Raw genomic sequence first — 42,520 nt, 5'->3', positions numbered from 1 at the left:
CCCCTTGGTACTCATGGACGAACTCGCGGATCTCCGCCGCGTTGAACCCCGGGCTGATCGACATTCCCTTGCCTCCTACTGCTTGTGAAGTGACTCACAAGCAGCTTGACGCAGAGGGAAAAACGCCGAATCGGTGGTTTTGAGCCAAAATCTCCGTCGAATTGGTTCACGACCGGACACGGCCGGCGGTTCCGCGGTCAGTTGACGACGGGCGTCAGCGTCGCCGGTCCGACCGGCTGCGTCGGCTCGACGGCCTCCGACACGGCCGGCGGGACCGGCGCGTTCCAGGCCTTGATCACGGCCCAGCCCACGGCCGCGATCGGAACGGAGATGACCGCGCCGACAATGCCGCCCAGGATCGTTCCGGCCGTCAGGGCCAGCAGGATCACCAGGCCGTGCAGGCGGAGCGACTTGCCGAGCACCACCGGGGAGAGGAAGTTGCCCTCGAGCTGGTTGACCGCGACCACGATGGCGACCACGATGATGGCCGTGGTCAGGTCGTTCGTGACGAGGGCAACCAGCGCTGCGAGGATTCCGGCGGCCGTTGCACCCACGATCGGGATGAACGCACCCAGGAAGACGATGACCGCGAGCGGCAATGCCAGCGGAACCTGCAGGATCCACAGGCCGATCCCGATGAACAGAGCGTCGACGAAAGCGACGATAGCCGTGCCGCGAACGTAACTGCCGAAAACGCCGACGCTGCTCTCGCCGATGCGCACCGCCCGCTCATGGCGCGAGCCGGAGAGCGGCTGGATCAGGAAGCTCCAGATGCGGGGGCCGTCTTTCAGGAAGTAGAAGAGAACGACGAGCCCGAGCACCAGGCCGGTCACGATCTCGGCTGCCACGGACACCCCGGCCAGGGCGCCGGTGCCGAACTGGCTGCTCGTGGCGAAGGTGATGACCGACTCGCGCACGTCATCCAGCTGGGCGGCATCGATCGGTAACGCGCCGCTGGTCAGCAACTCCTGCAGGTGGTCGAGACCCTCGCTGGCCGAGGTGAAGAGGTTCGCCCATTCACCACGGATGCCGAACACCACGAGGGTGACGATCCCGCCGAAGACTCCCACGCCGCAGATCAGGGCGATCGTGGCCGCCGCGGTCTCGTTCGCGCCCCGCGCCAGGAGCAGCCGAACGAACGGACGCAAAGCCGACGCGATGATGAGGGCGAGCAGCATCGGAATGAAGACCAGCTTGAGCTGAGTGATCCCGAAGATCGACACCACGAATAGCGCAAGCACCAGAAGGGCCTGGCCGGAGCGGACGGAGGCCCGGCCGAGGTAGTCCGTCCAGGGCGAGGTGGGAGTTGTCATGGGGATCTCCAAACGAGGCGATGCACGAGGTCGAGGCAGAGCGGGAACGAAGACTCAGTCCCCCAGCCTATCCAGAGTGTCTGGTCTATCCAGAATGTCGGCCTCTCCAGGATGCCGGTGGCGCGTGTCGCCCGTGTGACGTACACTCCCTACATCGAACACTTGTTCGATATCGTGCATTTGACCAGGCCGCCAGAGGAGTACACACATGTTTCCGCACCTGCACGTCGCGAGCGCTTACTCCACCCACTTCGGGGTCACTCTCCCCGAAGCCCTGGCGGAGCAGACTCGGGAGCAGAACGGGTCCTTCCTGGCCATCACCGACCGAGACGGCCTCTACGGCGCCGTCAAGCACGTGCGTGCGTGCGTGGCGGCGGGCATCCGGCCGGGGCTGGGCGCCGACCTCGCGGTGCACGACGACGACGGGCATCCGCTGGGCCGGGTCGTCGTGCTCGCCCATGGCAACCTGGATGGCCGTGGCTACGCCGCCCTCTGCCGCGCGGTCAGCGCCGCCCACCGCGCGCCGGGGCAGCCCAGCATCGCCCGCACGCAACTGGCCGAGCTGGCCGGGCTCAGCTGCCTCACGGTGCTGCTCGGACCGACGTCCGACGTGGGCGGTGCGGTCGGGCGCCGCGACACGGACGCGGCCGGAGCCTGCCTCACCGCGTGGCTGCGCGCCATGCCGGCGCAGTCGGTGGCCGGTGAGATCGTGTGCCACCTGGCCGAGCCGGGCACAATCGGCAGCGTCACACCGGCCACCCGCATGCTCGCGCTCTTCGAGCACGCCGCCCTGCCCGCGGTGCTCACCAATGCCGTGCGGTACGGCACCCCCGACGAAGCCGTCACGGCCGACCTGGCCGACGCCGCTCGCACGCTGACGGCACTGGCGGATCTCGAACAGTTGCAGAGCAACGGGCAGGCCTGGCTCAAGCCGGAGGGCGCCATGCGGCAGGTGGCCCGCATGGTCGTCGACGCCGGGCTGCACGACGACGGCGCCGTAGACCGGCTCTTCCGCGACACCGAGATGCTCGCCGACCGGTGCAGCCTCGACCCGGACTCCGACATCGGTCTCGGCCGGCCCCGCATGCCGGAGGCGCGCATCATCGGCGTCACCGGCGACCCACTCACCGAGCTGCACGCCCGGGCCAGCGCCGGTATCGACGACCTGTATTCTCACTCCTCTCTGGCCGAGGCGGCGCACTCCCGCCTCGCGCATGAGCTGAAGACCGTGGAACACCTCGGCTTCGCCGGGTACTTCCTCACCGTCGCCCGGGTGGCGGACATCATTCGGGGCATGGGCATCCGCATCCAGGCCCGAGGGTCCGGGGTGGGCTCGGTGCTCAACTACGCCCTGCGCACCTCCTCCGTCGAACCCATCTCCAACGGGCTGCTCTGGGAGCGGTTCCTCTCCCCCGAACGGCAGACCCTGCCCGACATCGACATCGACGTCGAATCGGCGCGCCGTCACGATATCTATCGCACGCTCTTCGACACCTTCGGCAGCGACCGGGTGTCGCTGATGTCCATGACCAACTCCTATCGCGGCCGTGGAGCTGTGCGTGACGCCGGCCTCGCCCTCGGCATGAACCACGAGGAGGTCGCCGCCGTCGCCAAGCAGATCTGGCGGTTCAACGCCCGCGACTTCCGCCGTGCCCTGGCTGAGAAGCCTGAACTGGCCGACTTCGCCGCCGAGGTGCGGGCCTCGTCTCAACTCGAGCTACTGGTCGACCTCACGGCCAAGCTCGACCGGCTCCCCCGGCACATCTCGGTGCACCCGTGCGGGGTCATCCTCTCCGACGCGTCACTGCTCGACCGCACGCCCGTGCAGGTGTCCGGTATGGGGCTGCCCATGTCGCAATTCGACAAACACGACATGGACCCGATGGGCCTGATCAAGCTCGACATCCTCGGCGTGCGCATGCAGTCGGCCATGGCCCACGCCGTCGAAGAGCACCATCGCCTCTCCGGCGAGAGCATCGACCTCGACCGCATCCCCCTCGACGACCCTGCAACCTTCGAGCTGATCCGTTCCACCCGCACCCTCGGCATCTTTCAGATCGAGTCGCCCGGCCAGATGGAACTGGTCGGCAAGCTGCAGCCACGGGTCTTCAACGACCTGACCGTGGAGATCTCGCTTTTTCGGCCCGGACCGATGAAGAACAACATGCCCCTGAAATACCTTCAGGCCCGGCACGGAGAAGTTCATCCCGATTACATCCACCCTCGGTTCGAGCCGTACCTGCGGGAAACAGAGGGCGTCGTTATCTTCCACGAGCAGGTAATGCATCTGTTCAACGAGCTCACGGGCTGCGGGCTCGGCCGGGCGGACGTCTTCCGCCGTCACCTGGGCAAGCCCGAGCAGCTCCCCCGCATCGAGGAATTCGTGCGGGAGCGGGCCCAGGAGCGCGGGTTCGCGCCCGACGTGATCGACCGGGTCTGGACGGTGCTCGCCGGATTCGGCAGCTTCGGTTTCGCCAAAGCGCACGGCGCCGCGTTCGCCCTGCCCACCTACCAGTCCGCCTGGCTGAAGACGCACCACCCGGCGGTGTTCCTGGCCGGCCTGCTCACCCACGCCCCGGGCATGTGGCCGAAAGACCTGATCGTGGCAGAGGCGAGAAACCTCGGCGTGCCCATTCTCGGGCTCGACGTGCAGAGCAGCGCCCTCGACTACCGGGTGGAGCAGATCGACGGCGGTGACCGCCGCGGCATCCGCCTGGCCCTGCCCGAACTGGCCGGCTGCACGGCGGCCGAACGCGCCCGCATCGTGCGCCACCAGCCGTTCACGTCGCTGCAGGACTTTCGCGATCGGGTGCGCCCCCGGCGCAGCACCTTCGAAGCCCTGGCCCGGGTGGGGGCGCTCGACAGTTTCATCGAACATGACCGCACTCGGCGCCACGAGCTGCTGGCCCATATCCAGTCGCTGCGCGGTACCGCAGTCACCATCCACGACGACCAGCTGGCCTTCGACGTGCCACTGCCGGTCCTCGAATACGAAGGGTCCCGATTCACGGCGGTGACCTCGCTGGAGCTGCGCGGGCGCACCCAATCCGACCTCGAGCTGCAGAGCCTCGGCCTGGCGGTGGCCGGGCACCAGATGGCCCGCTACCACCCGCTCTTCACCGAGCTGGGCGTGACGCCGGCCGCCGAGCTGGTCAATCTGCCTGGCGGAACCGAAGTTCTCCTGGCCGGGGTTCGCCGAGCCACGAACACACCGCCGATGCGGGGTGGTCGCCGGGTGGTCTTCGTCAGCCTCGACGACGGCTCCGGCCCGGTATCCAATGTCGTCTTCTTCCACGACGCGCAGGAGCGCATCGGCGGCCCGGTGTTCCACACCCGTCTCATGCTGGTGCGCGGCCGCACCCGTCGGTCGGGTGCGAGGGGCGTCTCGGTCACGGGTGAGAACCTCTGGGACCTCACGGATGTCTCCCGCCGGGTCGCGAAGCGGCACGCCAGCGAGGCGGCCGCCCGAAACGCCGACCGCGCCCACGACCTGGCCGACGAGCTGACCGCGGAACTGGCCGCCATGGCCGCCACGAATGTGCACCACCTCTGGCCTCGGCGAACCGCCTGAGCGCGCATCGCGATGACCGCGCCGGTGATCCAGGAAACCACGACCCCGCTGAGCCACACAATCAGCTTCGTACTCCCGGCGGGGATGCCGGCCACGGAGGTTCCCGTGCCCCGAAACGCGCGGGTCGGCACGAAGGAAATACCTGAGCGCACCGTCGCAGCCCACCGCTTCAGCGACGGCTGGAGTGACGGCTGGAGTGAGGAGCGGTTCAGGTGGAACGGCTTCTCTGTGGGGGTCGTCTGGCTGCCGTCGGGTGGTGGAGGGTCGGTCTAATCGCCGGAATCCCCGACCGGAACGACCACAGGAGGCGGACCGAGCTCCGGCAGCTCGTCCCCGCCGTACTTGGCGTTGGCGACCGACATCACGAACGGCCACATCCGATGCCTGGCCGTGGCCGCCGGGCCGCTCGGGAAGCTGATCGACCGTTGACGAGCCTCCCCGGTGACGCTGACGACGGCCGCCACGGTCGCCACCTTCGAGCTGGCGCCGACCATCCAGGTGTCCTTCTCGCCATCCGTGGTTCCGGTCTTCCCGATCAGAGGAACTCGGGGTTCCGTGGCACGCCAGGATTGCTGCGCCGTGCCGTCGGTCATCACCCGGCGCAACGCGAAGACCATGCCCGCGGCCACCGTCGGGTCCACCGACGGGGTGCAGGTCGACTCCGGCACAGGCACCTCGGCACCGTCCGCGCCCACGATGCGGGTGATCGCGATCGGCGAGCAGGTCACCCCGCGGTTCGCGATGCCCGCGAAGGCAACGGCCATGGTCAGGGGGGCCACCTCGTTCGTTCCGATCACGGATGCCGCCGTCTGGACCAGCGGGTCACCGTCGGCGCGGGTCACCCCGAATGATTCAGCAGTCTGACGGATGCCGCACAGGTCGAGTCTCTTCGCCATCCCGATGAATCCCGTATTGATGGAGCCGAGCGTCGACTCGAGTGCGCTGTAGTTGCCACCACTCTCCCCCGCGTCGTTTCGCGGATTCCAGTTCTGGGCATCATAGTTCTGCGGTCCCCGGCAGCTGTCGGTGAACGTTCCCCAATTGGCCCTCCGGGCCGAGTCGACACGGTCCGCGAGCCGGTGTCCGGTCTTCAGCCACTCGGCAAGCGTGAACACCTTGTAGGTCGAGCCGGGCTGGAAACCCCGCGAGCCGCCCTCGGCATAGTCGGTGTTGTAGTTGACGCCGGTGTAGGCGGCACTGGTGGCTGTCACGACGGGATCCTGACTGTACAGCTTGTTCTGGGCCATTGCCAGAACCCGCCCCGTCCCCACCTGCACGCTCGTGACCACGCTGCCCACGTCCCAGCCGGGATGCTCCATCGGGACATTCGCCGCGATGGTCTCCTCGGCCGCCCGCTGCAGATCGAGGTCCAGGGTGGTGAAGACGTCGTAGCCGCCCCGCCGGAAGTTGAGCAGTCGGGTTTCCTCGTCCTTTCCGAACGCCGGGTCATTCCGGAGCAGGTGAGTCACGTAGTCGCAAAAGTAGGCACTGCCACGGGCGGTCTGGCAGCCCGTGCTCGGCTCCTGGGTGACCGGCGAGACCGGTGTGGCACGGGCGGCATGGAATTCCAAGTCCGTGATCTTCTGGTGGCGAAGCATCTCTCGCAGGATGTAGTCCCGGCGGGCCTTGTTGGCCGCGTAACCGTTCGCGGCGCCGTTGGCCTCGCTTCCGGGGTTGTCCAGGCGGAACTTAGCCGGGTTGTTCACGATCGCCACGAGGCTGGCGGCCTGGGGAAGGGTGAGATCGGCGGCGGTCGTGCTGAAGTAGTAGTTTGCGGCCGCCTCGATCCCGTAGACGGTCCCGCCGAAGCCGGTGATGTTGAGATACTGGCGCAGGATGTCGTTCTTGGGAAACTTCTTCTCCACCCCGATCGCGAGGCGCATCTCCTTGACCTTGCGGTCGGGACTCGTCTCGGTCACGGCGTTGTAGCAGCGCCTCTGCAACAGGTCGTCCGATTCGAGTTCGCACTTCTGCACGCGCACGTTCTTGACGTACTGCTGGGTGATCGACGATCCTCCCTGCGTCGCTCCCCCGAGGGCGGTCGTCACCGCCGCCCGGAGGGTTCCCTGGGCGTCCACACCGCCGTGCTCGTAGAAGCGCGGGTCCTCGCTGGCGATGACGGCATCCCTCGCGTAGTTGCTGATCTCGTCCCAGCCCACCTCGATCCGGTTCTGGTCGTAGAAGGATGCCAGGAGCACAGGCGTGCCGTCACTCTGGGTGGCGTAGATATTGCTCTTCTGCGACAGCTTATCGATGGCCAGATAGCCGGGCAGGTTCTCGAACACCGTGATCGCGTTGGTCGTTCCGAGGCCACCCAGCGCGACGACCGGGGTCACGGCGACGGTGACGAGGAGACCGGCCACCACACTCATCACGGTGAAGCCCGGAAGGGCTGTGAGCACCCCGCCGACGGATCTTCGTTTGGTGAATCCCGACGTGCCCACTGCATCACCCCGCCGTCTACGGATCCCGAAGCGGACCCCTGAACCGGGCCCGGAAGAACTCGGGTCTCATAGCATGCAAACCTGGGCTTCGCTCAGGGGATAGGGGGTTGCGCAAACGAAAAAGGGTCGACGACGGGGGTGCCACCCAGGAAGGAAGCGTCCTCGGCGACCGAAGTGCCCTCTTCACCCTGCTGGCTGCTGACTGCTGACTGCTGACTGCTCGCTGCTGACTGCTGACGGTGTCCGGGGAAGTTGCCGTGACGGTGGTCACCGTTGCGCCTCGCGTTCTGCCGCGATTCATGCCTGTGTGTACTTGGGTTGAGGTGATGCGCAGGGTTTCTGGCTGCCTGACGGGCGGCATCCGCTGTCTAGTGCGCAGAAAAGGCGTGGCATCTGATGAGATGCCACGCCTCGTCTGATTCTCGAGTTAGAAGACCGTCAGCCCGCGGGCCTCGAACTGGCCCCGAACCCGCTCCAGCAGTGCCTCATCCGGAGGATTCGACCCGTGGAGCGGATAGGGGATGTTCAATCGGTCCCATTTGTCTTCACCCATCTGGTGGAAGGGCAGAACCTCGACGCGCTCGACATTCGGCCAGCGCGACACGATCTCGGCGACGGCGTCGACGTTGTCGACGGCGTCGGTGAGACCCGGGACGAGAACGAAACGCGCCCAAACGGGAATGTTTCGTTCGCTCAGGCGGTCACCGAACGCGATCGTTGGTGCGAGATCACGGCCGGTCACCTCTTTGTAGGTCTCGGGGAGGCCCGACTTGACGTCGAGCAAGACGAGGTCGAGGTTGTCCAGCAGCTTGTCCGACGCACTCTTGCCCAGGAACCCGGAGGTGTCCAGAGTGGTGTGCACGCCGAGCTTGTGGCACTCCTCGAAGAGGCGCGTCACGAAAGCGGGCTGCATGAGCGGCTCCCCACCGGAGATGGTCAACCCGCCACCGGTCGAGTCGAAGACGCCTTTATAGCGCTTGACCCGGGCGACGAGGTCGTCCAGCGTGGTGAGAAGCCCGTCCTTCATCTTCCAGGTGTCAGGGTTGTGGCAGTACTGACACCGCAGTAGACACCCGGAGAGAAAGAGTGTCAGTCGCGTGCCCGGACCGTCTACGGCCGTGACAAGTTCCCACGAGTGGACGCTGGCAACTGTTCCGTTGTGGATTGCTTCCATCTCGAGATGGTGGAGTTCGGCCAGGTCGGCCTGCTCACTGCTCACGGATGAGCCGTCCATCAGGGAGACAGCGACGCCGGCGCTGGGCAGGCCGAGGTTTACTGCTGGCATTGTCTCGTCCTACTCAGCGTCGCCGCGTTGATATCAGTGAAAATTAGTGCGAGTGGAACGTGCGGCTGATGACATCCATCTGCTGCTCGCGGGTCAGGCGAACGAAGTTCACCGCGTAGCCGGAGACGCGAATCGTCAGCTGCGGGTAGTTCTCCGGGTGCGCCATGGCGTCCTCGAGCGTGTCGCGGTTGAGCACATTCACGTTGATGTGGTAACCGGTCGCCGACGTGAACGCGTCGATGAGGCCGACCAGGCTCGTGATCTGCTCTTCCTTGGTGTGGCCGAGACCACTGGGAACGACCGTGTTGGTCAGCGAGATGCCATCCTGCGCTTCACTGTAAGGAAGCTTGGCGACGCTGAGAGCCGACGCCAGCATTCCGTGGGTGTCGCGGCCGTTCATCGGGTTGGCACCCGGAGCGAACGACTCCCCCGCGCGACGGCCGTCCGGCGTGTTGCCGGTGGCCTTGCCGTAGACCACGTTGGACGTGATCGTCAGGATCGACTGGGTGTGGATCGCGCCGCGGTAGGTCGGGTGCTTGCGGATCATCTTCATGAACCGCTCCATCACGTCGACGGCGATGGTGTCGACGCGGTCGTCGTCGTTACCGAACTGAGGGAATTCACCTTCGATGGTGTAGTCGACAACCAGGCCGGTCTCGTCGCGCACCGGGCGTACAGTGGCGTACTTGATGGCCGACAGAGAGTCGGCAACCACGCTCAGGCCGGCGATGCCGCAAGCCAGCGTGCGGATGATCTCCTTGTCGTGCAGCGCCATTTCGAGACGCTCGTAGGCGTACTTGTCGTGCATGTAGTGGATGCAGTTCAAGGCCGTGACGTAAGTCTCGGCGAGCCATTCGAGCGTTTCCAGATAGGCCGGGAAAACGGTGTCGTAGGTCAGGACCTCTTCAGCGTTCGGCACGGTTGCCGGGGCGATCTGCTTGCCGGAAACCTCGTCCTTGCCACCGTTGATCGAGTACAGCAGCGCCTTGACGGCGTTGACGCGTGCACCGAAGAACTGCATCTGCTTGCCGACGCGCATGGGCGAGACGCAGCAGGCGATCGCGGCGTCGTCACCCATCTCGGCCCGAATGATCTCGTCGGACTCGAATTGGATGGCCGAGGTGTCGATCGACACCTGCGCGCAGAAACGCTTGAAGCCCTCGGGCAGAGCGTCGCTCCAGAGAACGGTGAGGTTCGGCTCGGGTGCTGCACCGATGTTGTACAGCGTCTGCAGGAATCGGAACGTGGTCTTGGTGACGAGCGGACGGCCGTCTTCACCGATGCCGGCGAGCGATTCGGTGACCCAGGTCGGGTCTCCGGCGAAGATCTCGTCGTATTCCGGGGTGCGCAGGAAGCGCACGATGCGGAGCTTGATGACGAGGTCGTCGATAAGCTCCTGGGCTCCTTCTTCGTTCAGGATTCCGGCGGCCATGTCGCGCTCGATGTAGGCGTCGAGGAAGGCCGCGTTGCGCCCGAACGACATTGCCGCACCATTCTGCTCCTTGACGGCGCCGAGGTAGGCGAAGTAGAGCCACTGCACGGCTTCGCGCGCGGTGGTGGCCGGCTTCGAGATGTCGGAGCCGTAGGAGGCCGCCATCTGAATGAGTTCCTTGAGGGCCCGGATCTGCTCTGAGTTCTCCTCGCGTGCCCGGATGACGTCCTCGGTCGAGGGCTCCATGTCGATCTCGGCACGGTCGTTCTTCTTGCCTGCGATCAGGGCGTCGACACCGTAGAGGGCAACACGGCGATAGTCGCCGATGATGCGGCCACGGCCGTAGGCGTCGGGCAGCCCCGTGATCAGGTGGCTGCTGCGCGCACGGCGGACTGCGGGCGTATACGCGTCGAAGACTGCGGTGTTGTGGGTCTTGCGATAATCGGTGAAAATCTTTTCGAGCTCGGGCGACACGGGGTAGCCGTAGGTCTCGAGGGAGGTGGCGACCATGCGCCAGCCACCGAACGGCATGATGGCGCGCTTGAGCGGCGCATCCGTCTGCAGTCCGACGATTACCTCGTTGGCCTGGTCGATGTAGCCCGGAGCGTGGGCCGTAATGGACGACGGCGTGGTGGCGTCGACGTCGTAAACACCTTTACGGCGTTCCTCGGGGAACATCGCGGACAGCTTGTCCCAAATGCCCGTCGTGCGTGCGGTCGCGCCGGCGAGGAAGCTTGCGTCGCCCAGGTAGGGCGTGTAATTGCGCTGAATGAAATCGCGCAGATCGATCGAATCCTGCCAAGGGCCGGAGACGAACTCAGTCCGACCGGCATCATCCGTTCCGCTGCGAACATCGTCAGTTATTGTCATGTAGGTTGCTCTCCTCGTGGGATCGAGACACCCTCCGCGAAAGTGTCTCTCCCACAGTCGGGCCGAGAGAGCAGGACCACGAGGCTCCGGCTAATGCGACGATGCACCGTGACTTGCCCTCTTTTTCAACACTACTCCCGTCTTGCACGGCCAAACGCGAATTCGTACCGTTCTGGCTGTGCGGAGTTTTTCCGCGTGTCACGCACGCGTGGTCAAGAGGATGCGATCACTTCAGAGTTTCTTTCCGGGGTTCAAAATCGAGTCCGGATCAAAGGCCATTTTGACCCGGCGCTGCAACTCCAGCAGCACTGGACCGAGCTCGTCATCGAGGTGATCTTTCTTAAGCAGGCCGATGCCGTGCTCGCCGGACGCAGAGCCGCCGAGAGCGATGGCCAGGGCGATCACCCGGCCGAATGCGCGATGAGCCGCATCGACCTGCGCCGGCACTGCGGCGTCGAAACCGATCATGGGGTGCAGGTTTCCGTCGCCGAGGTGTCCGCCGGTGCCGATCGGAACCGCCAGCTCCCGGGAGATCTGCGTGAGCCCGGCCAGCAGCGCCGGCAGCTGGGACCGAGGCACGGTCACGTCTTCGTTGAGGCTGGACCCGCGGGTGGCCTGCAGCGCGGGCTGGAGCAGCCGGCGGGCACTCATCAGCTCGTCGAGGTGCTCCGGGTCGTGGGCGACGGACACCGTTGAGGCTCCCCCGGCCGTCAGAATGGCGGCGTACTCGTCGACGTCCGCGTGCGCCTGACCCGCCTGGTCCGACTGGATGAGCAGCAGCGCGGCGGCATCGGCCGGCAACCGGGACTCGGGGTCGAAGTCGTTGATCGCGGCGATGCAGGGACCGTCCAGGTATTCGAGCACGCTCGGCCGGCGGTTGGAGGCGACGATGACGGCCGCGGCGGCCAGGGCGGCTTCCGTCGTGGCGAACGTGGCGGATACCCCGGAGGCGTCGGCCGGGGCCGGCAGCAATCCGACCGTGATCTCGGTGATGATTCCGAGGGTGCCCTCCGAGCCGACCAGGAGCGCCGTGAGGTCGTACCCGGAGACGCCCTTGATGGTGCGCTGGCCGGTGTGCACGATAGAGCCGTCGGCGAGCACGACGGTCAGCCGGCGCACGAAGTTGCCCGTCACCCCGTACTTGACGCACCGCATCCCACCCGCGTTGGTCGCGACGTTGCCGCCGAGGGTGGAGCCCTTCCAGGACCCGGGATCGGGTGGGTAGAACAGTCCGACCGCTGCGGCCGCTCGGGCCAGGGCGTAGGTGCGCACGCCTGCCTGCACCGTCGCGGTCTGGTTCACCGTGTCGACGCTGACGATGGTGTTCATTCGGGTCAGATTCAGCACGATGCCGGCCTCGATTGCATTGGCACCGCCGGCCAGGCCCGTTCGAGCACCCTGGGGCACGATCGGGATTCGGTGGGCCGCGGCGACCTGCACGACGGCTGCGACCTGTTCGGTGCTGGCCGGGAGAACAACCGCCAGCGGTGTGCCGGCGGGAGTGCCGTCCGACTGGTCACGCAGATAGGCGTCGGCCCGCGGCCCGGTCAGAAGCTGGGCGGCCGGGACGGCGAGGGCCAATTGTGCGAGGACGGTGGTCGGTTGCAGGGCTGTCATGGTCACCTTTGAATTCTATTCCCGGGGATGCCGGCTGGCTCCGATTGCATTTATTGATGCATCTATGACTAGAGTGAAATGATGAGCTTTCTCCAGGGGTCCCATGGCACGACGTCCGCCGCGGCACCATCGGCGGTGGACAGGGTCTATGCGGATGTCGCCGAGGCCATCGTCACAGGCAGGCTGGCCGCGAGCTCCTTGATCACCGAGGGTGAGGTGGCCCAGGCCCTGGCCATCAGTCGCACTCCCGTGCGGGAGGCGTTCCTTGCCCTCGAGGCCCACGGACTGCTGACGCTCTTCCCCAAGAAGGGTGCGGTCGTCACCGCTCTGGGTGACACGGAGACGGCCGAGCTGCTTCAGGTTCGCGTGATGCTCGAGAACGCGGCGGTGGCCCTCCTCAGCGCGCGCCCCGCCGACGGACCGCGCGTCGACGCCGCCCTGCAGGATCTGATCCGCATCCAAGAGGATGCCGCGCAGGCAGGTGACCTGCTTACGTTCGCGCGCGCCGACCACGCATTCCACGCCCGGATCGTCGACGAGACGCACAACCGAGTGATCGACGGGATCTACGCCCGGCTGGGTCCGCGTCTCGAACGCCTCGTACACCGGGTGGCCCTGCGCGATCCGGCGAGCCTCACCCGTCTTGTGTCCGAGCATCGCATCCTCGCCCGCCACCTCCGTGGCGGCGACACTCTGTCGTACGAGGTGGCCCTGCGTCAGCACGTGGAAGACGGTCACCACGCGCTTCTGAGACCCTGACCCTGCACGCCCGCCCCCCGCATCTCCCCGTTCCGCCAGCTCCCGTACAGAAAAGAACCATGATTTTCCGCCGCACCGTCCCTGCCTGGCAACTCGCCGCACCTGCCCTGTTCGTCATGGCCTGGGGCGGAAACCACTTCACCCCACTCCTGCACATGTACGAATCACTCGGTCACTATTCCGTGGTCATGGCCGATCTTTTCCTCGGCCTCTACGTGGTGGGCCTGGTGCCGGGTCTGCTGCTGGCCGGAGCCCTCTCAGACCGCTACGGACGCAAACCGCTGATCCTGGCGGGCGTGCTCGTGGGTATTCTCGCCAGCGTCCTGCTCGGCCTCGGGTTTTCGAGTGCGGTCATGCTCGGCACCGGACGCTTTCTCGCCGGCCTCAGCGTGGGCGTGGCGATGTCGGTGGGCACGGCCTGGCTCAAGGAACTGTCGAGCCCGCCGTTCGACCGCCAGGCTGGCCAGACGGCGGGAGCCAGGCGGCCGGCCCTCACCCTCACGATTGGTTTCGGGCTCGGAGCCGGTGTGGCCGGCGCGCTCGCGCAATGGGGGCCCCTGCCGACCCTGTCGCCCTACCTCGTGCACATCGTGATCAGTCTGCTGGTGCTTCGCCCGCTGATAAGAGCGCCGGAAACCGTCCCGCGATACCGGGCCCACCGACCGTTCTGGCGAGACCTGGCGGTTCCGCTGGCCGGGCATCGCAGCTTCGTGCGCGTGATCGCCCCGTCCGCCCCCTGGGTGTTCGGCGCGGCGGGCATCGCATACGCGATCATGCCCAAGTTGGTCGAAGACCAGCTCGGCACCCTGAACCTCGCCTATGCCACCCTGCTCACGGTCGTGACGCTCGGTACCGGGGCGTTCGTGCAGCCGCAGGTGGCTCGGATCAACCGGCTGACCGGCGGTCGGGCGCTGGTGGTCGGGATGAGCGTGATGCTGGTCGGAGTGGCCCTCAGCGTGGCGACGGCGATCGTACTGTCCCCGCTGCTGGCGCTCCTCAGCGCCATCGTGCTCGGCGCCGCGTACGGCCTGTGCATTGTGGCCGGATTGGTCGAGATCCAGAAGATCTCGACGCCGGCCGACCTCGCCGGGATCACCGGCGTCTACTACAGCCTGACCTATCTCGGTTTCCTGCTGCCGGTCCTTTTCGCCGGGCTCAACGCACTGGCCAGCTACACGGTTCTGCTGGGTGGCCTGTTCGCGGTCTGTGCCATCTGCCTCGCGCTGGTCGCCGTCGGGATCCGCGGGAGCAGACCCGCGAAATAGGCCGGGCCGGGTGGTTTATCGTCATTGCATGCCATATTCGCTCCGCCGTCTCCGCACCACCGACGCCGACACCGTACTCGCGCTGAACAACGCGGCCGTGCCAGCCGTCAACCCGCACGACACGACCAGCCTCACCGCCCTACTCGCGGCCAGCAGCCACACCCTCGGCGTGGTGCACGACGCGGCCCCCGACCACGTGCTCGGCTTCGCGGTGCTCTTCGGCGCCGGCGCCGACTACGCGAGCGAGAATTACCGGTGGTTCTCCGCCCGGTCGGACTCCTTCCTCTACGTGGACCGAATCGTAGTGTCGGACACAGCCCGGAACCAGGGTCTGGGCAGGCTCCTCTACACCGCGATCTTCGCCGCGGCCGACGAGGCCGAGGTCGGCGAGGTCTTCTGCGAGGTGAACGTCAAACCGGCGAACCCACGGTCGCTGGCGTTCCACTCCCGGCTGGGATTCGTTCCGATCGGCGAGCAGTCCACGAAGGGTGACACGGTCGTGGTCTCCCTCCTGGCGGCCCCCGTCGCCGGCCCGGGCGTACTCTGACGCTATGACTGACGACGGTCGCGTAATCGCACTCCCGGACCACCTCAACCACTGGGTCGCGACACAGCGATGGTTCGCCGGGCGGGGCAAGGTTCCCCGCCTCGTCAGCATCGGCCGGTGGACGCTCCCGGCGACCGAGCCGGGCGTGGACATCCGCACCGAGCTGGTCTTCGATGAAAGCGCCCCCACCCCCACCCTCTATCAACTGCCGCTGACCGAGCGCCGGCTCCCATTGCCCGGCGGCGACGCCGCCCTGATCAGAGCTGCGGGCGGCAGCTATCTGTACGACGGTCCCGGCGACCCTGCCTACTGCCTGGCCCTACTCGCCTTCATCCTGAATGAAGATTCCGCCGTACCCGGGCCCGCCGACGCAGGCGCACGAGGGGAGCTCCTGCTCGACGCCGTTCCCGGTGACGGGCCGGCCGTGATCGTCACCAGTCGGGTATTGAGCGGTGAGCAGTCCAACACGTCGATCATCCTCGACGGTGTCGACGCCGCCGGAGGTGCCGTGCGTCCCGTGATCTGCAAGGTGTTCCGGATGCTGCACGGCGGCGAGAACCCGGACGTTTCCGTGCAGTCGGCGCTGGCCCGGGCCGGTTCACGGTTCGTGCCCGAGCCGGTGGGCTGCGTGGTCGGCGAATGGGCCGATCCAATGCGTCCGGGGTCGTGGCTGACCGGACACCTCGCGTTCGCCCAGGAGTTTCTGCCGGGTGTCGAAGATGCCTGGCGTGCGGCATTGGCCTCGGCCGGAGCCGGAGAAGACTTCAGCGAGCAGGCACGGGCGCTCGGAGAGGCGACCGCCGCCGTGCATGCGGACCTGGCCGCCGTGATGCCGACCCGGGAAGCCACCCCCGCGGTCATCGCCGCCGAATTGGACCGGATGCGCGAGCGATTTCACGGTGCCGTCCGGGACGTGCCAGCCCTGGCCGGCTACGAAAAGGCCGTCGAAGCAGTCTTCCGACGGGCGGAGGAGGCGCACTGGCCCCGACTGCAGCGCATCCACGGCGACTTGCACCTCGGCCAGGCTCTCGAGGTTCCCGGCCGCGGCTGGGTTCTGGTGGACTTCGAGGGTGAGCCCCTGCGTCCCCTGATCGATCGGACCGGGCCGGATGTCCCGCTCAGGGACGTGGCCGGGATGCTGCGTTCGTTCTCGTACGTGGCCGGCACGGTGGAGCGGTCCGCGCCCGGGAACCACCCGCCCGTCCGTCATCAGGGCACTGCCGAGTGGGGTGCCGCCTGCCGGCAGGCTTTCCTCGACGGGTACGCGGCACGGTCCGGCCGGACCCTGGCCGGTCAGGAAGCCCTGCTCGACGCGTTCGAACTCGACAAGGCCATCTACGAGGCCGTCTACGAGACCCTCAATCGACCGTCGTGGCTGCCGATTCCGCTCGAGGCCGTTCGAAGCCTGGTCTCGACCGTCAGCGTTTGAGCTCGGGGAACTGGTCGTCGCGCCACTCGTCGGGCAGGATCTGCTTCTGGGCTGCTGCGGCATCCTCACGCATGCGCAGTTCGACCCGGCGGATCTTGCCGGAACTGGTCTTGGGCAGCTCGAAGAACTCGACCCGCCGCACGCGCATGTAGGGAGGCAGGCCGGTGCGGGCGTGGCGCAGCACCGACAGCGCCGTCGCGGCGTCGGGATCCCAGCCGGCCGCCAGGGCGATGTAGGCCTTCGCGATGTTCAGCCGGGTGTCGTCGGGCGCTGGCACGACGGCGGCTTCGGCGACGGCGGGGTGTTCCAGCAGCACACTCTCGACCTCGAACGGTGAGACCTTGTAGTCGGAGGACTTGAAGATGTCGTCGGTGCGGCCGATGAAGGTGATGTAGCCGTCGGCGTCGCGGCTGGCGACGTCACCGGTGTGGAAATAGCCGTCACGGACCGCTTCCCGGGTGCGCTCGGGGTCGCCGTGATAACCGGCCATCAAGTTGACCGCGGTGCGCGACAGGTCCAGGCAGATCTCACCCTCGTCGCACTCCTCGCCCGTGATGGGGTCGAGCAGCGTGATCGCCACGCCAGGCAGGGGCAGCCCCATCGAACCGGCCTTGAGAGTGGATCCCGGAGCGTTGCCCACGATCGCCGTTGTCTCGGTCTGCCCATAGCCATCCCGGATCGTCAGGCCCCAGGAACGCTGAATCTGGTGGATGACCTCCGGGTTGAGCGGCTCCCCGGCCGAGAGGATTTCGCGCAGGCCCAGGGGCTTGTCACCGACATCGGACTGGATCAGCATGCGCCACACGGTCGGCGGGGCGCAGAACGTGGTGACCTTGGCGCGGTGAAGCTGGTCGGCGAGGGCGTGCGGGTCGAACCGGGCGTAGTTGTAGACAAAGACAGTGGCCTCGGCAATCCACGGCGCGAAGAAGCTGCTCCAGGCGTGCTTGCCCCACCCGGGAGAACTGATCGCCAGGTGCACGTCGTCTGGGCGGAGGCCGATCCAGTACATGGTGGTCAGGTGCCCCACCGGGTACGACGTCTGGGTGTGCACCACCATCTTGGGCTTGCTCGTGGTGCCCGACGTGAAGTAGATCAGGGAGGCGTCGTCGGACGAGACGACCACGGCCGGCTTCTCGGCCGTGACGAGCGCGGCCTCCGCGTAGTCGGCCCAGCCCTCGGTGGCAGCGCCCACACAGATGCGGGAGAAGTCGCCGGGCACCTCGTCGAATTTCGCGGCGTCGCCGGCATTGGCGATCACATGCCGCACCCCACCGCGGAGAACGCGGTCGGCCAGGTCGCCGGTCGCGAGCACCGTGGAGGTGGGCAGGATGACCGCGCCCACCTTCATGATGGCCAGCATCAGTTCCCAAAGCTCGACCTGGTTGCCCAGCATCAGCATGACGTGGTCGCCGCGCCCGACGCCGTGGCCGGTCAGCCACGTGGCCACCTGATCGGAGCGCGCCGACATCTCGGCGAAGGTGACCTTCAGCTCCCGGCCGTCTTCCTCGACGATCCACAGTGCGGTCTTGTCGTTGCCCACGGCCACGACGTCGAACCAGTCCACGGCCCAGTTGAAGTTCGCACCCACATCCGGCCATTCGAATTCGGCCACGGCACGCGCATGACCGTCTCGAAGCTGCAGAAGGCGATCGCGCGCGCTTCGGAAGTGTGTGGTGCTCGTTGGGGTGGTCATCCGTTCCATTTTCCTCCGAACAAATACCGGGAACGGCATACGTCGCTCTATCGACTGAGGCGCGGGTCCCAGCGCAAGAACCGCACGGCCGGCCCCCGCCCCGGCGAACCGTGCTGCCGACACGGGAGTCGCCCGCCGAGTGCGGCGTCGACGACCACCGTCACACCGTCGTCTTGCGGGCGCAGACCGACCACCTCCAGCGCGCTCGAGGATCCACCTGTCGGTTGCGTGCCCGGCTGGGCCGCTGGTCGAGGTCGATCCGGAGGTGGTCGGGATTGTCAGGGTTGGACGGCAGCGCGCCCTTCGGCGGACTCTTCGGGAACGAAGGCTGCTTCGTCAACCATGACGCCCACCTATTCCGCCCTGGGCGCTCCCTTCCGGCGTTGTGCGAGGAGGAGAGTGCCGCCGGCTACCAGCAGGGCGAGGATTGCGAGGACAGTGCCCCCGACGCTGACCCCCGTCGCGGCCAGGGCAGGGGCGGCCGATATGGCCGCCGTTGCCCCCGTGTCCGTGCCGGGTCCGGGGACGCCGGTGACAACGCCAGGTCCATTGTTCTCGACCAGGCCGGCCGCGCGCACGTGATCGGAGTGCATACCGAATGAGTCGGAGATGCGGGGCACCCAGCAGGCGTCATTGTGACGCCCCTCCGGGTAGACGGCCCAGGTGTGGTCGACTCCCTTCTCGGTGAGCAGGGTGTTCAAGCTGCGGGCAGCCTCGTCGAACACGTAGTCGTCGAATTCACAGGCGTCGAAGAAGTAGTCGTACCGCGAGAGCGCCTCCGTGGACAGGCCGGCGACGACCGTCAGCGGCGACTGGACCTGGGCATCCGGACCGCCCGGAGACGTGACGCCGACCTGGGCTGCCGACAGGTTGAGCGCACCCATGTGCGAAGCCACCGAGGAGAACAGCTCCGGGTAGGCCAGGGCGAGTGAGTAGGCGCCGAACCCACCCATGGAGACGCCGGACAGGCCGCGGTATTCCCGGGAGGCCAGCGTTCGGTATTCGGCGTCGACGTGCGGGATCAGGTCATCGACGAACATGGTGCGCCAGGGCGTGCCGTTCTCGTGGTCGACGTACCAGAGGGATTCACCGTCGGGCATGATCACGATGGATTCGGCCAGACCGCCGGTCGTATACAACTCGTCGAGCTTGGTGCCGAAATCACGCGGCTCCCATTCCCGACTGCCGCCGTTGAACCCGTGCAGCAGGTAGACCACCGGGAATTCGCGGTTCGGCTGGGTGAAGTACGACGGCGGAAGGTAGGTGACGTACTCGCGGCGCGCGTTTTCCGCCTGAGACTCGACGTAGTCACGGAAGAAACGGGACTGGTTGCCCAGCTCCCGCTCCGAGCCGGGATCGACAGTGAGGAACTCCTGGCTCGTGGGCTGGAAGCTGAATGGAACTCCGTCCCTGGTGCCGCTGATCGTTCGGTTGGTGTCGACAATGAGCCGGCCGTCGCTGCTCTGCACGATCTCCACGCTGGCGTCGGTCAGGGTCAGGGTGCCCGAGTCGGCCATCCAGTCCCTCAGCTCCCGCTCGCGACGATCCCGGTCACGCCCGTCGTGGAAGTAGCCGTCCGCGAGGGTCGCCACATAGCCGTCGACGTCGCCGGCGGCGAGAGCGGATGCCTGTTCCGCCAGCATGTCGGCGATCCATCCGGTCGACCCCGGGTCAGCCAGCGGCCCGGAGATACCGAGCACGCTCTCGCGCAGGGCATCCTTCGAAAAGAGCCCCACGGGACCCTGATACCAGCCACCGCCGCCGGTCATGTCGTAGAGCCGGACGGCAAGGGTGTTGCTCCCGCCGAACACCGGAGCATCGGCCGGAACCGGGTAGAAGCGCTGTTCGAACCACTGGCTCTGGGCGTTCGGCGGCAGCGAGCCCGAACCACCGATTCGGGTGCCATTGAGGTAGACCTCGTCCACGTCGTCCATGAAGCCCAGGGAGGCGACGAGGTTGGTGCCCTCCGCCCCGGCCGGCAGGTCGAAGGTGAGCCGGTACCAGCCGAAGCCGTCGTAGTCGGCGAATTGTTCCCCGCCGCCGACCTGCGGAACCTCGACGGTCGACCAGGCCGAGTCGTCGAAGGCCGGGTCTGCCCAGGCGGGGTCGTCACCCAGGGAGAACTGCCACTGTCCGGCCAGGTCCAGGTTGACCGTGGACTCGCCGGCCGCGAAGGCCGGCGCCGTCGTCCCCCCGAGCGTCAGGGGTGCGACGGCAACTGCGAGGGCCGCCGCTGCCGCGGTCAGGATGCGTCGGGCTGACACCCGCGCCCTCCGAGGATGCGTTCGATTCTGATCCATGCTCTCCAACTCCATCGTTGTGAATCCATTCGTGCTTGCGGAACTGTCGCAGCGTCTCCGTGAACGCTCCCAATTGCGCCGAATTGATCCGGGATCAGCTCATACGCAACCGAAGGAAACGTTACTGGGAGCGTGCACAGAATACAAGTGAAATGCCCGCTCGTCACCGAGCGGTGACGAGCGGGCATTGTTGATCAGGACCCGGTGTGGATCGCCTCGACCAGGGCGGCGAAGCGCGGGTTGGTTGCCAGGTCGTCGATCAGGACGCTCACGCCGTCAGGCCCGGCCAGCGGGACACGCCAGTTGGGGTATTCGTTCGTGGTGCCGGGCTGGTTCTGCGTGCGGCGCTCTCCGACCGCGTCCACGAGCGCAACACCGAGGAGCGACGAGGGCGTCAGTGCGGTGTAGGCATACAGCGCCTCGACGGTCTGCTGCACGGTCGGGGCCGGTTCGGTGCCGACCGGCGGCAGCAGGCCGCGTTCTCGAAGGGCGGCGAGCATCGCGGACTGCTCCGCGAGGTCGGCTGCACGCTCTTCCGCCACCGGCCGCCCGAGCAGCCCGAGCGACTCGCGCAGGGCTACGTGGTCGCCGGCGAGGTAGCCGGCTGTCGGGGGCAGATCGTGGGTGTTCACGCTGGTGAGGCACGCCTGTCGGTAGCGCTCGGGCGCCAGCGGCACGTCGGCCTCTCGCTCAAACCACAGGATCGACGTGCCGAAGATCCCGCGCTCGGCGAGGTAGTCCCGCACCCACGGCTCGAACACGCCGAGGTCTTCGCCAATCACGATCGCCCCGGCCCGCTGCGCCTCAAGGGCGAGAATGCCGATCAGCGCCTCGTGGTCGTAGTGCACGTACGTGCCCTCCCCCGGGCCGGCCCCGACCGGGATCCACCAGAGACGGAACAGTCCCAGGATGTGGTCCACGCGGATGCCGCCGGCGTGGTGCAGGATGCTGCGGAGCATGTCCCGGTAGGCGGCGTATCCAGACTCGGCCAGCCGGCCCGGATGCCACGGCGGCTGCGACCAGTTCTGGCCCTGCTGGTTGAACATGTCCGGCGGCGCGCCGACGGTCATGCCCGGAGCGAGCACGTCGCGCAAGGTCCAGGCGTCGGATCCGGTGAACTGCACCCCGACCGCGAGGTCGTGCACGATGCCGATGGACATCCCGGCCTCCGCTGTCGCACGCTGCGCAGTCTCGAGCTGCTGGTCGCAGAGCCACTGCAGCCAGCAATGGAATTCGATCCGGTCGGCGAGCTTTTCCCGGTTCGCTGCGGCGAAGGGACCGCGAGGGCCGCGGGGTTCGACCGACCATTCCGGCGCATCGCTCGGGAACAGCTCGGACAGGGCGCACCACAGCGCGAAGTCGGCGAGACCCTGGCCCTGTTCGGCACAAAACGTCTGGAATCGGTGTTCGCGCGCGGCGCTGCGGCGCACCTGGTGCACGGTTTCCAGCGCGGTCAGCTTGGCAGCGTAGGCGGAGTCACGGTCAAGATGGCCCGCCTCCAGGTTGGCCGGATGCTGCCGGGTCGCCAGCGACTCAACGACGGCCCGCGCCTCCGGAGTCAGGTACGCGTACTCGGGCACGTCCTCCACGCGGAGGTACAGCGGGTGGAAGAATCTCCGGCTCGACGGCAGGTACGGGGAGGGCTCGACCGGTGGGCACGGCTCAGACGCGTGCAGGGGGTTGACCAGCACGAAGCCGGCACCGTACTGGGTGCCGGAGATCGTCGCGAGATCGGCGAGGTCGGCAAAATCGCCGATCCCCCAGGACCGCGAGGAGCGCACGGAGTACAGCTGTGCCATCACACCCCAGTCGCGGTGCCCGGCCAGGTTTCGGGTGGTCTCGAGCCTCGGCGGGGTCACGACGAGGGCGCAGTCCGCCTCCCGGCCATCGGCCTCGGCGTGCAGGGTGTGCCAGCCGAGGGGTAGTCGGGGGTGCACCACGAACGTCGACTCGCGGACCGGCAGTCCGTCGACAGTGTGAAGGGTCGTCGGGGTGGCCTGCTGGGACACGTCGTGCCGGGACCCGTCCTCGGCGATGATCCAGACCCGCACCGTCGAATCCGGGTGAGCGTGCACGGGAACGTCGGCCGCGGTGCCCTCACGCACGACCACGACGGGCGGCAGGAGCCGGCGCCAGGGTGCCAGGACCTGTTCTGTCAGCGACGCGTCGATCTCGGCGGGCGTGCCGGCGGCCACTCCGAGGGCGGCCAGAACCGCGCGCAGCGTGCTGGCCTCGACAGACCGGGCGGCACCGTCCCAGCCGGTGAAGGTGGTGTCGACGCCGAGAGATCGTGCCAGTTCCAGCAGCGCGGCCGCAGGCCGGTCGGTTGGGTCAAGTTCCATGGATCCACTCTAAGTGCGGTCCCTGCCCCGAACCGGCGCCCGGCTCACCGACCGAAGCGCTCGACGAACGCCTTCATCAGGTTGGCCGGTTCGGTGACAATGGAGGCGTCGATGGCGGCGATGACGTCTTCCATGGCATCGGGATCGAAGTAGCCGTACTCCCGGTAGATGCGGATGCGGGTCAGGATGCCCGCATTGGTGAGCTCGGGGTGGAACTGCGTCGCATAGACGTTTCGGCCGACCCGGAACGCCTGCACGGGACAGTTCTGCCCGGTGGCGAGCAGCACGGCCCCGTCGGGGAGCATCGAACACGCCTCCTTGTGGCCGACGAAGGCTTCGAAGCTCGGTGCGAGCCGACCGAACAACTGGTCGGATGCCCCGGCATCGGTGAGCGAGATCCAGGTCGGGCCGGCCTCCTCCGACCAGGTTCCGTCGAGCGTGCCGCGCAGGTGGCTCGTGATCAGCCCCACGCCGTAGCAGGCGCCGAGGAACGGGAAGTCCCTGGCCAGAACCCGGTCGAGGAGTTCAGCCAGCTCACGCTCGACGCGGAGCTGTACGGGCGACTTGACCGCGGGGGCATCGCTCGCGTTGAAGGGGCTGCCGCCCACGATGATGCCCGAGTACGCGTCCAGGTCGATCGACGGCATCGGACCGGCCTCGAGCCGCACCCGGTGCAGCTGCTCGGGCGTCAGCCCCCCGGCCTCGAGGAAACCGGCGTACTCGTCATCGGCGGCCTCATCCTCGGAACGGGTGGCCAGCAGCAGGAAGGGCTTCACAGCCTCATCGTAGCGTCGGCCCGAAATCAGTAGTCGACGGTATAGGCGGGAACCAGCACGACCCGCACCTGCCTGGGGTTGAGTCCGCCGGAGCGCAGTGCCTGCTCCAGCAGGGTCGTGTCCGGCAGCGGGAGGGGTCCCTCCACGCTGACGACAACCGTGTTGTCGGGAGCGGTTGTCACGTGCTCCAGCCGCCAGCCTGCATCCGTTGCCCAGCGCTCTGACACCGACTGCACGGATGCTTCGAACAGGCTCGAGCGGGTCACGCTCACGCTCGACACGCTCAGAGGCACGAGGACGATCACGGCCATGGCGGCGGCGACCAGGATTGCGTTGCGGCGATGCGTGCGGCGCCCCCGCTGGGTGGCCGGGGCCTCGCCCAGGCGGTTGACTCCGTAGAGGGCCATCACGACGATGCCGGTGCCGAGGATCGCCGCCACATTCGTCATGAAGAGGAGCAGCGCGCCGATCGATTGCAGCAGAGCCCCAGCCTCGAGGGTGAAGCCCACCACCGAGAGGGGCGGCACCAGAGAGATCGCGATGGCCACCCCGGGCAGGGCGTCGGAGATGTCCCGGCGCACCAAGGCAATCGAACCGACCACCCCTGTACCCAGGGCCGCGAGAAGGTCGATCAGACGGGGATGCACCCGGGCCGCGACCTGCGAGTTGTTCTCGGCCACCACGTCGACGGGCAGCAGCAGCCCGACCAGCACGGCAATGCCGACGGCGGCGGCCGCCCCCGCCAGCATCAGGCCGATCGAACGGCTGAGATTCGTCGGGTCTCCGAGGACCGTGGCAAGCATAGTGCCCTGGATCGGAACCATCAGCGGGGCGATGATCATCGCCCCGATCACGGTCGCCGTTGAATCGGAGGCGACGCCGGCGGCGGCGATCACCGACGCCAGGACGAGCAGAATCCAGAACCGGCTGACCCGCTCGCGAAAACGGGGCCCCTCGTAGAACACGGTCTCCCGCATATAGGCGACGTCGTTCATCGCGAGACGGGGCAGCTTGATCTCCATCCGTCGCGGATCTAGGCCGGTACGGCGATGTTGACCATCCAGCTCACGCCGAATCTGTCGACGCAGATGCCGAAACTGTCACCCCACGGCGAGGGCGACAGCGGCATGACGGTGGTGCCTTCGGCCGACAGCCTGTCCCAATAGCCATGCAGCACCGACTCCTCGTCGCCGCTGAGTGACACGGAGTAGTTGGTGCCCGGCCGGAATTCCATCCGGTTCGGCGTATCGGAGCCCATCAGGACCAAACCGCTGTCGGTGCTGAGCATGGCGTGCATGATCTTGTCCTGCTCGGTCGGATCGTCACTGGCTTGGAACTCGGCGAAGGTGCTGAGAGTCAGCGCCCCGCCGAAGACGCTCTGGTAGAACTCCATCGCGTCCCTGGCGTTGTCGCGGAATCCGAGGTAGGGGTTGAGCGTTGTCGACATGGTGGAACCTCCTGAATTCGGTGGGTGAATGCTCTGATTATCGGCCTGACCCCGATCCAACACGAGGCATTCCCGGAAGTCTTCTACGCTGGAGGCATGGACGACTCCCGGGCACCTGCTCTGCGACCGATTCTCACTCTCACCGTCAACCCCGCTCTGGATGTGAGCACGTCGACCGAGCAGGTGGTCAGCGAGCACAAGATGCGCTGTGGCCGTTCTCGCCTCGACCCGGGCGGCGGCGGCGTGAACGTCGCCCGGGTGGTGCAACGGCTCGGCGGGCAAGCTCTGGCCGTGTACACCGCCGGCGGACCGACCGGGGAGGCCTTCCGTCGGTTGATCGAAGCCGAACGCATCCCGACCGTGGCGGTGCCGATCCAGGGAAGCACTCGCGAGAGCTTCACCGTCGACGAGACGGGGACAGGCAAGCAGTTCCGCTTTGTGCTGAAGGGTCCAGAGCTCAGTGAGACCGAGTGGCGAGCCTGCCTCGCCGTCGTCGAGGAGTCAATTCCGGTGGGCGGGTACGTGGTCGCCAGTGGAAGCCTGCCGCCGGGAGTTCCGGACGACTTCTATGCCCGCGTCACCCGGCTCGCACACGAGCGCGACGCCCACTGTGTCGTGGACACATCCGGCCCGGCGCTCGCGGCGGCGCTCACGGAGGGCGTCTACCTGGTCAAACCAAGCGGGCGGGAGCTGGGCGAGCTTGTCGGCGCAACCCTCGACACCGAACAGAGCAAGATCGACGCGGCCGTCGAGCTCGTCGCCCGCGGGTCGGCGCAGATTGTGGCACTGACACTAGGCGGAGCGGGTGCGGTGCTCGCTTCGAAGAGTGGGATCATCCGTCTCGGGGTGCCGCAGGTCACGGTGCAGAGCACCGTCGGTGCCGGCGACAGCTTCCTCGGCGCCTTCGTGCTCAGGATGGCGCAGGGGCACCCGGTGGACCGGGCTTTCCGGGCCGCCGTTGCCGCCGGTACCGCGACAGCGATGACGCCGGCGACCGAACTCTGCCACCGCGCCGACGTGGAGCGCCTCGAGGCCGAGCTGCTGGCACGCGCATGAGGCTCACCGCAATCGTTGCGCCCAGCCGCAGCTTTTCCCGCTGGCTCACCGACGAGGAGGTCGGGCAGGTGCTCGCCGCCAGCCGCAGTTGGCGGCTCGCTGCCGACGGCCGGGTTATGGCCGGCACGATGCGCAAGACACGCATCGCCCCGTCCCTGGCCGCCCTTGGCGCCACCGCAGCCGCGGAGCGCTGGGTCAGCAGGGCCGCGGCCCCCAACAGCGACGGCAGCGGCCCGACGCACGTGATGTGGGGCATCTTCAACGCTCGGACCGACGCCGAAATCGCAGCTAAGGTCGACGCATGACCACTGACATTGCCACTGCAACCGACCGAACCCCACGCTCGATCCCCCGGCTGATCGGCCGGTTGGCTCTGGGCGCCTTCCTTCTCTTCGCCGGGATCAGTCATCTTGCCTGGAACCGGGAAGCGTTCCTCGCCCAGGTGCCCACGTGGCTGCCGCTCGAGGGCGATTTCGTCGTGCTCGCCTCCGGAGTGGTCGAGATCACCCTGGGCCTGTCGCTGCTGTTGCTGGCCCGGCGTCAGGTGCAGGTGGGCTGGGTCGTCGCCGTGTTCTTCCTGGCGATCTTCCCGGGTAATATCTCCCAGTTCGTGACGCAGACGGACTCCTTCGGTCTGGACACGGACATGGCCCGAGGCATCCGGTTGCTGTTTCAGCCCGTTCTCGTGCTGTGGGTGCTGTGGGCGACCGGAGCGTGGCGCGCCTGGCGGGCGAGCCGCACAGCCTCCTAGCAGGGTTGCGGCGGCCGGGGTCCGTCCCGTGGTGTTCCGTCCCGTGGTGTTCCGTCCCGCATCGCGAACGAATTCGACGGAGATTTTGCCCGAACTGGCCCGCCACACCCCGGAATCGGGCATTTTCAGGTAAATCTCCGTCGAATTGGTTCGACGCCGGGGGCGGCGCCGCTAACCCGTCCGGCGCCGGCATGAATGCGAAACTGATACCCCATGGGGTATGTTTGGCAAACGAGTCCAACGAAAGGGATCTACGGATGTGCCGTCAAGTTACGTGTAAGAAGTGCGGAAAAACGACCTGGGCCGGCTGTGGTCAGCACGTCGACCAGGTGATGCGAGGCGTTCCGGGGGCTCAGCGATGCCGCGGCCACGAGAAGGACGCCCCGACCCCCGGCTTCTTCGCGCGGCTCTTCTCCCGCAGCTGAGACGGAATCAGTAGTCGCTGGCGGATACGTCGCTCTCGGCGTCGTGCTTGAGTTTCAGCAGGGCGAAGTCAATGTGCAGGAACACCTCGGTGCGCGCCGCCCGGAGCTCCTCGTAGTCGGGATCCCGCCTATCGATGTTCAAAGTGATCAGGCGTGAGGACACCGCGTCGCTGACCTCATCACTCGCGGCCCGTTGGGCCCGCTGCACGAGACGCGCGACCTTGTCGTCGTCGGCGGCCACGACCTTGAGGGCGTCAGCGAGCTTCTCGTGCACGCGTCGGCGCAGCCTGAGCTGGATGATGTCGTGCTGCTGATCGTCTGTAAGGTCGGAGGTCCACCGCGATTTCACCAGCTCCTTGCGCATTCTCTTCACCCGGAGGGCGTACTCCTCGTTCTGCCGAGTCAGCAGGTGCAGCTCGTGCCGGGCCATGGCCGCGTAGTGCTCCGGGTCGTAGTCCGAATGCTCGCCGAGCGCTCCCACGATGATGTCGTTCTTGACCGCCATGCGCACGGCGGAGAGCGCGATTCTGAGCCCCTCGTCGACGATGATCCTGATAGCGGTCACCCTAAAAATCTTACCGGGCGGACGCCCCGGAATCAGGGCCTTCGCCAGGGCGACGCCGACCGGTGCGGCACGGACCAGTGCCGCACCGGTCGCGAGGTTCAGCAGGGGATCGGTCCTGGTCGACGCCACATGGTTGAACTCGGTGCCGACAGTGCGCGACCCTAGGGCGTGGGTCGTAGAACCGGCTGTGGCGAGGAGAGCGGGGTGACGTACGAGAACCCCGTGGTGTTGTTCTTGGTCATCGAGAGCACGAGTTCCATGTGCGGTTCGAGTGCCGTGACCTTGTCAAGCGGGGAGCCGATGATGAGTTGGAAGCCCAGCCCCTTCCACGCGGCCACGGCCCGGCCCGCGAACTCGGAGTCCGACTTCACGAACCCCTCGTCAAGGAAGACGGGCGCGAAGCGCGGCCGAGTGCGGCTCTCGTCGCCGAGCTGGAACCGGAGGGCTGCTCCGACGACGAAAGCCACCAGCTCCTGGGACTCGCCACCGCTCTTGCCGCCGAGAGAGGAATAAGTGCTGACCTCCACGCCCTCAGGGGTGGTGCGCACGGCGGTGATCTCCACATGGCGACGCACATCGAGCAGCAGGTCACGCGTGGCCTCCTGACGCGACCCGTCGGCGGCCCGGCGGATCAGACCCATGAAGGCCTGCAGCCGGGCGAAACGGCTCTCGGTCTGCTCGTCGGCCAAGGCATCCGTGGATCCCGAGGACAGCGCCTTGAGTTCCTTGCGGAACGCGGTGGCATCGTCGCGGTGCAGGCGGCGCAGCGTGATCTGAAGACGGTCGCGCCCGGCGCCGAATGGCAGGGTCGTGAGGATCTCGTTGATGGGACGGAGTCGATCCTCGATCTCCTCGATGGAGGTGGTGAAGGCACCGACCAGGGGAACCAGGTCTTGGCCGCTCCAGAGGGCCAGGCGGCGCTTCCATTCCTGGCGGCGCTCGTGCAGGCCGAGCGTGTAGACGGCGTCGAGGATGTCCCGGTAGCTCGTGTAGGAATCAAGCGAGACGCCGATATTGGGGTCAGGCCAGCGGCTCTGGAAGGTCTCGAAGATTCCGATCAGGGCGTTGCGGGCACCCGCGGCGCTGTCCCGGTCCTGGCTGGACTGCTCGATCAGGCGCTCGCGTAGTCGTTTGATGGCCCCGTCGAACGCGTCGAGGTCGTGCTGGTCGGCGACGGCCGCGAACTGGGCGTCGAGGTGGATGGCGTGCTCCTCCGACAGCTGCAGGGCGGCTTCCGGGTCACGGTCGATGCGATCGAGCCGGCTGCTGACGGCATCCTGCCGGTCCACGATCCGCCCCTGCTCGGTCACGAGGGCCTGCAGCGCACCCTCGGTGGCGTGCTTCCGCTTCTGGGCGGCCTCCAGCTCGGCGGCCAGGCGCTCTTCCTCGTCTTTCAGCGCCCGCAAGACGTCGCTGTCGGCGAGGACGCGCTCACGTTCGGACTGCTTGTCGGCAATACGGGCGTCCGCGGTCGCCACATCGATGGCCGACCAGACGGCGTCGGCGACGAACCGATGCGCCGCATTGCGGGCTCGCAGGTCGGCCAGGCTCGAACCGAGAACGGATGCCTCACGCGCCAGGGTGTCGGCCGTGAGTCGCAGGCGGGCCAGCTCGCCGTCGATATCCATCAGGCGGGTGCGGCTGGAGAATCCGATGATCGACTTCTGGTCGCTATTCCAGCCGTGGGCGCCACGGGAGCCGTTGCGGGTCTGCCCACTGGGGGTGACCCGTGGACCGTCCCCGACGAGGTCGGCCGCCGTGGCGACGCACTCCGCATCGAGGTTGGACGCCTGCAGACGCTCCTGCACCCAGCCGCTGAAGGGTGACTCCGTGAAGACGAGCTTGCCCGAGACGAAGCGAGGGTCGCCGTCGATCTCCTGGTGGGCGCGTAGCGGCACCCCCTCGAAGTGGATGCGCACCGGGATGCGCAGCGGGTCGATGGCCAGGCTGAGCGCACGCAGTCGGGTCTCATCGACGAGCATGACGCGCGAGACGGAGGCAAGGGTGACCTCGGCCGCCTGCCGCCAGGCCTCTTCGCCGGGGGCCAGGTCGATCAGCTCGGCCAGGAAGGGCAGTTCCGCGGCGGGGATGCCCGATGCCTCGGCGATCAGCAGGCGCGCGCTGTGCAGGTGCTGGGGAACCAGACTCGCCCGCCCGGACAGGAACTGGCGCTCTTGTTTCAGGGCGCGAAGGCTCTCCTCGACGGGGTACATGGTGCGCTGCAGGTCGCTCCTCCGACTCTCCACGTCGGTCTCCGCGGCGGAGAAAGCGGCCAGGAACTTGTCAGCGTCGGACCGGGCCCGGCCGAAGTCGTCGACGGAGGCGATGTCCAGCTGCAGGAGTTGGACCCGCTCGCCGAACTTCGCCCGCTCGGCGGCCACGTCATCACGTCTGTCGGCGAGCTGCCCGAGATCGTTCTGCAGGCTGACGAGAACGTCACCACCGTTCTCGCGCTGCTGGCGCTGCAGGTCGGCGACGCGCACTTTCAATTCGGTTTCGGCATCCCGTGCCGCCGTTCGGCGCAATTGGGTATCGCGGCGCTGCAGCCGGTTGGCGTCGGCGGCTCCCTCGAGCAGCGTGTGCTCGGTGCGCAGCTGCCAGAGCACGAAGGGGGTGTCGCCCGAGCGGTGCACGCCGAAGGTGTCGATCAGGTCGGCCTTGTCGGTGGCCGCCTCGTAAGCGCTGTGCAGGTCGGGCAGGCGTTCAAGCACCTTGGCCTTCTGCGCTTCGGCGACCATGGCCCCGTAGGAGCGTTCGAGATCTTCGAAGTGGGCGACGGCCTTGTCCGCCGCGGCATAGGTGGCCGGCTCCTCCAACACCATCGACTTGTAGAGTCCGTCGACCGTCTTGACCTGCTGGCCGGCCTGGATGCGCGCAAGGAGCCGGAGGGCCTTGCCGCCCTCACCGTTGGCGCCGATGCCCAGGCGGGTATAGAGCGTCTGGGCGAACGCCGCGTAGGTGTCGAAGACATCCAGTTCAGGGAACCGGGATTTCAGGGCGCGCTTGTCGAATCGGGATTCGGTCACTTCAGCGAGGTCGCGCAGGTCGAGGTAGCCGTCGATCGTGGCCATCTTCATGGTCACGTCGGCGAACCGGGTGCCACCGCGGGGCACGAAGTAGGCCCGCAGCACGGTGAAACGGCGCTGGTTGTCGTCGATGAAGGTCATTGACAGGGCACCCCAGGTGGACTCGTGGGCGCCGCGGAGCACCTGGTCCTGCAGCTCCCCCGTGCCTGCCTCCCGGTTGGCGTCGGTCTTGCCCTTGAGATAAGTCATCAGGCTGCGCTGGTCGGCGCTGCGCGCGCGGCCCGAGCCGGCGTCGTTGGACGCTCCGTTGAACGGGGTGTCCGAGGGCATCATCAAGGCGAGGTAGGCATCGAGCAAGCTGCTCTTGCCGGTTCCGGATGCCCCGGACACTAGGGTGGCGGTCGGCGCGAAGGCAACCTCGTGGTGTCCCTGGAATCCACCCCAGTTGACCATCTGGAACGATTCGGCGCGCCATTGGGTGGTGCCCTCAGTCAGGCCGTCAACGTAGAACAGCGGGGAATCGGTCATGCGAGGGCCTCCGGCAGAGCGACGATATCGGCGAGGTCAGACCGTTCGGTCAGGTCGTGGAGTTCTGAGTGGCCGGTCTTCTCGAAGGACGAGTCGGGATCGACGTTTTGGCTGACCAGCCACTCCAGGAGCTCACTCAGCCGTTCGACCGGCAGCAGCACCTCGATCACGGCGGAGACGCGGAACCGGTCAGGGTCGCTCGTCTTCAGCAGCACCCGCGCCTTCGCGAGGGCGTCCACCGCGGCCGCGGCCCTGCGGGCGTCGCCCCAGCGGTCGGTGGCATGATCGGGCCGGAAATGCCCGACGTTCTCGACCAGGTTCTCCCGGTCCACGATCACGATGTCCTGGCCGTTCGCCCGCTCGCTGCGGAATCGCTGGCGCAGCAGCACCAGCAGGATGGTCTCCTCGCGCGTGTAGGACACATCGTGCAGCAGGGTGGGGAACCGGTCGCCGCCCTCGGCCACCGCCTGCCGTTTGAACGCCACCTCGTAGTGCAGGTCGATGTGCAGGTCGAGGAACATATCGTTCAGGCGCGACTTGAGCAGGCTCTCTGAAAAGAGCAGGGTCTGCCACTCGGCCGGCTGCAGCGCCGCAGAGATGTAACGGTGCTTCAGCAGCAGCACCAGGGTGCGCCGCTGCTCCACCGTGAGCCCACCCTCATCGCCCTCGAATAGGGAAAAGCTGGGTGAGTCGTCGATGGTGGGCTCGTCGATGGTGGGCTCACCGATGGTGGGCTCGTCGGTAGTGGGCTCGTCAGTCATGGTCAGATCCGTAGTTCAGGGCGGACAGCGCCGCGGTTTCGTCGTCGTTGAGCAGGATTCGGGGCACCGCGAAGCTGCGGGTGGAGCCGTCCGGTCGCACGGTTTCGAAGCGCTCCAGGGTTTGCGCCCGGCTGACCGCGTCGATCTGGGTGGCGATCTGCAACATCCCCAGGATTTCGACCGGCCGTCGCAGGGTGGGATCCAGGTCGTTGAAGGCGTCGCCGACGGATGCGGCGTCGCCGTGGCTGAAGGCTGTCAGGATCGCGTCGCGTAGCTCCCCCAGCAGTGGGCCGCCCTGCCGACGCATCTCGTCGAGGCTCGGCGGCAGAGGGGCATCGTCGGAGACATCCTGCAGCGCAGGCGGGGCCCGGTGTGCGCCGGGGTCGTAGAAGCGTTCCCGGAGGTGTTCGACGTCGAGTGTTCCCGGCATGAGCTCGGCGGTGACCGTGGAGCGAGGTCCAGCGGTCTTCATCCAGGTGGCCAGTTCCTTGTTGATCTCGCGCAGCAGGCGTTCGAGTTCCCGGTCCTTGACCACATCGTGGTTGACGATGTGCTCGCGCAAGGTGGTGGTGAGCCCGTTGCGCTGGGTGAGCACATCGTCGATTCCCTTGCGGATCAGGCGCACGGTGCCCATCAGGCCGCGGCGGTCGGTGGAGCTGAGTTCGAGGGCGAAGGGGTGCAGCAGGATCGTCTCGAGGTCATCTTTGAGCTCCTGCAGAAGATCGTCGTTGCGGAGCAGCGTGAACGCCCCCTCGAAAGCCCGGCCTTCCGGGGTCGACGTCATCAGGGCATCCGTTTTGGCGAGGTATTCATCGAGGACCTCACTGATCGGGCGTTCCTCGCCGCGGAAGTCGTTGACGATTTGACGGTGCATGGCGGCGACGGATTCCTCGACCCGTTTGAAGTCGCTGGGCAGTTGGCTGATCAGGTCGATCAGGTTGGCGTAACCCTCGTGCATCTGCTCGTTCGAGACGGGCGCGATCTCCCCGCCGGCCGCGAGGCGATCGCGCTCGGCGGTCTTCTCGGCGATCTCTTGGTCGAGTCGACGGATACGCTCCTCCCGGTCAGGGTTGGCCTGCGTGGCACGGTGCCGCACCGTGTCGACGATCGTGGTGAGACGAGATTCGCTGATCAATGCCCGGTCGCGGGACAGGCTCTCGACCAGGAGCAGCGCCTCCAGAGCGTGCGACGTGAGCGAATAGTGTTCCTCGTCGCCCTCCCCCGTTTCGCGGTAGAGCCACTGGTCGTTCATCCACTGCACGCAGAGGGCGCGGCCGGTCTTGCCGGGAACGTCGCTGCCGACCGAGCGCAGGTCGGCGAGGTAGGCGTCGACCTGGGTGTGCAGCAGATCTGCCTGCACACTGCGCCGGTCGCGGCTGAAAGAAGACTTGAACACGAAGAGCACGAACGGCGCCCACTTGCGGTCCAGCAGGCGCAGGGTGGGTTTGTCGAAGGCTTCGCGCACCCGCGCAAGTTCGCCCGCAAGCTCGCTCATCTAGAAGCTCCTTTCCGGGCCTCCTCAAGGGTAGTCGCACCGGCGTGCAGACCAGGCACGCGGCGTGTGAGACTGTCAGGACAAGCCGAAGGAGCATAGAGTGACCGACCCGCGCGCGAACATGGAGGGCAACAACCTGCTCAAACTCGGGGCGCCCAAGCTCGACTGGTCGAAGACGCCCGGCCGGGTGACGGGCTTCTGGGTATCGGTCGTGAGCGTCATCCTCGCGGCGCTGCTGCCATTTCCCGCCCTGTTCGCGGCCCTGATCGGGCTCTCCCTCTCGCTCCGGGCCTACGGTGTCATCCCGGCCGGAGCCCGCGGACGCGGGCTGGTGCTCGCGTCGCTGGTGCTGTCCGGAGCGGCCGTTCTGGCTGTCGCCATGCGACTGGTCCTGGTCCTGGTCTAGTCGGACCGGTCTGACTACGAGGGCGAGGAGCGGAGGATCCCCTCGAGCCCGGCAATCGGGTCGTACCAGCCGAGGTCAAGGACAAAGGACTGCAGCGTTTTGTCGAGGCCGAACAAGACGGCGATCCCGACCAGAATGAAAGCCACGCCGACGGCCCTGCGGAACCAGCCCGCGGGGTTGGCCAGCCAGCCCAGTCGTCTGGCAAAGGACCGACCGAGGTAGGCGACGAGCATCAACGTGCCCGCGAGACCGGTCGCGTAGACGACGATGTACAGGAGCCCCTCGCCGAAGGAGACCGGCAGAACGGTCGCGACGATGAGCGCGTAGGTAGGACTGCAGCTGCTGAAGACCGGCCCGAGCGCCGCCCCCGTGAGGACATCCCCGCCGAGGCTCTGTCGCCCGATCGACGCGTCCAGTGCGCGGTTGCTGCGGTGCTGCAAGCCGAGAGTAGTTGAAACCCGCTCCCACAACGCGGGGACCAGCAGGTTCAGGCCCAGCAGAACCACTATGCCGCCGGCAATGATCTGCCACACCTGCGGAGGAATGCCCAGCAGCGCCGTGGTTGCCTTGAGCAGGAGCGTGAACGCCACCACGCTGACGGCGAGGGAGGCGGCGATGACCAGCGGTCGTAGCCGTGCCCGACCCGGATCGGCATCCTCGCTCACCATCGATCCACCCACGATCACGGGCAGGAGCGGCAGCACGCAGGGTGCAGCGACGGTCAGGATGCCCGCGGCAAGGCTGACCAGGAGCAGACCGTCCACTATGGGGCAGCCGCGATGAGGGCGTCGACGCTGGGATCTTCGGCGAGGATCGCCTTACCGAGCTCGGAGCCGTCGTCGTCGACGTAGACAACGGTCGTCTGCAGGGTGACGCCGTACTGTCGGCGGAGGTCGGCGGAGTTGTCGAAGTCGACCTTGATGATGGTGAGCCCGGCCGGGATCGGACCCGCGTTGATGTCTTTCTCCAGTGCCCGGCAATTCGGGCACCAGGACGCGTGGAAAAAAAGCACCTTGGTGCCCTCAGTCTTCGCGATGATTCCGTCGGAATAGTCGATATAGGCCCCGGGGGTCACCGCAGGGGTGGACGCCTCGCCGGCTGCCGGCGTGGCGGGACTGGCAGACGAACCTGCCTGGCCGTCGGCCTGACCGTCGGGTTGGGGGCCGGCCATGCTGCCGGCGCAGCCGCTCACTCCGACGGACACCGCGATGGTCAGGGTCAGCGTGGCAGCGATCTTGTGCAAGTTCATTGGGATCCTTTGGCCACGGTTTTCACCGAGATCGACTCGTCACTGCGATTCCTATCGTTGTCGATGGCGGGACCGTCAGGTGTTACGGACTGCTTACGGCTTCAGCCGGCCGACCCGAGGCAGGAAACGACCGACGCGGGCACCGTAGGCGACGTAGTCGGGGTGCTCGGCCACGAGCATCCGTTCTTCCCAGCGTGCCTTGCCGGCCAGCAGCAGCACGAGGGCGAGCCAGGCCGTGACGTGCCAAACTGAGCTGCCGATCAGAGCCAGGCCGAGGCCGCCGGCCATCAGTCCGGTGTAGATGGGGCTGCGCACGAGGCCGTAGATGCCACCGGTGACCAGGGGTGCGTGCTCCCGCGGGATCGGGCTCGCGGTGAGGGCCGGCCCGAGGCCGAGCACTCCGAGCACGGCGATGACCGCACCGGCGCTGGCAAGCAGGATCGCGGCCACGACAACGCCGAGGTTCACCGACCACAGCGTGCCGTGGGGCAGGAACGCCAGAGCCAGCAGCAACAGGAACTGGACCGACACCAGGGCAATCGCTAGCGCACGCTTCATGGCTCGAGGCTACGTTCATCTAGCCCGTTCACGCACGGCCTGCATGAGATCGGCGACGGCGAGGTCGCCGTGCACCGCGGCACCCGTCATCACTCCCGATGCGGCCGCAGCGGCAATCATCGCCATGGGATCACTGGCATTGCCGGCCACCCAGACACCCGGCACCGCGGTCATCCCCCGCGGGTCCGCCGCGAGCTGCTCGCCGAAGGGTGTCGTCGTGCGCTCACCCCCGAGCGTTTCGAAGACCTCGGTCCGTGCGATGAACTGCGGCGCGACCACGACGGCGTCCATCTCGAACAACCGTCCGCCCTCGATCTCGACCGCTCTGACCTGCGAGCCTTCCACCACCAGACGCTCGACCCGCGGCGTCACGACGCCCACTCCCATCGCCGCAAGCTGCTCCCATTGCTCGTCGGTCGGTTCCGGCGCATCGTGCAGGAAAAGTGTCACGTCATCGCTCAATTGACGAAACAGCATGACCTGGTGCAGCGCGTTCTCGTTTCGACCGAGCACCGCGACGCGCTGATCGCGCACCTCCCAACCGTGGCAGTACGGGCAGTGCAGCACGCTGTGACCCCAGGCCTCCTCGACGCCGGGGACGGCGGGCAACTCGTCCACGAGCCCGGTCGCGAGGACAACGCGGCGGGCGCGAACGCGGCGCACGCCGCCGTGCACCTCGACGGTGAAGTCGTCAAGCATTCCGGACGCACCGGTTACGAGCCCGGTCACGATTCGCACGCCGTAGGCCTGGGCCTCGGCCCGGCCGCGGGACAGAAGCTCGAGGGGCAGAACTCCCTCCTGGCCGATCACGTTGTGCACGCCGTGGGACGGGGCATTGCGCGGTTCGCCCGCGTCGACGACGACAACGCTTCGTCGCGAACGGCTGAGCGCAACAGCGGCCGCCAGGCCGGCGACTCCCCCGCCGACGACTACGACATCCGCCCGCAGCTCGTCGGTCATCGGTCGGCACCGTCCGGTCGGACAGCGATCCAGATGGCGCGACCGGAGGTGAGGCCGAGCTCCGATGTTCCGGCCGTAAGCGCGGCGATCGTGACGTCCAGCGCGCTGAGGTCGTCGGCAGGCAGGTCATCGGTGAGCAGGGCACGGTAGTGGGTCAGCTGAACCGCGAGGTAGCGAGCGCCGTCGGGTGTGCGAGCCGAGGCGGTGAGCGCGGACTCGAGGCGCTGGACCGAGGTGAATCCGGCCGAGCTGAGGGCCATCGACCATTCAGCGGTGACGGGGTAGCCATGCGCGGCGAGTGCACTCACAAGGCGTTCGCCGAGGCCGTCGCGGCCGGTGCCCAGGTCCGCGGGTTCGTATTTCGTCCCACCGGTGAACTCGGTGACGACGAGCACACCGCCGGGTCGCAGCGCACCGATCACCTGACGCAGCACCTGCGCCGGATCCGTCACATGATGCAGCGAGAGTGCGGCCCAGGCGAGGTCCGCCGGGCCCGGCAACACGGAGGGCCAGTCGCCATCGAGGTCGACCAGATGCGTCTCGACGCGGTTGGCGACATCTGCTCTCGCGGCTGCGGCACTGAGTCGGTCCAGCATCTTGGGGGAAGCGTCCAGGCTGTGAATCAGCACGTCAGGGAAGCGGGTCGCGAGAGCCAGAGTGCCGGTTCCCGTTCCGGCGCCGAGGTCGACGGCGCGGCGGGGCGCGGTGCCCAGCACTGCCGACGCGGCGTCCATTGCCTCCACCAGCACCGGGGCGCCGAGCGCGGCGTCCAGGTCCAGAAGCTCGGCAAGGTCGGTATCGTGGTTCAGGGCAGGGCTGTGGCCGGGCCGTTCGTGGTGCGGGTGGGGATCCGAAATGTGGGTGTGGGTCATGATGATCACGTTAGGCGCGCAATTCGTCAATGGCATAGTCTTTTGCGTATGACGCAAGATGTGATCGACGATGTTGTCCGCCAACGCATCCGCGGCCTGCGACTTGCGCGAGGCTGGACACTCGATACTCTCGCCACCCGCTGCTATCTATCGCCCTCGACGCTCAGTCGAATCGAGACCGGTCACCGCCGCATCGCCCTGGACCAGCTCGTGCCCATCGCTTCGGCCCTGGGCACAACGCTTGACCAGCTCGTTGAGCCGGAGGGAGACAACGACGTCGTCATCCGCCCCGAGCCCGAGACGACCGCCGGATCGACCGTGTGGCTACTCTCGCGCGAGCGAGATCGCCGCGGCGTCACGGTGGCCAAAATGCGTATCACGGCCGACCGCGCGCGCAGCGAGCCGCAAGTGCACCCCGGCCACGAGTGGTTCACTGTGCTCAGCGGAACCATCCGGCTGCGGCTCGGAGAACGGACGATCCTGGTGCGCCAGGGACAGGCAGCCGAATACTCCACGATGACCCCGCATGCGATCGAGGCGCACGACGGGCCCGCGGAGATGCTGACGATCTTCGACCACGACGGTGAACGCGCGCACCTGCCCGGCCACCGCCACACGTGATGGGTCACACAGCGCGCCGTGGGACCAGCCTCGGGTGCTTCGCCGACTAGTTCGGGTTGTGCTGCATTATCGACAGCGCCCCGTGACCGGGTGCGACGACACACTTCGCGGCGTAGAGCGGCGTTCCGCCGAGCTCCGCTGTCTGGGTGAGGATGAGGACCGCCACTGACGGCTCGATGTTCAGCAGGTTCGCTCGTGTGGGGCCTGCGTTGGTGGCGACGATCTGGCACATTCCGTTGGTGAAGACGTGGCCGTTCGCCTGCATGGAAGCGAGGAGCGTGCGGGGTTCGGTGGCCATCTTCGGGAGTTCGGATGCGATCAGCGCGCTCACATCGCTGAGGTAGCGCCCAGCGGGGAGATGCTCTTGAACAATGGCCATGGGAAGGCCGTCGTGCAGCAGGACACTCTCGCGGATCCAAGCATTGGCAGCCGGGTCGAGCGCGAGCCGGCTGGACACGAAGTCTGTGAAGCCCTCCAACTCGAAGCGCACGGGCTGCACGGTCAGCGTCATGTTCGGGTCAGCCAAAGCGATCTCAAGTGGCCGCAACTGCTCCAGTCCGCCGTGCGGGATGGAGTCCGTGACGAATCGCCCGACTCCGCGACGGGTGACCAGCAACCCGTCTTCTTCGAGGAGCATCAGCGCCTCGCGCACCGGCGTGCGGCTCACACCGAGCAGGGCAGAGAGCTCTGTCTCCCGTGGCAGCATCTCGCCGAGCCGGAACACGCCGGAGCGGATCCCATCCGCAAGGCGCGTGTAAACGGCGACTCGAATCGGCTGACCGACCGCAAGGTGGAGCTGCTGTCGCAAGAACGTGGGGGGATCCAAACGGGTCTTCACGAGACCTCCTTGTCGCTCCCACGCTATCACATTTTACATGTAACTTTAGAGGTGTAACTTCATACTGCAGCCCAGACGAAGGAGTCACCATGACCACGACCAGCACACCGCACATTGATCCACAGGGGGTGGAGATTGCCGAAACAATCCTCCTGCCCGGCGATCCGTTGCGAGCGAAATTCATCGCCGAGACCTATCTCGACGACATTCGTTGCTTTAACGAAGTGCGCAACATGCTGGGCTTCACCGGCACGTATCAGGGGCGGCCTGTGTCCGTCATGGGAACGGGCATGGGAATCCCCTCCATCTCGCTCTACAGCTACGAGCTGATCCACCACTTCGGGGTGAAGAACCTGATTCGCGTGGGTACCTGCGGCGCAATGCAGGAGAACATGGACCTCTATGACGTTGTCATCGCCCAGGGCGCGTCGACCGACTCCAACTATCTTGACCAGTTCAAACTGCCCGGTCAGTGGGCACCGTTGTCATCGTACCGATTACTGGAGCAGGCCAAGCGAATCGCCGACGAGCGCGGTCACCGCACCCACGTCGGCAACGTCCTCTCCTCCGACGTGTTCTACAGCGCCGATCCTGAGGCCTTGAGCAGGTGGATGAAGATGGGAATCCTGGCCGTCGAGATGGAGTCGGCCGGGCTGTTCGCCAATGCCGCAGCCGCCGGCGTCGATGCGCTCGCGATCTTCACTGTCAGCGACCAGATCGTCACCAACGCCAAGACCACCCCGGCGGAACGGCAAACCGCCTTCACCGCAATGATCGAGATTGCACTGGAACTGGCCTGATGAGCACCGCAACCCGAGCCACAGTTCCGGCCAAGGCCTTCACACCGAGCCGTGCCGTCCCCGTTCTGCTGTTCCTCTTCGTATTCTCGCTGGTGCTGGACAACGGCTTCAAGTTCATGTCGCCGGCGCTGGCGGATAGCCTCGACCTCCCGGTCAACACCGTCAGCCTGCAAGCGACTCTGGCCGGAATTCTGATCGGTATCGGGGCCGTGGTCTACGCCGCACTCGCCGACTCGATCAGCATCCGGAAACTCATCATCTTCGCGATCATCGTGATGACGATCGGGTCACTTGTCGGCTTCATCTTTCAGGGCAACTTCTGGCTGATCCTGGTCGGTCGCCTGATTCAGAGCGCAGGCCTGGCGGCTGCCGAGACCCTCTACGTGATCTATGTCACCAAGCATTTCAGGGGCGACGAGCAGAAGAAGTATCTGGGCTTCAGCACCGCGGCCTTCCAGCTGTCCCTGTTGATCGGCACAGTGGGCAGCGGCTTCATTGCCACCTACATCGGCTGGGCTGCATTCTTCCTGGTCGCGCTTCTGTCCCTGCTGGCCATCCCTGTCGTGTTGCGGACCGTCTCCAAGGAGACGACGGGCGGCAGCCGCGTAGATGTGTTCGGCCTCTTCTTGATCGCCGTGTTCTCAACCGGGGTCATCCTGTTCATGCAGAACTTCAACGCGTTGTACCTGCTGCCGGTCTTCGCGGGGCTGGTTCTCTTCATCTGGCACATCCGGACCCACGACAACGCCGTGATCACAAGCGCGTTCTTCGCCAACGCCCAGTACTCACTGATGATCATTGTGGTATTCGTCACCTACTCGGTGCAGCTGGGGTACACCTTCCTGTTCTCATTCCTGATTTCTGACGTGTACGACTACAACCTCGGCGAAGTCTCCCTGCTGTTGATCCCCGGATACGTCGCCGCAGTGATCGTCGGCACCGCAACCGGCAAGATCGCCAAGGTGCTCACCTCCAAGCAGGCAATCACGATCGCCTTGATCGTGATTGTGGTCGCGATGCTGATTCCGGCTCTGCTGGTGGGCAAGTGGATCGGCATTTTCGTGATCTCCATGATCCTGTTCGGGATGGGCTTTGCGTTGATGTATGGTCCGCTCGTGTCGACTGCCGTGTTGCGAGTACCGGTCGAGAACACCGGTATCGCCATCGGCTTCTACAACCTCACCATCAACATCGCGGTGCCGGTCGGGATCGCCTACACCGCAGCACTGATGAAACTGCAGCCCAACCTCCTTCGCGGCATCACCGGCTCCGACCAGGAATCCTCGTACGGGTCGATACTGTTGATTCTCACGGGGGTCGCTGCCCTCGGGCTGGTGCTCTACCGCGTCTTCGTCGGCGTTCTGGAACGCCAGGGCACCGAGACGACCACGCCCGGAGGCCACTGACCGAACGACTGTTCTGTTCACATACTCGTGACAGCGGAGGAGACCGCGGAGATCACGAAGACCGCGGCCGTGACGATCCAGGCCAGCTTCTTGTTCTCCTCGTATCCAGCCAACGGGCGGTCGTTCTTGTCGGTCTGGGCCCCCGCGAGCACCAGGATCAGGTCGATCAGCCACCAGAGTCCGAAACCACCGAGGGTGAACAGCTTCAGCAGACCGGTGCCCACCTTGCCGAGATAGAAACGGTCGAGTGCGAGGAAGCCGAGCATCCACGCGAACAGCCACGTGGCCACGAATGACTTCGGTGGCGCGAACGCATGAGCGGTGCTCGGCCCGGCCGGTGCGTAGCGTGGTTTCTGGTCGTCGATCATGGTGAGGATCTCCTTGTCGATGAGGGAGTTTCACAAGACATTGTGACCCCAACCGAAAGTCCCGGTATCAACGACCCTAGAAGGGCGGCGGATCGACAACATCGCCCGGAGGCTCGAAGGGAATCGCCGGATCAGATCGGTAGTGGAGGCCGCTGGGCGCAGTCCAGTGGAGCCCGCCCCCGGGTGACTGGGTCACCGTCCAGTTGGTTTGGGTCTTCAACCGATGGTCGGGCGCGCAGAGACTGGCGAGGTTGTCGTAGCGGGTGGTCCCGTCCGCCTGCCAGTCGTGGGTGTGGTCCATCTCGGCGCGGGCCGCCGGCCGGTTGCAGCCGGCGAATCGACAGGTCTCGTCTCGGATCAAGAGGAGTCACCGGAGGTCTTTCGGCACGCGGTACTGATTTCGACCCACCGACAGCATGACCCCGGTCTCGGGGTGAACGAGGATGCGGGTGAAACTCGGGGCACCGGCGGCCAGCTCGCGGGCCGTCTCGGGGTCGATCGGACCGCACCCCTCGAGGTGACCCGGCTCGTCGCCGCGACCGAGGAGGGTGAGCACGGGCACCGTCACAGTGGCGGTGGCACGGATGCCCCGGCCGAGCCCCGCGCGAGTGACACCGTCGATCAGGAGTGCCGCGAAGGCATCCGCTCGCAGCTGGGCCAGGGTTCGGGACTCGTCGGGGCCCTGCAGGCTGGTGGAGTCGGCCAGCCGCGAACGGCCGGACTCCAGACCGTCAATACCAGCCCG

At 66.8% G+C, this 42,520-nt stretch carries 38 protein-coding genes (2 of these 38 cut by a window edge); 13 read left to right on the top strand and 25 right to left on the bottom strand.

Annotated elements, in window-relative coordinates; genetic code table 11:
• Window positions 1-197: 197 nt before the first annotated feature.
• A complete protein-coding gene (locus tag E3O65_RS02385) occupies window positions 198-1,313 on the bottom strand; it encodes an AI-2E family transporter (RefSeq protein WP_134362155.1) in 1,116 nt (371 codons plus the stop codon).
• Window positions 1,314-1,521: 208 nt separating this feature from the next.
• Here E3O65_RS02385 and E3O65_RS02380 point away from each other — a divergent pair, with 208 nt between their 5' ends.
• The gene (locus E3O65_RS02380; RefSeq protein WP_134362154.1) at window positions 1,522-4,884 is read left to right on the top strand and encodes a DNA polymerase III subunit alpha; all 3,363 of its coding nucleotides are present in this window, start codon (window positions 1,522-1,524) and stop codon (window positions 4,882-4,884) included.
• Window positions 4,885-4,896: 12 nt separating this feature from the next.
• A complete protein-coding gene (locus E3O65_RS02375) occupies window positions 4,897-5,157 on the top strand; it encodes a heme-binding protein (protein WP_134362153.1) in 261 nt (86 codons plus the stop codon).
• On the opposite strand, the gene E3O65_RS02370 is transcribed toward E3O65_RS02375, so the two are convergent.
• The 4 genes from E3O65_RS02370 to E3O65_RS02355 all read right to left on the bottom strand — a co-directional run bounded on the left by E3O65_RS02370 (window position 5,154) and on the right by E3O65_RS02355 (window position 12,532).
• Window positions 5,154-7,328, bottom strand: coding sequence for a transglycosylase domain-containing protein (locus E3O65_RS02370; protein WP_134362152.1), 2,175 nt, complete (start codon window positions 7,326-7,328; stop codon window positions 5,154-5,156). The two genes, E3O65_RS02375 and E3O65_RS02370, sit on opposite strands and share 4 nt — an antisense overlap.
• A gap of 427 nt (window positions 7,329-7,755) precedes the next feature.
• Entirely contained in the window at window positions 7,756-8,613 is an 858-nt protein-coding gene (gene pflA / locus E3O65_RS02365; protein WP_134362151.1) for a pyruvate formate-lyase-activating protein, read from the bottom strand.
• A gap of 43 nt (window positions 8,614-8,656) precedes the next feature.
• Window positions 8,657-10,915 (bottom strand): formate C-acetyltransferase, encoded by a 2,259-nt coding sequence (gene pflB, locus E3O65_RS02360; RefSeq protein ID WP_134362150.1) that lies wholly within the window; start codon window positions 10,913-10,915, stop codon window positions 8,657-8,659.
• 231 nt (window positions 10,916-11,146) lie between these two features.
• Window positions 11,147-12,532, bottom strand: a complete 1,386-nt coding sequence (locus tag E3O65_RS02355; protein WP_134362163.1) for an FAD-binding oxidoreductase — start codon at window positions 12,530-12,532, stop codon at window positions 11,147-11,149.
• A gap of 81 nt (window positions 12,533-12,613) precedes the next feature.
• On the opposite strand from E3O65_RS02355, the gene E3O65_RS02350 reads away from it, so the two are divergent.
• From E3O65_RS02350 to E3O65_RS02335, 4 genes are read left to right on the top strand one after another with little or no spacing between them, the layout of a single operon-like run.
• Window positions 12,614-13,291 carry a GntR family transcriptional regulator gene (locus E3O65_RS02350; RefSeq protein WP_166785624.1) on the top strand — a complete coding sequence of 226 codons (678 nt, stop codon included), beginning with the start codon at window positions 12,614-12,616 and terminating at the stop codon, window positions 13,289-13,291.
• A gap of 59 nt (window positions 13,292-13,350) precedes the next feature.
• Complete coding sequence (locus E3O65_RS02345; RefSeq protein ID WP_134362148.1) at window positions 13,351-14,556, top strand: MFS transporter; 1,206 nt, start codon at window positions 13,351-13,353, stop codon at window positions 14,554-14,556.
• 28 nt (window positions 14,557-14,584) lie between these two features.
• The gene (locus tag E3O65_RS02340) at window positions 14,585-15,103 is read left to right on the top strand and encodes a GNAT family N-acetyltransferase (protein WP_134362147.1); all 519 of its coding nucleotides are present in this window, start codon (window positions 14,585-14,587) and stop codon (window positions 15,101-15,103) included.
• A gap of 4 nt (window positions 15,104-15,107) precedes the next feature.
• Complete coding sequence (locus E3O65_RS02335; protein WP_134362146.1) at window positions 15,108-16,532, top strand: maltokinase N-terminal cap-like domain-containing protein; 1,425 nt, start codon at window positions 15,108-15,110, stop codon at window positions 16,530-16,532.
• Here the strand turns inward: E3O65_RS02335 and E3O65_RS02330 are convergent.
• From E3O65_RS02330 to E3O65_RS02305, 6 genes are all read right to left on the bottom strand, one after another.
• Window positions 16,522-18,225 carry an AMP-binding protein gene (locus tag E3O65_RS02330; RefSeq protein ID WP_134362145.1) on the bottom strand — a complete coding sequence of 568 codons (1,704 nt, stop codon included), beginning with the start codon at window positions 18,223-18,225 and terminating at the stop codon, window positions 16,522-16,524. The two genes, E3O65_RS02335 and E3O65_RS02330, sit on opposite strands and share 11 nt — an antisense overlap.
• A gap of 353 nt (window positions 18,226-18,578) precedes the next feature.
• The gene (locus E3O65_RS02325) at window positions 18,579-20,525 is read right to left on the bottom strand and encodes an alpha/beta hydrolase (protein ID WP_134362144.1); all 1,947 of its coding nucleotides are present in this window, start codon (window positions 20,523-20,525) and stop codon (window positions 18,579-18,581) included.
• Window positions 20,526-20,719: 194 nt separating this feature from the next.
• Window positions 20,720-22,867: a 4-alpha-glucanotransferase gene (gene malQ, locus E3O65_RS02320; RefSeq protein ID WP_134362143.1), complete on the bottom strand. Its 2,148-nt coding sequence runs from the start codon at window positions 22,865-22,867 to the stop codon at window positions 20,720-20,722.
• Between the two features lie 44 nt (window positions 22,868-22,911).
• Window positions 22,912-23,643, bottom strand: coding sequence for a glutamine amidotransferase (locus E3O65_RS02315; RefSeq protein WP_134362142.1), 732 nt, complete (start codon window positions 23,641-23,643; stop codon window positions 22,912-22,914).
• A gap of 26 nt (window positions 23,644-23,669) precedes the next feature.
• Entirely contained in the window at window positions 23,670-24,665 is a 996-nt protein-coding gene (locus E3O65_RS02310; protein WP_134362141.1) for a DUF389 domain-containing protein, read from the bottom strand.
• 11 nt (window positions 24,666-24,676) lie between these two features.
• Window positions 24,677-25,090, bottom strand: coding sequence for a VOC family protein (locus E3O65_RS02305; RefSeq protein ID WP_134362140.1), 414 nt, complete (start codon window positions 25,088-25,090; stop codon window positions 24,677-24,679).
• Window positions 25,091-25,114: 24 nt separating this feature from the next.
• On the opposite strand from E3O65_RS02305, the gene E3O65_RS02300 reads away from it, so the two are divergent.
• The 3 genes from E3O65_RS02300 to E3O65_RS02290 are packed head-to-tail and all read left to right on the top strand — an operon-like array spanning window position 25,115 to window position 26,897.
• Complete coding sequence (locus E3O65_RS02300; RefSeq protein ID WP_241985824.1) at window positions 25,115-26,146, top strand: 1-phosphofructokinase family hexose kinase; 1,032 nt, start codon at window positions 25,115-25,117, stop codon at window positions 26,144-26,146.
• A complete protein-coding gene (locus E3O65_RS02295; RefSeq protein ID WP_134362139.1) occupies window positions 26,143-26,451 on the top strand; it encodes a hypothetical protein in 309 nt (102 codons plus the stop codon). The genes E3O65_RS02300 and E3O65_RS02295 overlap by 4 nt, the downstream gene beginning before the upstream one ends.
• Window positions 26,448-26,897 carry a DoxX family protein gene (locus E3O65_RS02290; protein ID WP_134362138.1) on the top strand — a complete coding sequence of 150 codons (450 nt, stop codon included), beginning with the start codon at window positions 26,448-26,450 and terminating at the stop codon, window positions 26,895-26,897. Before E3O65_RS02295 ends, E3O65_RS02290 begins: the two co-directional genes overlap by 4 nt.
• A 432-nt stretch (window positions 26,898-27,329) precedes the next feature.
• Here E3O65_RS02290 and E3O65_RS02285 read toward each other — a convergent pair whose 3' ends face one another.
• The 4 genes from E3O65_RS02285 to E3O65_RS02270 all read right to left on the bottom strand — a co-directional run bounded on the left by E3O65_RS02285 (window position 27,330) and on the right by E3O65_RS02270 (window position 33,697).
• On the bottom strand, window positions 27,330-27,887 hold the full coding sequence (locus tag E3O65_RS02285; protein WP_134362137.1) for a hypothetical protein: 558 nt from the start codon (window positions 27,885-27,887) through the stop codon (window positions 27,330-27,332).
• Between the two features lie 161 nt (window positions 27,888-28,048).
• Window positions 28,049-31,441 carry an ATP-binding protein gene (locus E3O65_RS02280; protein ID WP_134362136.1) on the bottom strand — a complete coding sequence of 1,131 codons (3,393 nt, stop codon included), beginning with the start codon at window positions 31,439-31,441 and terminating at the stop codon, window positions 28,049-28,051.
• Window positions 31,438-32,202: a DUF4194 domain-containing protein gene (locus E3O65_RS02275; RefSeq protein ID WP_134362135.1), complete on the bottom strand. Its 765-nt coding sequence runs from the start codon at window positions 32,200-32,202 to the stop codon at window positions 31,438-31,440. Before E3O65_RS02275 ends, E3O65_RS02280 begins: the two co-directional genes overlap by 4 nt.
• Window positions 32,195-33,697 carry a DUF3375 domain-containing protein gene (locus tag E3O65_RS02270; RefSeq protein ID WP_134362134.1) on the bottom strand — a complete coding sequence of 501 codons (1,503 nt, stop codon included), beginning with the start codon at window positions 33,695-33,697 and terminating at the stop codon, window positions 32,195-32,197. The genes E3O65_RS02275 and E3O65_RS02270 overlap by 8 nt, the downstream gene beginning before the upstream one ends.
• A gap of 100 nt (window positions 33,698-33,797) precedes the next feature.
• Here E3O65_RS02270 and E3O65_RS02265 point away from each other — a divergent pair, with 100 nt between their 5' ends.
• Entirely contained in the window at window positions 33,798-34,103 is a 306-nt protein-coding gene (locus E3O65_RS02265) for a hypothetical protein (RefSeq protein WP_134362133.1), read from the top strand.
• A 14-nt stretch (window positions 34,104-34,117) separates the two neighbouring features.
• Here the strand turns inward: E3O65_RS02265 and E3O65_RS02260 are convergent, their stop codons facing one another.
• From E3O65_RS02260 to E3O65_RS02240, 5 genes are all read right to left on the bottom strand, one after another.
• Window positions 34,118-34,867, bottom strand: a complete 750-nt coding sequence (locus E3O65_RS02260) for a cytochrome c biogenesis CcdA family protein (RefSeq protein ID WP_134362132.1) — start codon at window positions 34,865-34,867, stop codon at window positions 34,118-34,120.
• Window positions 34,867-35,352, bottom strand: a complete 486-nt coding sequence (locus E3O65_RS02255) for a thioredoxin family protein (RefSeq protein WP_134362131.1) — start codon at window positions 35,350-35,352, stop codon at window positions 34,867-34,869. Before E3O65_RS02255 ends, E3O65_RS02260 begins: the two co-directional genes overlap by 1 nt.
• Window positions 35,353-35,445: 93 nt before the next feature.
• The gene (locus E3O65_RS02250; RefSeq protein ID WP_134362130.1) at window positions 35,446-35,910 is read right to left on the bottom strand and encodes a methyltransferase family protein; all 465 of its coding nucleotides are present in this window, start codon (window positions 35,908-35,910) and stop codon (window positions 35,446-35,448) included.
• A gap of 15 nt (window positions 35,911-35,925) precedes the next feature.
• Window positions 35,926-36,870 carry an NAD(P)/FAD-dependent oxidoreductase gene (locus tag E3O65_RS02245; RefSeq protein ID WP_134362129.1) on the bottom strand — a complete coding sequence of 315 codons (945 nt, stop codon included), beginning with the start codon at window positions 36,868-36,870 and terminating at the stop codon, window positions 35,926-35,928.
• Complete coding sequence (locus tag E3O65_RS02240; RefSeq protein ID WP_166785623.1) at window positions 36,867-37,742, bottom strand: class I SAM-dependent methyltransferase; 876 nt, start codon at window positions 37,740-37,742, stop codon at window positions 36,867-36,869. Before E3O65_RS02240 ends, E3O65_RS02245 begins: the two co-directional genes overlap by 4 nt.
• A 48-nt stretch (window positions 37,743-37,790) precedes the next feature.
• Between E3O65_RS02240 and E3O65_RS02235 the strand changes: the two genes are divergently transcribed.
• Window positions 37,791-38,363 carry a helix-turn-helix domain-containing protein gene (locus tag E3O65_RS02235; protein WP_134362127.1) on the top strand — a complete coding sequence of 191 codons (573 nt, stop codon included), beginning with the start codon at window positions 37,791-37,793 and terminating at the stop codon, window positions 38,361-38,363.
• 46 nt (window positions 38,364-38,409) lie between these two features.
• Here E3O65_RS02235 and E3O65_RS02230 read toward each other — a convergent pair whose 3' ends face one another.
• Window positions 38,410-39,201 carry a GntR family transcriptional regulator gene (locus E3O65_RS02230; protein WP_166785622.1) on the bottom strand — a complete coding sequence of 264 codons (792 nt, stop codon included), beginning with the start codon at window positions 39,199-39,201 and terminating at the stop codon, window positions 38,410-38,412.
• A gap of 89 nt (window positions 39,202-39,290) precedes the next feature.
• Between E3O65_RS02230 and deoD the strand changes: the two genes are divergently transcribed.
• On the top strand, window positions 39,291-40,001 hold the full coding sequence (gene deoD, locus E3O65_RS02225; protein WP_134362125.1) for a purine-nucleoside phosphorylase: 711 nt from the start codon (window positions 39,291-39,293) through the stop codon (window positions 39,999-40,001).
• Window positions 40,001-41,407, top strand: coding sequence for an MFS transporter (locus E3O65_RS02220; RefSeq protein WP_134362124.1), 1,407 nt, complete (start codon window positions 40,001-40,003; stop codon window positions 41,405-41,407). The genes deoD and E3O65_RS02220 overlap by 1 nt, the downstream gene beginning before the upstream one ends.
• A gap of 17 nt (window positions 41,408-41,424) precedes the next feature.
• Here E3O65_RS02220 and E3O65_RS02215 read toward each other — a convergent pair whose 3' ends face one another.
• Window positions 41,425-41,775, bottom strand: a complete 351-nt coding sequence (locus E3O65_RS02215; RefSeq protein WP_134362123.1) for a TM2 domain-containing protein — start codon at window positions 41,773-41,775, stop codon at window positions 41,425-41,427.
• A 76-nt stretch (window positions 41,776-41,851) separates the two neighbouring features.
• On the bottom strand, window positions 41,852-42,136 hold the full coding sequence (locus tag E3O65_RS17065; protein ID WP_277870451.1) for an HNH endonuclease signature motif containing protein: 285 nt from the start codon (window positions 42,134-42,136) through the stop codon (window positions 41,852-41,854).
• A gap of 6 nt (window positions 42,137-42,142) precedes the next feature.
• Window positions 42,143-42,520: the 3' portion of a DUF222 domain-containing protein gene (locus tag E3O65_RS17060; RefSeq protein WP_241985825.1), read on the bottom strand. It continues 39 nt past the right edge of the window; 378 of the gene's 417 nt are visible here — the last part of the coding sequence; its start codon lies beyond the right edge, outside the window — the gene reads right to left on this strand; it ends in the stop codon at window positions 42,143-42,145.
• A protein-coding gene (locus E3O65_RS02205; RefSeq protein WP_241985826.1) for an aggregation-promoting factor C-terminal-like domain-containing protein crosses the window boundary here: on the bottom strand, window positions 42,507-42,520 show its 3' portion. It continues 1,012 nt past the right edge of the window; the window shows 14 of its 1,026 coding nt (coding positions 1,013-1,026); its start codon lies beyond the right edge, outside the window; the stop codon is at window positions 42,507-42,509. Before E3O65_RS02205 ends, E3O65_RS17060 begins: the two co-directional genes overlap by 53 nt.

This window comes from Cryobacterium breve (assembly GCF_004402375.1).
Taxonomy (GTDB): domain Bacteria; phylum Actinomycetota; class Actinomycetes; order Actinomycetales; family Microbacteriaceae; genus Cryobacterium; species Cryobacterium breve.
Note: the sequence above shows the minus strand (reverse complement) of the source record. Positions and strands in the feature narration are given on the sequence as shown.

Bases quoted from the DNA above. Each gene is read 5' to 3' on its own strand.
- deoD (WP_134362125.1), top strand. From the start codon at position 39,291: ATGACCACGACCAGCACACCGCACATTGATCCACAGGGGGTGGAGATT.
- E3O65_RS02380 (WP_134362154.1), top strand. From the start codon at position 1,522: ATGTTTCCGCACCTGCACGTCGCGAGCGCTTACTCCACCCACTTCGGG.
- E3O65_RS02325 (WP_134362144.1), bottom strand. From the start codon at position 20,525: ATGGATCAGAATCGAACGCATCCTCGGAGGGCGCGGGTGTCAGCCCGA.
- E3O65_RS02385 (WP_134362155.1), bottom strand. From the start codon at position 1,313: ATGACAACTCCCACCTCGCCCTGGACGGACTACCTCGGCCGGGCCTCC.
- E3O65_RS02245 (WP_134362129.1), bottom strand. From the start codon at position 36,870: ATGACCGACGAGCTGCGGGCGGATGTCGTAGTCGTCGGCGGGGGAGTC.
- E3O65_RS02305 (WP_134362140.1), bottom strand. From the start codon at position 25,090: ATGTCGACAACGCTCAACCCCTACCTCGGATTCCGCGACAACGCCAGG.
- E3O65_RS02275 (WP_134362135.1), bottom strand. From the start codon at position 32,202: ATGACTGACGAGCCCACTACCGACGAGCCCACCATCGGTGAGCCCACC.
- E3O65_RS02255 (WP_134362131.1), bottom strand. From the start codon at position 35,352: ATGAACTTGCACAAGATCGCTGCCACGCTGACCCTGACCATCGCGGTG.
- E3O65_RS02310 (WP_134362141.1), bottom strand. From the start codon at position 24,665: ATGGAGATCAAGCTGCCCCGTCTCGCGATGAACGACGTCGCCTATATG.
- E3O65_RS02240 (WP_166785623.1), bottom strand. From the start codon at position 37,742: ATGACCCACACCCACATTTCGGATCCCCACCCGCACCACGAACGGCCC.
- E3O65_RS02270 (WP_134362134.1), bottom strand. From the start codon at position 33,697: ATGAGCGAGCTTGCGGGCGAACTTGCGCGGGTGCGCGAAGCCTTCGAC.
- E3O65_RS02340 (WP_134362147.1), top strand. From the start codon at position 14,585: ATGCCATATTCGCTCCGCCGTCTCCGCACCACCGACGCCGACACCGTA.
- E3O65_RS02220 (WP_134362124.1), top strand. From the start codon at position 40,001: ATGAGCACCGCAACCCGAGCCACAGTTCCGGCCAAGGCCTTCACACCG.
- E3O65_RS02290 (WP_134362138.1), top strand. From the start codon at position 26,448: ATGACCACTGACATTGCCACTGCAACCGACCGAACCCCACGCTCGATC.
- E3O65_RS02280 (WP_134362136.1), bottom strand. From the start codon at position 31,441: ATGACCGATTCCCCGCTGTTCTACGTTGACGGCCTGACTGAGGGCACC.
- E3O65_RS02335 (WP_134362146.1), top strand. From the start codon at position 15,108: ATGACTGACGACGGTCGCGTAATCGCACTCCCGGACCACCTCAACCAC.
- E3O65_RS02345 (WP_134362148.1), top strand. From the start codon at position 13,351: ATGATTTTCCGCCGCACCGTCCCTGCCTGGCAACTCGCCGCACCTGCC.
- E3O65_RS02215 (WP_134362123.1), bottom strand. From the start codon at position 41,775: ATGATCGACGACCAGAAACCACGCTACGCACCGGCCGGGCCGAGCACC.
- malQ (WP_134362143.1), bottom strand. From the start codon at position 22,867: ATGGAACTTGACCCAACCGACCGGCCTGCGGCCGCGCTGCTGGAACTG.
- E3O65_RS02355 (WP_134362163.1), bottom strand. From the start codon at position 12,532: ATGACAGCCCTGCAACCGACCACCGTCCTCGCACAATTGGCCCTCGCC.
- E3O65_RS02250 (WP_134362130.1), bottom strand. From the start codon at position 35,910: ATGAAGCGTGCGCTAGCGATTGCCCTGGTGTCGGTCCAGTTCCTGTTG.
- E3O65_RS02330 (WP_134362145.1), bottom strand. From the start codon at position 18,225: ATGACCACCCCAACGAGCACCACACACTTCCGAAGCGCGCGCGATCGC.
- E3O65_RS02375 (WP_134362153.1), top strand. From the start codon at position 4,897: ATGACCGCGCCGGTGATCCAGGAAACCACGACCCCGCTGAGCCACACA.
- E3O65_RS02350 (WP_166785624.1), top strand. From the start codon at position 12,614: ATGAGCTTTCTCCAGGGGTCCCATGGCACGACGTCCGCCGCGGCACCA.
- pflA (WP_134362151.1), bottom strand. From the start codon at position 8,613: ATGCCAGCAGTAAACCTCGGCCTGCCCAGCGCCGGCGTCGCTGTCTCC.
- pflB (WP_134362150.1), bottom strand. From the start codon at position 10,915: ATGACAATAACTGACGATGTTCGCAGCGGAACGGATGATGCCGGTCGG.
- E3O65_RS02235 (WP_134362127.1), top strand. From the start codon at position 37,791: ATGACGCAAGATGTGATCGACGATGTTGTCCGCCAACGCATCCGCGGC.
- E3O65_RS02295 (WP_134362139.1), top strand. From the start codon at position 26,143: ATGAGGCTCACCGCAATCGTTGCGCCCAGCCGCAGCTTTTCCCGCTGG.